41 protein-coding genes and 8 pseudogenes are annotated in these 48,720 nt (G+C 73.1%); 30 read left to right on the forward strand and 19 right to left on the reverse strand.

Annotated features, from left to right (window positions below; translation table 11 throughout):
- From ABD198_RS16455 to ABD198_RS16465, 3 genes and pseudogenes are all read left to right on the forward strand, one after another.
- A pseudogene (locus ABD198_RS16455) lies at positions 1-2,423 on the forward strand (hypothetical protein); the annotation flags it as partial.
- Positions 2,424-2,438: 15 nt separating this feature from the next.
- Positions 2,439-4,139 (forward strand): hypothetical protein, encoded by a 1,701-nt coding sequence (locus tag ABD198_RS16460; protein WP_344001807.1) that lies wholly within the window; start codon positions 2,439-2,441, stop codon positions 4,137-4,139.
- 10 nt (positions 4,140-4,149) lie between these two features.
- Positions 4,150-4,851, forward strand: coding sequence for a hypothetical protein (locus tag ABD198_RS16465; protein ID WP_344001809.1), 702 nt, complete (start codon positions 4,150-4,152; stop codon positions 4,849-4,851).
- 10 nt (positions 4,852-4,861) lie between these two features.
- Here ABD198_RS16465 and ABD198_RS16470 read toward each other — a convergent pair whose 3' ends face one another.
- Together ABD198_RS16470 and ABD198_RS16475 are read right to left on the reverse strand one after the other, a co-directional pair.
- Complete coding sequence (locus ABD198_RS16470; protein ID WP_344001811.1) at positions 4,862-5,299, reverse strand: hypothetical protein; 438 nt, start codon at positions 5,297-5,299, stop codon at positions 4,862-4,864.
- A 59-nt stretch (positions 5,300-5,358) separates the two neighbouring features.
- Positions 5,359-6,306: a DMT family transporter gene (locus tag ABD198_RS16475; RefSeq protein ID WP_344001813.1), complete on the reverse strand. Its 948-nt coding sequence runs from the start codon at positions 6,304-6,306 to the stop codon at positions 5,359-5,361.
- A gap of 105 nt (positions 6,307-6,411) precedes the next feature.
- Between ABD198_RS16475 and ABD198_RS16480 the strand changes: the two genes are divergently transcribed.
- The 3 genes from ABD198_RS16480 (at position 6,412) to ABD198_RS16490 (ending at position 7,880) form a co-directional block, all read left to right on the forward strand.
- Positions 6,412-6,981 carry a TetR/AcrR family transcriptional regulator gene (locus tag ABD198_RS16480; protein ID WP_344001815.1) on the forward strand — a complete coding sequence of 190 codons (570 nt, stop codon included), beginning with the start codon at positions 6,412-6,414 and terminating at the stop codon, positions 6,979-6,981.
- 169 nt (positions 6,982-7,150) lie between these two features.
- Positions 7,151-7,615 (forward strand): Hsp20/alpha crystallin family protein, encoded by a 465-nt coding sequence (locus ABD198_RS16485; protein WP_344001817.1) that lies wholly within the window; start codon positions 7,151-7,153, stop codon positions 7,613-7,615.
- Between the two features lie 103 nt (positions 7,616-7,718).
- Complete coding sequence (locus tag ABD198_RS16490; RefSeq protein WP_344001819.1) at positions 7,719-7,880, forward strand: hypothetical protein; 162 nt, start codon at positions 7,719-7,721, stop codon at positions 7,878-7,880.
- 75 nt (positions 7,881-7,955) lie between these two features.
- Here ABD198_RS16490 and ABD198_RS16495 read toward each other — a convergent pair whose 3' ends face one another.
- From ABD198_RS16495 to ABD198_RS16505, 3 genes and pseudogenes are all read right to left on the reverse strand, one after another.
- Positions 7,956-8,366 (reverse strand): hypothetical protein, encoded by a 411-nt coding sequence (locus ABD198_RS16495; protein WP_344001888.1) that lies wholly within the window; start codon positions 8,364-8,366, stop codon positions 7,956-7,958.
- 73 nt (positions 8,367-8,439) lie between these two features.
- A pseudogene (locus ABD198_RS16500) lies at positions 8,440-8,820 on the reverse strand (ATP-binding protein); the annotation flags it as partial.
- A 7-nt stretch (positions 8,821-8,827) separates the two neighbouring features.
- Positions 8,828-9,178, reverse strand: a pseudogene (locus ABD198_RS16505) (sigma-70 domain-containing protein); the annotation flags it as partial.
- Between the two features lie 253 nt (positions 9,179-9,431).
- On the opposite strand from ABD198_RS16505, the gene ctaD reads away from it, so the two are divergent.
- Both ctaD and ABD198_RS16515 read left to right on the forward strand, forming a co-directional pair.
- On the forward strand, positions 9,432-11,144 hold the full coding sequence (ctaD, locus tag ABD198_RS16510; protein ID WP_344001821.1) for an aa3-type cytochrome oxidase subunit I: 1,713 nt from the start codon (positions 9,432-9,434) through the stop codon (positions 11,142-11,144).
- A complete protein-coding gene (locus ABD198_RS16515) occupies positions 11,141-11,515 on the forward strand; it encodes a hypothetical protein (protein WP_344001823.1) in 375 nt (124 codons plus the stop codon). The genes ctaD and ABD198_RS16515 overlap by 4 nt, the downstream gene beginning before the upstream one ends.
- Here ABD198_RS16515 and ABD198_RS16520 read toward each other — a convergent pair.
- Positions 11,512-11,661 (reverse strand): annotated as a pseudogene (locus tag ABD198_RS16520) (IS481 family transposase); the annotation flags it as partial. The gene ABD198_RS16515 and the pseudogene ABD198_RS16520 overlap by 4 nt on opposite strands.
- A gap of 230 nt (positions 11,662-11,891) precedes the next feature.
- On the opposite strand from ABD198_RS16520, the pseudogene ABD198_RS16525 reads away from it, so the two are divergent.
- From ABD198_RS16525 to ABD198_RS16565, 9 genes and pseudogenes are all read left to right on the forward strand, one after another.
- A pseudogene (locus ABD198_RS16525) lies at positions 11,892-12,215 on the forward strand (GNAT family N-acetyltransferase); the annotation flags it as partial.
- A 659-nt stretch (positions 12,216-12,874) separates the two neighbouring features.
- Positions 12,875-14,365 (forward strand): ATP-binding protein, encoded by a 1,491-nt coding sequence (locus tag ABD198_RS16530; protein WP_344001825.1) that lies wholly within the window; start codon positions 12,875-12,877, stop codon positions 14,363-14,365.
- 2 nt (positions 14,366-14,367) lie between these two features.
- The gene (locus ABD198_RS16535; protein WP_167991682.1) at positions 14,368-14,790 is read left to right on the forward strand and encodes a roadblock/LC7 domain-containing protein; all 423 of its coding nucleotides are present in this window, start codon (positions 14,368-14,370) and stop codon (positions 14,788-14,790) included.
- Positions 14,787-15,140 (forward strand): DUF742 domain-containing protein, encoded by a 354-nt coding sequence (locus ABD198_RS16540; protein ID WP_344001828.1) that lies wholly within the window; start codon positions 14,787-14,789, stop codon positions 15,138-15,140. Before ABD198_RS16535 ends, ABD198_RS16540 begins: the two co-directional genes overlap by 4 nt.
- Positions 15,118-15,738 (forward strand): GTP-binding protein, encoded by a 621-nt coding sequence (locus tag ABD198_RS16545; protein ID WP_344001830.1) that lies wholly within the window; start codon positions 15,118-15,120, stop codon positions 15,736-15,738. Before ABD198_RS16540 ends, ABD198_RS16545 begins: the two co-directional genes overlap by 23 nt.
- Complete coding sequence (locus ABD198_RS16550) at positions 15,735-16,970, forward strand: cytochrome P450 (protein WP_344001831.1); 1,236 nt, start codon at positions 15,735-15,737, stop codon at positions 16,968-16,970. The genes ABD198_RS16545 and ABD198_RS16550 overlap by 4 nt, the downstream gene beginning before the upstream one ends.
- On the forward strand, positions 16,967-18,184 hold the full coding sequence (locus ABD198_RS16555; protein ID WP_344001834.1) for a cytochrome P450 family protein: 1,218 nt from the start codon (positions 16,967-16,969) through the stop codon (positions 18,182-18,184). Before ABD198_RS16550 ends, ABD198_RS16555 begins: the two co-directional genes overlap by 4 nt.
- A gap of 270 nt (positions 18,185-18,454) precedes the next feature.
- Positions 18,455-19,522, forward strand: a complete 1,068-nt coding sequence (locus ABD198_RS16560; RefSeq protein WP_344001836.1) for a fatty acid desaturase family protein — start codon at positions 18,455-18,457, stop codon at positions 19,520-19,522.
- 248 nt (positions 19,523-19,770) lie between these two features.
- Positions 19,771-19,941 (forward strand): hypothetical protein, encoded by a 171-nt coding sequence (locus tag ABD198_RS16565; protein ID WP_344001838.1) that lies wholly within the window; start codon positions 19,771-19,773, stop codon positions 19,939-19,941.
- 27 nt (positions 19,942-19,968) lie between these two features.
- On the opposite strand, the gene ABD198_RS16570 is transcribed toward ABD198_RS16565, so the two are convergent.
- From ABD198_RS16570 to ABD198_RS16580, 3 genes and pseudogenes are all read right to left on the reverse strand, one after another.
- Positions 19,969-20,973 (reverse strand): HEAT repeat domain-containing protein, encoded by a 1,005-nt coding sequence (locus ABD198_RS16570; protein ID WP_344001840.1) that lies wholly within the window; start codon positions 20,971-20,973, stop codon positions 19,969-19,971.
- On the reverse strand, positions 20,960-21,667 hold the full coding sequence (locus ABD198_RS16575; protein WP_344001884.1) for a HEAT repeat domain-containing protein: 708 nt from the start codon (positions 21,665-21,667) through the stop codon (positions 20,960-20,962). Before ABD198_RS16575 ends, ABD198_RS16570 begins: the two co-directional genes overlap by 14 nt.
- 83 nt (positions 21,668-21,750) lie before the next feature.
- A pseudogene (locus tag ABD198_RS16580) lies at positions 21,751-22,491 on the reverse strand (aminoacyl--tRNA ligase-related protein); the annotation flags it as partial.
- 181 nt (positions 22,492-22,672) lie between these two features.
- On the opposite strand from ABD198_RS16580, the gene ABD198_RS16585 reads away from it, so the two are divergent.
- From ABD198_RS16585 to ABD198_RS16615, 7 genes are all read left to right on the forward strand, one after another.
- Positions 22,673-23,134 carry an SRPBCC family protein gene (locus ABD198_RS16585; RefSeq protein ID WP_344001842.1) on the forward strand — a complete coding sequence of 154 codons (462 nt, stop codon included), beginning with the start codon at positions 22,673-22,675 and terminating at the stop codon, positions 23,132-23,134.
- Positions 23,135-23,323: 189 nt separating this feature from the next.
- Positions 23,324-24,010, forward strand: a complete 687-nt coding sequence (locus tag ABD198_RS16590; RefSeq protein ID WP_344001844.1) for a FadR/GntR family transcriptional regulator — start codon at positions 23,324-23,326, stop codon at positions 24,008-24,010.
- Complete coding sequence (locus tag ABD198_RS16595; RefSeq protein WP_344001845.1) at positions 24,007-25,533, forward strand: hypothetical protein; 1,527 nt, start codon at positions 24,007-24,009, stop codon at positions 25,531-25,533. The genes ABD198_RS16590 and ABD198_RS16595 overlap by 4 nt, the downstream gene beginning before the upstream one ends.
- On the forward strand, positions 25,530-27,362 hold the full coding sequence (locus tag ABD198_RS16600; protein ID WP_344001846.1) for a GMC family oxidoreductase: 1,833 nt from the start codon (positions 25,530-25,532) through the stop codon (positions 27,360-27,362). The genes ABD198_RS16595 and ABD198_RS16600 overlap by 4 nt, the downstream gene beginning before the upstream one ends.
- Before the next feature lie 366 nt (positions 27,363-27,728).
- A complete protein-coding gene (locus ABD198_RS16605) occupies positions 27,729-29,459 on the forward strand; it encodes a SpoIIE family protein phosphatase (protein WP_344001848.1) in 1,731 nt (576 codons plus the stop codon).
- 49 nt (positions 29,460-29,508) lie between these two features.
- The gene (locus tag ABD198_RS16610) at positions 29,509-30,027 is read left to right on the forward strand and encodes a DinB family protein (RefSeq protein WP_344001850.1); all 519 of its coding nucleotides are present in this window, start codon (positions 29,509-29,511) and stop codon (positions 30,025-30,027) included.
- 5 nt (positions 30,028-30,032) lie between these two features.
- Positions 30,033-30,899, forward strand: coding sequence for a GNAT family N-acetyltransferase (locus ABD198_RS16615; RefSeq protein ID WP_344001852.1), 867 nt, complete (start codon positions 30,033-30,035; stop codon positions 30,897-30,899).
- A 68-nt stretch (positions 30,900-30,967) separates the two neighbouring features.
- Here ABD198_RS16615 and ABD198_RS16620 read toward each other — a convergent pair whose 3' ends face one another.
- The 3 genes from ABD198_RS16620 to ABD198_RS16630 form a co-directional block, all read right to left on the reverse strand.
- The gene (locus tag ABD198_RS16620; protein WP_344001854.1) at positions 30,968-31,471 is read right to left on the reverse strand and encodes a hypothetical protein; all 504 of its coding nucleotides are present in this window, start codon (positions 31,469-31,471) and stop codon (positions 30,968-30,970) included.
- Positions 31,472-31,643: 172 nt separating this feature from the next.
- Positions 31,644-31,817, reverse strand: a complete 174-nt coding sequence (locus ABD198_RS16625) for a hypothetical protein (RefSeq protein WP_344001856.1) — start codon at positions 31,815-31,817, stop codon at positions 31,644-31,646.
- Positions 31,818-31,901: 84 nt separating this feature from the next.
- A complete protein-coding gene (locus tag ABD198_RS16630; protein WP_344001858.1) occupies positions 31,902-33,059 on the reverse strand; it encodes a hypothetical protein in 1,158 nt (385 codons plus the stop codon).
- Between the two features lie 133 nt (positions 33,060-33,192).
- Between ABD198_RS16630 and ABD198_RS16635 the strand changes: the two genes are divergently transcribed.
- The gene (locus tag ABD198_RS16635) at positions 33,193-34,095 is read left to right on the forward strand and encodes an NAD-dependent protein deacetylase (protein ID WP_344001860.1); all 903 of its coding nucleotides are present in this window, start codon (positions 33,193-33,195) and stop codon (positions 34,093-34,095) included.
- A gap of 95 nt (positions 34,096-34,190) precedes the next feature.
- Here the strand turns inward: ABD198_RS16635 and ABD198_RS16640 are convergent, their stop codons facing one another.
- Positions 34,191-35,606 (reverse strand): amidase, encoded by a 1,416-nt coding sequence (locus ABD198_RS16640; protein WP_344001862.1) that lies wholly within the window; start codon positions 35,604-35,606, stop codon positions 34,191-34,193.
- Positions 35,607-35,830: 224 nt separating this feature from the next.
- On the opposite strand from ABD198_RS16640, the gene ABD198_RS16645 reads away from it, so the two are divergent.
- Positions 35,831-36,451, forward strand: coding sequence for a dihydrofolate reductase family protein (locus tag ABD198_RS16645; RefSeq protein WP_344001864.1), 621 nt, complete (start codon positions 35,831-35,833; stop codon positions 36,449-36,451).
- Positions 36,452-36,720: 269 nt separating this feature from the next.
- Here ABD198_RS16645 and ABD198_RS16650 read toward each other — a convergent pair whose 3' ends face one another.
- Positions 36,721-37,698, reverse strand: a complete 978-nt coding sequence (locus ABD198_RS16650; RefSeq protein ID WP_344001866.1) for a trypsin-like serine peptidase — start codon at positions 37,696-37,698, stop codon at positions 36,721-36,723.
- Positions 37,699-37,927: 229 nt separating this feature from the next.
- Here ABD198_RS16650 and ABD198_RS16655 point away from each other — a divergent pair, with 229 nt between their 5' ends.
- Complete coding sequence (locus tag ABD198_RS16655) at positions 37,928-38,731, forward strand: SAM-dependent methyltransferase (RefSeq protein WP_344001868.1); 804 nt, start codon at positions 37,928-37,930, stop codon at positions 38,729-38,731.
- 27 nt (positions 38,732-38,758) lie between these two features.
- Here the strand turns inward: ABD198_RS16655 and abc-f are convergent.
- The 4 genes and pseudogenes from abc-f to ABD198_RS16675 all read right to left on the reverse strand — a co-directional run bounded on the left by abc-f (position 38,759) and on the right by ABD198_RS16675 (position 43,500).
- Positions 38,759-40,482, reverse strand: a pseudogene (gene abc-f, locus ABD198_RS16660) (ribosomal protection-like ABC-F family protein).
- A 281-nt stretch (positions 40,483-40,763) separates the two neighbouring features.
- Positions 40,764-41,960, reverse strand: coding sequence for a DUF2235 domain-containing protein (locus tag ABD198_RS16665; protein ID WP_344001870.1), 1,197 nt, complete (start codon positions 41,958-41,960; stop codon positions 40,764-40,766).
- A gap of 183 nt (positions 41,961-42,143) precedes the next feature.
- A pseudogene (locus tag ABD198_RS16670) lies at positions 42,144-42,607 on the reverse strand (MMPL family transporter); the annotation flags it as partial.
- A gap of 146 nt (positions 42,608-42,753) precedes the next feature.
- Positions 42,754-43,500, reverse strand: a complete 747-nt coding sequence (locus tag ABD198_RS16675) for a GAP family protein (RefSeq protein WP_344001872.1) — start codon at positions 43,498-43,500, stop codon at positions 42,754-42,756.
- A gap of 40 nt (positions 43,501-43,540) precedes the next feature.
- Between ABD198_RS16675 and ABD198_RS16680 the strand changes: the two genes are divergently transcribed.
- Both ABD198_RS16680 and ABD198_RS16685 read left to right on the forward strand, forming a co-directional pair.
- Positions 43,541-43,981, forward strand: a complete 441-nt coding sequence (locus ABD198_RS16680; protein WP_344001874.1) for a hypothetical protein — start codon at positions 43,541-43,543, stop codon at positions 43,979-43,981.
- A gap of 98 nt (positions 43,982-44,079) precedes the next feature.
- A complete protein-coding gene (locus ABD198_RS16685; RefSeq protein ID WP_425580489.1) occupies positions 44,080-44,910 on the forward strand; it encodes a hypothetical protein in 831 nt (276 codons plus the stop codon).
- Positions 44,911-44,967: 57 nt separating this feature from the next.
- Here ABD198_RS16685 and ABD198_RS16690 read toward each other — a convergent pair whose 3' ends face one another.
- A complete protein-coding gene (locus ABD198_RS16690; protein ID WP_344001876.1) occupies positions 44,968-47,067 on the reverse strand; it encodes a SpoIIE family protein phosphatase in 2,100 nt (699 codons plus the stop codon).
- A gap of 337 nt (positions 47,068-47,404) precedes the next feature.
- Between ABD198_RS16690 and ABD198_RS16695 the strand changes: the two genes are divergently transcribed.
- The coding region (locus ABD198_RS16695) for a DUF4140 domain-containing protein (protein WP_344001878.1) at positions 47,405-48,720 on the forward strand (1,316 nt) is incomplete at its 3' end.

The following is a 48,720-nucleotide window of genomic DNA, read 5'->3' on the forward strand; positions in this document are numbered from 1 at the left end:
CCGACGGAACGAACGCCACCGCAGACGCGACCCCAACCGACGGAACGAACGCCACCGCAGACGCGACCCCAACCGACGGAACGAACGCCACCGCAGACGCGACCCCAACCGACGAGACGAACACGACCGCAGACGCGACCCCAACCGACGAGACGAACACGACCGCAGACACGGCCCCAACCGACGAGACGAACACGACCGCAGACACGGCCCCAACCGACGGAACGAACGCCACCGCAGACGCGGCCGCGGCCGGCGAGGTCACGGACGTAGGCGCAGCAGACGAGGCGGCCGGGGCCGCGGAGGAGGACGCCGCCGGGGAGGACGGCGGAACGGGCGCCGAAGGCGACTCGGAGACACCTGAGATCCATGACGGCTACCTCGTCGCCCCCTCCATGCACCACGCCACCACGCTGGCCGTGCTGCGCTCGGGCTGGCTCAGCCACTCCGACCGTCAGGCCTTCGGCATCAACCTCTCCTCCGGCCGGGTGCGCCGTGCCCTGGCCACCATCGACGGCGTCCGCTCGGGCCAGACCCTGCGCGCCCTCCTTGGCTATCGTCTCGAACGCGCCCTGCACGACGCCCAGTTGGACACGCTGATCCGCCCCCTGCGGCTCGCTTTTCCGATGCCGGACCTGGTCGACAAGGCCACGGAGGGCAGCGAGGCGGCCCGCACGGCGATGGCCGAACGGTCCGTGGTGGACGGTCAGGCCCTGCTCGACGACTGGCTCGTGCACGGCCGGACGCTGGCCGACCTGGGCCTGGACGTCACGGAGGCCGAGCTGCCGCTGCTCGCCCAGGCCGATGTGCTCATGACGGACCTGGAGACGACGGTCGACGCGGTCGGCGACCTGCTGCTCGCGGAGAGCGTCCATCAGCTCGTCGGGGGCAATCCGGTCCGGGCGGGAGCGGCCGCGGACGGCATCGCCCGGGGCGACAGCCTGCCCCAGGACTTCGATGTGATCCGCACTCCCCGGGCCGCGGTGGCGGTCACGCACCGGCTCGGTGTCGTCGCCCCGGCGGGCGGCACGGCCGGCTGGGCCGCCGGGCGTCCGCTCGCCGCCCTCGAACCCGGGCTGGAACGCTGGTGCCAGGCCCGCCTGGGCGACGCCTCGGCCTGGCGCTTCGACTTCGGCGATCCCGCGGCACCCGTCACGGTCGGCCTGTCCGACCTCGGGATCTGCGCCCTCGACGCCGTACTCGGCTCCAACCTCACCGATGACCGGACCGACGACGCCCCGGCCCGGGACAATCCGCTGGCCCGGCGGCTGCTGCGGCACACGGCGGCGCTCTCGGCCGGTGGCGGGTCGGCCCCGCCCCAGGTCACGCCGGCCTCGGCGGCCCGTTTCGCCGAACTCCAGCAGCTGTGCCGGTCGTTGGGTGCGGTGCTCCGCGACGCCCGCCCGCTGCTCGGCTCGGACCTGGACGACACCGTGGCGGACGGCTGGGCCGGCGCCGATCTGCGGGAGCTGTGGACGCGGGTGACGACCTGGCTGAACGGCGTCACCTCCAACCTGGCCCGGCTGCGGGAGCAGGTGAAGCTGCTCCCCGACGGCGCGGATGCGCTCGCCCAGCATCTCGACGCGCTCGCCGACCACGGTGTGCACGCCGCGTACACCCTGGGGGCGCCGGGCGACGAGGCGGGGCTGGAGGCCCTGCGGGATCAGGCCTGTTTCGTCCTCGACCACTTCGACGCCTCCCCCGTCGCCGCCCTGCCCGAACCACCGCAGGACCCGGCGGCCGTGCTCGAATGGGCGACCGCGGTCCGCACGGCCGTGGCGGGCGTGCTCGGTGAGTCGCTCCCGGTGCTGCCGGTGCTGAACCTGACCGGGACCCCGGCGGGCGAAGCCCTGACCGCCGCACGCCCCGAGGGCGCGGACGACGACGCGGTCGCCGACTGGCTGACGGAGATGGAGCGGATCAGGCCCCGGGTCCGCGCCCTCGGTGACGCGCTGGCCGCGTCCGAGGTCCTCGCGTCGGCCGCGCCCAGCGGCGTCCACGTCGCCCAAGTGCCCGCCGGGCGGCGGTGGATCGCCCGCGGACCGGTGCCCGTGCCCTCCCGCAGCGAGCCCGCGCCGCTGCACTGCGCGGTGCTCAGGACGGACGGCACTCCCCCGGACGCCGCACGAGTCGCGGGCATGGTGGTGGACGCGTGGAGCGAGACGGCGCCCGAACCGGTGGACGAGGAGATGGGAGCGCTGGCCTTCCACTACAACCAGCCGGACGCGCGCGCCCCGCAGGCGTGGCTGCTCGCCGTGCCGCCCGATCCGTCGCGCGGCTGGTGCATGGAGGACGTGCACGCCGTGGTGGAGGAGGCGTTCGCCCTGGCCCGGGTCCGCGGGATGGACCTCAACGACCTCACCGAGCTGCGCGGAGTGCTGCCCGTGCAATGCGCCGAACCCCCCACCGGGGGCATTCACTAGACCCGTGGAGTAGTCATGGCGATGTTCCGCTACGAGCCGGTGCCGCGCGACACCGGCATCGAGGAGGCGCTGGCCGCGGTGGTGCACGACGCGGCGTGGTTCCTCGCCCGGCAGTACGCCTTCGGCGAGTTCACGGGGGACGACGCGGCCTCGCCCGTGCATGTGTCGGTCGCCCAGGAGCGGCATCTGCTGGACGGCTGGCGCGCCGGGCAGGACGACCCGGAGGCCTGGCAGCCGTACGACCCTTCGGCCATGGTGCTGGAGGAGCTGGTCGAGGAGGAGGCGAGCGACGGTCCCGATCCCCGGCTGGTGCTGGCCGGCGGTCTGCGGTGGCGGCGCGCGCTGGCGGCGGCCGGTCTGCTCCCGCTGCTGCCCGCCTTCGCCCGGACGTGTGCCTTCGGCCCGTCCGGCGCCCTGGCACCGGACGCCTCCGCCGCGACCGTACGGGAGCGGCTGCCCGACCCGGTCGCCCTGGTGCCCTGGCTGGAGCGGCTGGCCGCACGGGATGCGGAGGCCGCCGCGCAGTTCGGGGCGGCGGAGGAGAGCCGTGAGGCCCTCGCGACGGCCGCCGCGCAGTGGCTGGCCTGGTGGACCGCCCGCGCACCGGCGCAGCCCCGGGGGCCGGCGCGCACCTGGGACCCGCACCGCATGGAGTACTCCTTCGCGGTGCGCGCCTCCAGCGTGCCGGACGTGCCGTTGCAGGCGGCCGAGTATCACGGAGGGCATCTCGACTGGTGGGCCTTCGACGCGGCCCCCGCCCGGGCACCGGTGGCCGAGGCCGCCGTCGTCCGCGACGCGCGCACGACCGTCCCCACCCCCGCCCGTTACGGCGGCATGCCCGTCTCCCGCTTCTGGGAGCTGGAGGACGCGCGTGTCGACCTCGGCTCGGTCGACGCCTCCCCCGCCGATCTGGGGCGGCTGCTGCTCGTCGCGTTCGCCACCGTCTACGAGAACGACTGGTTCTGCGCCCCCTTGCCGGCCTTGCCCGGCTCGCTGTCCCGGGTCGTCGAGTGCACCGTCACCGATGTGTTCGGCGGGGTGACCACGCTGGCGCCCGCGGCGGCCGAGGACCCCGAGTGGAACGTCTACACCCTGAGCGAGCCGCAGGGCGCGGCCGCCGGGGACACCGAGGGCGCCGGGACGTCGCCGCCGCCCTCGCCGTGGTTCTGCCGGCCCGCCTCGCTGCCCGAGGGCCTGGAGAGCCCGCCGGTGGAGTCCGTGCTGTTCCTGCGGGACGAAGGGGTCAATCTGGCCTGGGCCGTCGAGGAGCAGGTCGCCGACCGGGCCGGCGAGCCCATCGACCGCTACGCCCGCTGGATCGCGGCGGCCCGTCCGGCGGCGACGGAGGCGGGGCCCGACGGCGCCGCGTCCGGCAGTCCGCCGCGCTACCGGGTGGCCACGACCGTTCCCGCGCACTGGTACCCGCTGGTGCCGCAGCTGCTCGACGGGCAGCCCGATCAGGATCAGTACCGGCTCCGGCTGGTCCGGCTGGTCAGGGACGCGTCCGAGCCGCCGAGTCCCCTCGGCCGGCTGCTCAACGAGACCGACTGGCTGCACGAGGAGGAGGTGCCGCGCTCCGGCGTCCGTGTCGAACGCAGCCGCCAGTACAGCCGCTGGCGCGACGGCAGTGCCCACGCCTGGGCCACCCGCCGCAAGCGCAGCGGGACCGGCAGCGGCTCGAGCGGACTGCGATTCGACGTTCTCGAGACGAGCTAGGAGGCATCTCATGCCCCAGCACAATCCATATGCGGTTCCGGACGAGCCCGGGCGCTTCGTGCCCGTCGAGGTCAGGGGCTGGCAGGACGGCTACGACGCCGGCATCAGCTCCCCGCCCCGCGTTCCCCCGACGCCGAGTAGGCGGGACCCCGGTTACATGGACGGCTGGACCAGGGGCGCGCAGGCGGGCAACGCCGACGGGCGGGCCGAGGGCTGGCGGTGGGCCTACTTCGACGGCGCCGCCCGGCCCGACCCCGGCGACGCGGGCGGGCGTTACGAACACCGGGACGGCGGCGAGCAGGCCGCCGGGTCCGGCGAGGCCTTCACCCAGGGCTGGCCGGGTGTCGGTGAGCGGCCGCTGCTGGTGATGCTGGCGGCGTTCGCACCCGGAGAGCACGGCGGGGAGGGTCTCACCGGCAGGGTGCTCGCCCGGGCGTGCGCGGACAAGGGCGTCACCCAGCTGTATCTGCCGGTGAGCCTGCAGCCCTCCCGGGCCCCGGACGAGGGGACCGGCGATCCCCTCACGAGGGCGGGCTACTGGCACGGCGCGGTCCACGAGTCCCTGGACGAGGCGGCGCCGGAGGCGATCGACCACGTGCTCGTGCGCGTCGTCCGCTTCGCGGCGCTCGTGCGGTACCGGCCCACGGCCGAGCACAACCTCTTCGACCTGCTGCCGGTGCACGACATGATGCCGCCCGACCGCCTGCCCTGACCCGGGGGCGTCAGCGGCGCCTGCGCCTCAGCCCCTCGGCCAGGAGGGAGAGGCCGATGCCCAGGATCCACACGTCCTTGGCAAGGGGAATGCCCTGCTCCGTGGGGAGCACGCTGCCTTCCTGCCGCATGCCGGGAGTCCGCAGGTAGAGCCCCAGCGTGCCGGCGGAGAACGCGGTCACGGCCGTGCCCGCGGCCGCGGCGGGGACGACCGGCAGCAGCAGGGCGGCGGCGATGGCGGCCTCTCCCGCGGAGAGCAGCCGTACGAACCGCTGGGCGTCCAGCTTGTTGAGGAACGGGTAGGTGCCGGCGGCGAACTGGTGAAGTTGCTCGGCCGTGGCGTCGTCCGCGCCGCGTTTGGACAGTCCGGAGTTCAGGAAGAATGCGCCGACCGTGAGTCTGAGCGGGAGCTGCCGTGCTGCGGAGCGCCATCCTCGTCGAACTGCCATGCCAGGTCTCCTTACGCCGTTCACCCCCGTCCTCCAGGCTGACACCGGCTGGGCACATGTCAAACGGAGGCGATCGGACGGTCGCGGGAGCCGGCGGGAGCTTCTCGCGTGGCGGGACCGCCCGGGGGTCCCGGACCGCCGGAGGCGGGAGCTCCGCGGTACACGATGATCACTGCCACCAGACCGAGGGCCAGGCCGGCGGCGGTCTGCGGGCCGAGCGGCTCGGCGAACATCAGGGCTCCCCAGACCGCCGTGACCGGCGCCATGAGGAACATCAGCGTGTTGACCTTGGTGACTCCTGAGCGCTTCAGGATGAGCCAGTACAGCCCGTATCCGCCGAAGGTCGGCAGGACGACGAGCCAGGTGATCGCGGTCCAGAACGCCGGCTGGGCGGGCGGCACCGCCGCGCCGGCGGTCACCGCGAGTGCGGAGAAGACCGCCGCGCTCGTCACGCAGTGGACGGTCATCGAGACGACGGGGTCGGCCGGCGTACGGGAGCGGCCCTCGAAGAAGGTGGCCGCCACCAGCGAGAGCATGCCGAGGAAGGGGACGAGGTAGGCCCACGAGGGTGCTCCGGTGCCGGCCGTGGCGTCGGCCAGGGTGACCACGAGGGCGCCGCTCACGCCCAGCCAGAGTCCGAGCCACTGCCTGGCTGAGACGTACTGGCGCAGCAGCGGTCCGGCGAGGGCGCCGGCGACCAGGGGCTGGACGCCGTCGATCAGCGCCGTGGTGCCGCTGGAGACTCCAAGCTGGATCGCGTAGTAGACGGTGAGCAGGTAGCCGCTCTGCGAGAGGAGGCCGATCACGGCCTGCCGGGCCGCGTCCCGGGCCGTGAGGCCTCGCCAGGCCGGCCGGCGGGCGGCGGTGAAGGCGATCAGGACGACGGCGAGCGGCAGGAACCGCCACATCAGGATCGTGAGCGCGTCAGCGCTGCCCGCGCCGAGCTTGGCCCCGATGAATCCCGAGCTCCAGCAGAGCACGAACGCGATCGAGAGCAGGATGTTCATGCCGCACCGCCCAGTAAACAGATCGGTCTACCTCACCTACTATACAGATCGGTATACTCTGGAGCCATGGAGACTGCTGAGGCGAGGACGCCGCGGAGGATCACGATGACCCCTGCCGCACGGCGCGCGCTCGACGCCGCGGGGCGGCTGTTCTACGAGCGCGGCATCCATGCGGTCGGCGTGGACCTGATCGCCGCCGAGGCGGGGGTCACGAAGAAGACCCTCTACGACCGGTTCGGCTCCAAGGAGCAGATCGTCGTGGAGTACCTCGCCGACCGCGATCAGCGCTGGCGCGCGTTCCTCGCGGAGCGCCTGGAGGCCGCGGCGCCGACGCCGGAGGCCCGGATCCTGGCCGTGTTCGACGCCTCGGAGGCCTGGAGCGCGGAGAACAGCCCCAAGGGGTGCAGCATGGTCAACGCGCACGCCGAGATCAGCGATCCGGCCCACCCGGCGTACCCGGTCATCACCGGGCAGAAGCGGTGGATGCTCGACCTGTTCACCGAGCTGGCCGGCGAGATCACCCCGGAGGGGACCACCGGCCTGGGGCGGACCCTGATGCTGCTCCACGAGGGGGCGCTGGTCGCGCACGGCCTGGGCATCCTCCCGGACCCGATCCGGCACGCGCGACGGCAGGCGGCAGCGGTGCTGGCCGCCGTGCGCGAGCAGTCGGGCTGACGCCTCGCCACATCACTGCGTGAGTCGTGTCGTTTCCTCGACGAGTCGACTCATCCTCCGCGAACCAACGGCGGGTGCCTGATCCAGCCCTTGAGTTGAGTCTTCACCTGTCAACTTGAGCCAGTTGCCACTTGTCAATTTTCTTGCCGTTGGCTATATGGATGGACTGGTGCATCCGTTCAGGGACCTGGAGGGTGAGAACGTGGTCATGCCTGCGCGGACCGGCGCTCTGGGCGATCTCGACCGGCTCGTGCGACAGCTCGCGCACACCGTCGCCGACCCGGCCGGCACCGTCATACCGGCGGACGCCTGGCGGGACGACGAGGCGCTGTACCTGCAGTTCGACCTGCCGGGCATGGACCGCTCCAGCATCGAACTGACGACGGAGCAGAACACGCTCACTCTCACCGCGGAGCGGCCCTCACCGGTCCCGGCCGGCGCACGGGCGCTGCTCACCGAGCGGCCGACGGGACGGTTCACCCGCCGCCTGCCGCTCTCGGAGGGTGTGGACGTCGAGGCCGCCGAGGCGGTCTACGACAACGGCGTCCTCACCCTGCGCATCCCGCTGGCCGCGCACGCGAAGCCCCGGAAGATCGCCATCTCCGGCGGCTCGCCCAAGCAGCTCACGTCCTGACGGGACCCGGTCAGCTCACGTCCCGAAGGAAGCTCACGTCCCGAAGGAAGCAGTCCGGACGCACTCAACGGAGCAGTCGAGAAGTCTGGAAGGAGGTTGCACGGTGAGCGCCCTGCTGTGGCTGCTCATTCCCCTGATCACCGGTATTGCCGCCAGTATCTGGGCCTGGAGCGCCGGACGCCTCGATCCCGGCCCGCCCGACCACGACACCTGGGAGGACCTGGACCGCTACCAGCGGATGCGGACCGTCCTCGGGCATCACTGATCACGCATCACTGACCACGCATCACTGATCACTGATCACGCGCGGTGGACGGCGGCCGCGACCGGGCGAGGGGGCTCAGCCGAACCGCAGGATGCGCGGAACGACGGAGTTTCCCGGCCCGTTGGCGCGGCCGACCGACCACACCGTCGCCGTGCCCGGCACCGGTGCCGGCGGCAGCGTGCGGGACTGCCCCTCCCCCGCCACCGCCGGTTCGTCGTGCACGGTGAACGACTGGCCGTCCCAGGAGAGGAAGTCCGCGCCGGGAATCAGCGGCGGCTGCTGCCGGGCGGCCCCCACTTCTGGGAGCCGTCCACCGAGACCCAGGCCGGCGCACCGGACCCGGCGGCGGCCGTCGGTCCCGCGCACGAACAGGTGCAGATCGGGACCGTCGCCGAGGGCAGCCGGCGCCGAACCTGTCAGCCCTCCGCCTTCGACTTCCACGAAATCCGGTGTGCCGGCACCCCCGTTGTAGATCCGGTCGTCCATGCCCCGGACAAACAGAACACCCCCGTCGTGAAAGAGGATGTAGGCCGGTTCGGATGCACTGAATCCATCCAGGTATGGTGACGTTCTGCATCAGAGCGCGCATCAGCGCCGTGCCCCGCCCGCGGTGGGGGTTGCGGTCGGGCTGGGACGTCTCCCAGCGCCCGGTGTCGGTGACGGTCAGGCGCAGGCCGTCGACCCGGGCCTCGGCCCGGAGCCTGACCGGGCCGGGGACGTCGCGGTGGCCGTGCTCGATGGCGTTGGCGGAGGCCTCGCCGGCCGCGACCAGGATGTTCTGGACGGTGGGCGGGGGCACCTCGCACTGGGCGAGCCAGCTGCACAACGCCTTGCGGGCAGGCGCGAGTTGGGCGGACCCGGCCGGGAACTCCATGTCCAGCGGCGCCGGGTGCCGGTACAGCAGCAGGGCGACGTCGTCGTCGTAGCCCCCGGCGGGCGCGTGAGAGGCCGGAGGGCCGGGCGGCGAGCTCCTCGACGAAGCGCCAGTGCAGGATCCGCCGGTCGCGTTCGCCCAGCTCGGCGATCATCGGCTCCAGGGCGTGGAAGTCCTCGACCAGTTCCAGGGCGGCGGCGTCGGAGCCGATGAAGTCCGCCAGGGCGGCCTCGCCGTCCTCGCTGCCGTGGATGGCCGCGTCGAGAGAGGCGGAGTTGTAGCCGTTGGACGCCAGCCGGGCCTCTACGACCTCCGCCTCCGAAAGGCTCATCAGCTCGGAGAGTTCCTTGGTCGTGGGGTTGCGGCCGAGCCGGCTGCGCAGCTCCTCCGCGAGGACACGGAGGAGGGCCAGACGTAGGCGGGCGCCGGACGGGCGGACGGCTGGTCCGGCGCCGAAAGTCCTGCCATCCGCCTCTGACGGCCGCACGCCACCCGGACGAATGGACTCTGCGTCCATTGGGGCCACGGACAGCGCGCAGCGGAAGCGGCCGGGGCGGGGCGCGGCTACCTTGCGCTGGGCTGATTCCCGCTGACGGGACAGTCCTTCGCGGGAGGTGCCCGAGGCCCGCCCCCCGCTGCTGATGCCGTTCATGCGCTGCTGCCGATAGAGGTATCCGATGGCGACCCAGACCGAGCCCGTTGCTCCAGTTCCGGCGGCCGAGCGCCATGGCCGCGGTCGCGTGATCATCTCCTGGCTGAGTACGACCGATCACAAGAAGATCGGCCATCTCTACCTGATCACATCGTTCGCGTTCTTCCTGATCGGGGGGATCCTGGCCATGGCCCTCCGGGCGGAACTGGCCCGGCCGGGGACGCAGCTGCTGTCGAACGAGCAGTACAACCAGGCGTTCACCATGCATGGCACGGTGATGCTGCTGCTGTTCGCCACTCCGACCTTCGCCGGGTTCGCCAATGCGGTCATGCCGCTGCAGATCGGTTCCCCGGATGTGGCCTTTCCCCGGCTGAACATGTTCTCGTACTGGCTGTTCCTCTTCGGAGGGCTCATCGCGATCAGCAGCCTGATGGTTCCCGACGGCGCGGCCGACTTCGGCTGGACCGCGTACACCCCGCTGAGCGGAGGCGAGCGCACCCCTCAGCTCGGCGGTGATCTGTGGATCATGGGGCTGGCCCTGGCCGGGTTCGGCACCATCCTCGGTGCCGTCAACTTCATCACCACGATCATCTGCCTGCGGGCCCCGGGCATGACGATGTTCCGGATGCCGATCTTCACCTGGAACGTGCTGCTGACCTCGGTGCTGGTCCTGCTGGCCTTCCCGGTCCTCGCGGCCGCGCTGTTCGCCCTGGAGGCGGACCGGAAGTTCGGTGCGCACATCTACGATCCGCAGAACGGCGGGGCGCTGCTGTGGCAGCACCTGTTCTGGTTCTTCGGCCATCCCGAGGTCTACATCCTCGCCCTGCCCTTCTTCGGCGTGGTCACCGAGATCCTTCCCGTCTTCTGCCGGAAGCCGATCTTCGGCTACATGGGTCTGGTCGGTGCCACCATCGCCATCACCGGTCTGTCCGTGGCCGTGTGGGCGCACCACATGTTCGCCACACAGGCGGTGCTGCTGCCGTTCTTCTCCTTCATGAGCTTCCTGATCGCCGTCCCCACCGGGGTGAAGTTCTTCAACTGGGCCGGCACGATGTGGAAGGGCTCGCTCTCCTTCGAGCCGCCCATGCTGTGGGCGGTGGGCTTCCTCGTCACCTTCCTCTTCGGCGGTCTGACCGGTGTGCTGCTCGCCTCACCGCCGCTGGACTTCCACGTCACCGACAGCTACTTCGTGGTGGCGCACTTCCACTACGTGCTGTTCGGCACGATCGTCTTCGCGATGTTCGGCGGCTTCAGTTTCTGGTGGCCGAAGATGACCGGGACCATGCTCGAGACGCGACTGGAGAAGGTGCACTTCTGGACGCTGTTCGTCGGGTTCCACACGACGTTCCTGGTGCAGCACTGGCTCGGTGCCGAGGGCATGCCGCGCCGCTACGCGGACTACCTGGCCGCCGACGGCTTCACCGCCCTCAACACCGTCTCCAGCATCGGCGCCTTCCTCCTCGGCCTGTCCACGCTGCCCTTCCTGTACAACGTGTGGAAGACCGCTCAGCACGGCAAGCGGGTCGAGGTGGACGATCCCTGGGGCTACGGCCGTTCTCTGGAGTGGGCGACGTCGTGCCCGCCGCCCCGCCATAACTTCGTCACGCTGCCGCGCATCCGGTCCGAGTCCCCGGCCTTCGATCTGCACCACCCGCACCTGGCGGAGCTGGACGAGTCGGAGAACCTCGGCAGGCGCGACGCCGTGCCCACCGACAGCCACAAGGGCGATTCGCGATGAGACGCGGCGAGCGAGAGACGCCGCCGGACGGGCTCGGCAGCGCCCTGGCCGAGCGGGTCGAGGGGTATCTCCTGGCCCACACGCACCACGAGCAGGCCCACCGGGAGGCCGAGAGCCTGTGCGCCCGGCTGCCCTGGCTGACCACCGCTCAGGCGGAGGACGTCACCCGTCAGTACGTGCGTCAGCGCATCGAGCTGACCCGGCGGATGCTGCAGATGACCCTCGAGCGGGCCGACCAGTTGCGGGGCGAGTACGAGGCGCGGTACACGGTGCTGCGGCGCGATCTGCTCCGGCGGCACGCCGCATTCGCCTGCGCCGTCGTCGTCTGCTCGGCGGCCCTGAGCACGGCGGTCTGTCTTCTCGCCCGCTAGGTGTATTGACCTGGAGCGTTGTTCACACGGCTGATCGGTGGCTGGCCGCCGAGTGCGGTGTGGCAGCGATGGTGGTTGTAGGTGTGCAGGAAGTCTGCCAGGGCTTCGGTCCGCTCCTGGTTGGTGGTGTAGGGCCGCAGGTAGGCGCTGCGGCTGGCGGCGCAGGGCAAAGCACTGTGCTGGCGCGCCCTGCTCGCCGCGGCACGGCAGGACACCCGGCTGGATACGGCCCGTCTGGAGGAGCTGCTGCGCAGGGCGGAGCGGCAGATGGGCACGCTGGATGCGCTGCACGACGAGGCCGCGGGGGCGTTGCTGGCCGATGCGGCGGCGGCAGGGCACCGCGCGTGAGCAGCCCGCCGTGACGGCGGCGAGGCGCCCGGCTCGCGGTCCCGGCCTGATCGAGCGGCGGGACGCGGAGCGGCCGGGGCACATCCGTCCCGAGGGCGGTGAGGCCGAAATCGGCTACATGTTGCTGCCGGAGGCGTGGGGTCAGGGCTACGCCGCCGAGGCGTGCACGGCCGTACTCGAATGGTTCGCCGGGGTCTGCCCCGGCGAACCGGTGCTGCTGTGCACGCAGTCCGCCAACGAACGCTCGGTGTGTCTCGCCGGAAAACTGGGATTCACCGAGGTCCGGCGCTTCGAGGAGTGGGGTGCCGAGCAGTGGCTGGGTGTCCGGTTCCCGGCTGAGGGTCCCTGCTGAGCGCGCCTCGGGACGCCGACGTATTCTTCGGGTTTTCTTCGGATTTCAACCGCTTGCCGGATGAGCAGCGCCGCCCTTTACCAGGATCCGGCGCGGAGCGCCAACCCTTTGTCAGCCAAAGTGAGTTGACCGCCAAGTGGCATTTTCCGCCCATACCGTCAGCGGTGCGCGGCCGGCGCCGTCATCGGGCTGCCACGAGGCGTGAGCAGGAGCGGTATGGTCCCTGCCGAATGCCACCAGCACATGCGCAAGCCGCAGGTCGGTGGCGGCACAACCGTGCTGCCTCGAACCCGCCCGTCGCCGCTTCCTCGCTCATGCACGCCCTCGTCCGGGACCAGGAGATCCATGTCGCGCGCCCTCGCCGCTGTCCGCCCAGCTGAGTCGTCGGTCTCCGCGTGCCCGGCGGGGAAACGGTCCCGGGCGACGCTGCGTTAGGGCGGCTCGAAGGTGACCGGCCGTGGCAAGGCGTCCGCTCCACCGCCGCCGCAGGCGGGCGGCGCCGGTGTCGCATCCGCCGGAGGCGGGCCGGTCGGTTCCGTGCGCCGGGCCCGTCCGGCCGCGCGGGGCCGCGGCCGGCTTCCGCTCTCCCCCAGGCCACCGGCCCAGGCCCGCCCACGATCCCCGCACTCCGACGGCTTCCCCCCTCTCGTGAGGACCTGATGATCGAACTCATAGTGACCGCCGCCGCGTTGCCGGCGCTGGCCGGTGCCGGATCCGCCTGGCACTTTTGGCGCAAAAGCGATCGCGCCGAGCGTCAGGCCGAGCTATTGCGCGGCCACAACGACCGGCTCACCCAGCAACTCGTCGCCGCCGAGCAGTGCGTGGGGCACCTGGCGGCCACCGTGGTTCCGGCGGCCGTGAGCGACGGTCAGTCCCGTGGCGGGCATGGTGGCGGGCTCGTCGTACCGCCGCATCTCGACGGCACTCCGCTCGCCGAGCATCTGCGCGCCCTGCCGCGTGCGGTGACCGCCGCGGTGCAGGAGGTCAGGGCGCAGGAGCGTGCGGCCGCCGCCCGTGCCGCCGAGGAGGTCCGGCAGGAGGCCGCGCGCCAGGTCGAGCAGGTGCGGCAGGAGTCGGTGGGTGTGGCGCGGGCCGCGGTGCGCGGCTTCGCCAACAATGTGGTGGCCCGTGCGGCGCGGCTCGGCCGGGCCGTCAGCCAGGGTGTGCGGCGGCACGTCTCGGACGAGGCGTACGCGACGCTGGTGGAGATCGACCATCTGGCGCAGCAGATGCTGCTGACCGCCTCGGGGTACGCCGTGCTGGCCGGTGACAAGCTCTCCCGGCGCTGGCCCGCCACGACGCTGACCGACATCGTGCAGGCGTCGATGGGCCGGATCGAGGGGTACGAGCGGATCAAGCACCCGGAGATGGGGTCCGTCGCGGTCGAGGGGCGCGCGGTGGAGGCGGTGGTGCACACCCTCGCCGTGCTGCTGGACAACGCGCTGCGCTACTCGCCGCCGTCGGCGAGTGTGCATGTCTCCCTGGAGCAGGGGCACCACGCCTGTTTCCTGATCGTCGACGACGCCGGGCTGCGCATGGACGACGAGCGCCTGCTGTGGGCGAGCGACGTGATGTCCGGCAAGCAGCGCGACGACATCACGCGTCTGGGCGCCCACCCCCAGACCGGGCTGCGGGTGGCGTCCGTGCTGGCGGAGGACTACGGGTTCCGGGTCGAGCTGACCGCGCCGAACATCTATCAGGGCACGCGCGCCATGCTCGTCCTGCCGAAGCATCTGCTGACCTCTCCGGCGCCGGCGGCTCCGGCCGAGCCCGCCTCCCGCGCCGCCTCCCGGTCCGCCGAGCAGGGTGCCGCCGGCTCCGGATCTCCGGCGGTCACCGGAGCCTCCTCCTCCGCTGCCGACGGGGCGGACGCCGATGCCGCCGTACAGCCTGCCTCCGCCGCCAAGTCCGAGCCGGCCGATTCCGGGCCGGCCGCGGCCCCGCCGGCCAGGACGGCCAGCGGGCTGACGGTGCGCAAGCGCTCCAAGGCCCCCGCGGTGCCGCGGAGCACGTCGGCCGAACCTCCCGCCGCCGGGCCGGGCCGTCCCGCGATCGCCGCGGCGTGGGCCGAGGGGACCCGCCGCGGCCGCATGGACGACACCTCCCAGACGCCCGCCGGACACGACGCCGCACACGACGAAGGAAACTGACCGTGCAAGACACACACTCCAACAGCCTGGGCTGGCTGCTCGACCAGGAACTCGGCACCGTCGAGGGCGTCCGCTACGCGGTACTGATGAGCAGCGACGGGCTGCTGAAGGCCCGGACCGAGACGATCAGTCAGGACGACGGGGAGAAGTTCGCCGCGCTCACGGCGGCGCTGCGGGCCGCGGGCAAGGCCTGGGACGAGTTCACCGGCGGTCAGGGCATGCGCCAGCTGCTCATCGAGTCGGTGGGCTGCATCGGCCTGACGACCACCGCCGCGAAGAACACCATGCTGTCGGTGTGCACCACCGGACCGGACGCGGATGTGGGGCTGATCTCCCATCACATGGTGCGGCTCGCCACCCGGGTGGGGCACGAGCTGGGCGTCGCCGACCGGGTGCCGGCCGCGGAAGGCGGCTCACCGGCATGACGGGGCCGCGGCGTGACCCCGACATGGTCAGGCCCTATGTCCGCACCGGCGGTCAGGTCCGGGCCCGTGACGACGTCCGTCTGGAGAGCGTGCTCGTCGCCGCCAACGCGCCCACCGAGGGCCTGAGTCCGGACGCCCGCCGGGTGATGCGGCTGTTCGCCGGGGCGGGCGGCGGCCTGGCCGTCGCCGACATCGCCGCCGCCCTGGAGCTGCCGCCGTCGACGGTGCGCATCCTCGTCTCCTCGCTGATGGACTCCGGCCACCTGGCCGCCCCGGTCGCCGCGGCCGGCCATCAGCCCGACTTCGACCTGCTGCAGGAGGTGCTCCGTGGACTCCGCTCCATGGTCTGACCCGCCCGTCACCTACGTCCCGTCCACGGTGACGCGGTCGGCCAAGATCGTCGTCGCGGGCGGCTTCGGCGTCGGCAAGACCACGCTCATCGGCAGCGTGTCGGAGGTGAAGCCGCTGCGGATGGAGGAACCCATCACCCAGGCCAGCGTCGGGGTGGACGATCTGCGCGGCACTCCGGAGAAGACCACGACCACCGTGGCGATGGACTTCGGCCGCATCCACATGGCCGGCGGCCGGCTCGCGCTGTATCTGTTCGGGCTACCCGGGCAGGCGCGCTTCCAGCCGCTGTGGGAGGACCTGACCGAGGGCGCGCTGGGCTGTCTGGTCCTGGCCGACACCCGCGACCTCGACGCCTCCCACGACGCGCTGGGCCTGCTGGAGACCTGCGGCGTGCCGTACGCGATCGCCATCAACGCCTTCCCGGACGCGCCGAGTTACCCCGAGGCCGAACTGCGCGAGGCTCTCGCCCTCGACCCCGGCACTCCCCTGACGGTCTGCGACGCCCGCGACCGCACCTCGTCCCTGCACGCCCTGATCACGCTCACCGAGTATCTCTCCGAGCGTCGCTCGGCCGCCCTTCTGGAGTCCCGACGATGACGATGCCTTCCGCCGAGTCCGCGCCGGCCGGTGAACCGGAGCGGATCGCCCTGTACTCCCCGGAGTTCGCCGCCGATCCGCACGCCATGTACCGGCGCATGCGCATCACCCACGGCCCGCTCGTCCCGGTGGATCTCGCTCCCGGGGTGCCGGCGACCCTGGTGATCGGCTACTACCAGGCGCGCCGCATCCTCAACGATCCGCTGCACTTCCCCGCCGATCCGCGGGCCTGGGAGAAGCTGATACCCAAGTCGTGCCCGGTGCGGCCGATGATGGAGTGGCGTCCCAACGCGCTGCGCTCCAGCGGCGCCGAGCACGCCCGCTACCGGGCGGCGAACACCTCGGCCATCGACGGGGTCGACCAGCACCAGCTGCGGGCCCTGGTGGAGAAGGTCGCCTCCGGCACCATCGCCGACTTCCGGGCGGCGGGCGAGGCGGATCTGCTGACGCAGTACTCGTTCCCCATCGCCTTCCGGGTGCTGAGCGCGCTGCTGGGCTGCCCGGACGAGATCGGCCGGCGCATCGCCGACGGCATGGCGAGGATCTTCGAGACCACGGACGCCGAACGCGGCAACCAGATCCTGAGCCAGGCCGTCCTGGACCTGGTGACCCTGCGCCGGCGGGAGCCCGGAGACGACATCACCTCCCGGCTGATCTCTCACTCCGCGCGGCTGGACGACGAGGAGATGGGCCATCAGCTGGTCACCCTCTACGGCGCGGGCATCGAGCCGCTGACCAATCTGATCAGCAACACCATCCTGAAGATCCTCACCGACGAGGACTTCTCCGCCGACCTGCACGCCGGGCTGTCCACGGTGCGCGACGCCCTCGACGCCGTCCTGTACACCGACCCGCCGATGGCGAACTACTGCATCTCCTATCCGCCGTATCCGATCGACGTGGACGGGGTGCTGCTGCCGGCCGATCAGCCGGTGGTGATCTCCATGGCGGCCGCCAACAACGACCCGGCTCTCACCGCGGGCGTGCCCGAGGGCCGGCTCACCGGCAACCGGGCCCATCTCGCCTGGAGCGCCGGCCCGCACACCTGTCCCGCGCGTTCGCACGCCTACCTCATCGCGGAGACCGCGATCACCTATCTGCTCGACGCGCTGCCCGAGACCGACCTCGCCTGCCCGGCCGGCGAACTCACCTGGCGCCCGGGCCCGTTCCACCGGGCTCTGGAGTCCCTGCCCGTCACCTTTCCCGCCGCACCCACAGGAGTGCCGTCATGACCAAGCAGCCGCCGCTCGTCCTCGACCCCGCCGGTGCCGACCACCACGCCGAGCACCGCGCCCTGCATGCCCGCGGTCCCGCCACCCGGGTGGACATACTCGGCGTCGAGGCCTGGTCGGTGAGCGATCCGGCGCTGCTCAAACAGCTGCTGACCAGCCCGGACGTGTCCAAGGACGCCCGCGCGCACTGGCCCGCCTTCGAGCAGGCGGTCGCCACCTGGCCGCTCGCGCTGTGGGTGGCGGTGGAGAACATGTTCACCGCGTACGGTCCCGACCACCGCAGGCTGCGCCGGCTGGTGGCGCCGGCCTTCAGCTCCCGCCGGATCGACGCCATGCGGCCGGCCGTCGAGAAGATGGTGACGGACCTCGTGGACCGGCTGGCGTCGCTGCCGGAGCAGGAGCCGGTCGATCTGCGCCAGGAGCTGGCCTATCCGCTGCCCATCGGGGTGATCGGTCATCTGATGGGCGTGCCGGAGAGCCGCCGGGACGACTTCCGTGCCGTCGTGGACGGCGTCTTCGACACCACGCTGAGCCAGGAGGAGGCGCAGGCCAACACGGCCCGCCTGTACGCGCATCTGGACGAGCTGATCGCCGCCAAGCGCAGCGAGCCGGGGGACGACATGACGTCCCTGCTGATCGCCGCGCGGGACGACGAGAGCGACGGTGCCCGCCTGTCGCCGACCGAGCTGCGCGACACCCTGCTGCTGATGATCAGCGCCGGCTACGAGACCACGGTCAACGTCATCGACCAGGCGGTCTGCACGCTGCTGACCCGGCCCGACCAGCTGGAGCTGGTCCGCGAGGGCACGGTCACCTGGAACGACGTGGTGGAGGAGACGCTGCGGCACGAGCCGGCCGTCAAGCATCTGCCGCTCAGGTACGCGGTCAACGACATCCCGCTGCCCGACGGGCAGACCATCGCGCGCGGTGAGGCGATCCTCGCCTCCTACGCCGCCGCCAACCGTCACCCCGACTGGCACGACGACCCGGACAGCTTCGACGCGACCCGCACGGTCAAGGACCATTTGGCGTTCGGCCACGGCGTGCACTTCTGCCTCGGCGCTCCGCTCGCCCGCCTGGAGGTCGCCCTGGTGCTGGAGCACCTCTTCGGCCGCTTCCCGGACATCCGCCTCGCCGTACCGGCCGAGGAGCTGCAGCCCCTCGGCTCCCTCATCAGCAACGGGCACCAGCAGCTTCCGGTGCGTCTGCGCTGAGGAGCGATCTCCGGAACGAGCACGCGCCGCCTGCCGACCGGGCGGCGCGTGCTCGTTCCGCTCCTGGTCGTCCCGCGTCGGCCTGCGGATATCCCCACCACCGGCGTGCGGCTCACCCCCGGGGCGGCCGGGTGGTGACTCCACGAACATCCGGGTGGTGGCTTCATGGTCCGGCAACTCCCCTGATCCGTACGGTCGTTCAGGCCGGGCGGTGCGGCAGGGCGCTGCACTCCGCATCGCCGCCGTCCACCGACCTTACGGAGTGCCTGCATGTCCTTGACCGCCGAGACCGCGCCGCCCCGTCCGGAGAGCGCCGCCGCACCGCTCCCTCCGGACCGGGGCAGCGAGTTCACGCCCCTGCTGCGCGACGTCAAGGAGCGGGGGCTGCTCGGCCGGCGCACCGGCTGGTACGCGCGCACCATCCTGGTCAACGCGCTCTGCCTGGCCGCCGCCGTCACCGGCATGGCGCTCCTCGGCGGTTCGTGGTGGGTGCTCGCGCCGGCTCCCGTCCTCTCCGTCCTGTGCGCCCGTACGGCCTTCATCGGCCATGACGCCGGCCACGCGCAGATCAGCGACAGCCGCGCCACCAATCGCCGTATCGGGCTCGTCCACGGCAATCTGCTGCTCGGCATGAGCTACGCCTGGTGGAACGACAAGCACAACCGGCACCACGCCAACCCGAACCACATCGACAAGGACCCGGACGTCGCCGCCGACGTGCTGGTCTTCACCGGCGAGCAGGCCGCCGGCCGGACCGGTTTCCGGGGCTGGCTCACCCGGCACCAGGCCTGGCTGTTCTTCCCGCTCACGCTCCTCGAGGGCCTGGCGCTGAAGATCCCCGGCGTGCGGCACCTGCGCCGGATGCGGGGCCGTGAGCGCCTGGTGGAGGGCGCGCTGCTGGCCGCCCATGTCGTCCTGTACCTCACCCTGCTCCTGACGACGATGCCGCCCGCGCAAGCGCTCGTGTTCGCCGCGCTCCACCAGGCCCTGTTCGGGCTGCACCTGGGCATGGCCTTCGCGCCCAACCACAAGGGCATGGAGATGCCAGACCCGTACGGTGAGAAGTGGGGGCATCTGCGCCGCCAGGTCCTCACCTCGCGCAACATCCGGGGCGGCGCCCTCACCGACTGGTTCCTCGGCGGCCTGAACTACCAGATCGAGCACCACCTGTTCCCCAGCATGCCCCGCCCGCATCTCCGGCTCGCCCAGTCCCGGGTGAAGGCGCACTGCCGGGACCTGGGCATCCCCTACGCCGAGACCGGTCTGATCGACTCCTACCGCCAGGCGCTGCGCCACATGCACGAGGTGGGTGAACCGCTGCGGGCCGGCAGCCGCTGAGCCGCTGAACTGCTGTGCCGCTGACCAGAGTTGCGGTCATGAGCGCGAGGCGTGCTCCGGGAAGTGCGGGCCGGGGGTCGCTTCTTGACGCGGCCAGGCCCCGGGCGGAGCATGCCTCATGCTGTTTCGCTCACCGGTGACGCAGAACAAGGCTGTCGCGAGGCGCATGCGTGGCTTCTTCCAGCGGCTGCCGTCCGGTCTCGACGACCCCCGTGCGGTCGCCGAGGAGTACGGACGCCATCTCTGGGATGCCAGGGCCCGTTGGCTGGTCGATCAGAATCGGCGTGGTGGGCGGCGCGACACCCGGGCTGTGGGGGCTGCTGCGGGCCAGAGGGGAGAACAGTACGCGGCCCCTGCGGGAGGACAAGTGGTACTACGTGTGGGCGCTGTTCAAGGAGAGTGAGCACAGCGTCCTTTGAGGCCGCGCCGGGCCGTCACCGTCACCATCAGCGGGTGTCGCGGAGGCGGAGCAGGTAGGTGGCGGTGAGTGCGACGGCGCGGTCGTCGTCCTGGGCCAGCTGACGGAGGGCCCGCGTCGCCGTCCTTCCCGGGATGCCGGCCAGGGCCTGGGTGAGCCGGCCGCGAGCGGGGGCGTCGGTCGTGCCGTGGCTGAGGCGTTCGACGAGCAGGGTGGCGATCCGCTCGGCGGCCGCGCTGCCGGTCGCCAGTTCGCTCAACGCGTCGGCCGCGTCGGTGTCGTTGAGGCCCGCCACGATCATGTCGACGAGGGCCGGGACCGCCTCGGGCATCCCCCGCTCCCCGAGCGCCAGGGCGGCGGACCCGCGCACCCTGGGGTCCGGGTCGGTGAGGGCGCCGCGCAGAGGGGCGGTCGCCTCTGCGGAGGGCATCGCGGCGAGGGCCTGCACGGCACGACGGCGCACCTCGGCCGACGGTGCGCCCAGGCCCTCGGCCAGCAGGGCGATGCTCTCGTCGCCCGACCGGGCCAGCGCCCAGCGCAGGGCGCCGGCCACGATCGGATCGGTCTCGCTCAAGGCCGCCTCGACCAGGGCCTCCACCGGCGCCGGGGCCCGGTCGGCCGAGGCGAGGGCCGCGCGCTGGCGGGCATCGGCGCGCGGCGACCCCAGTGCCTGCAGCAGTGCGACGACCTCCAGGACGTCCTCCCAGCCGGCCGGGTCCGCGGCCTCGATCCGGCGCAGCCGGGTGAGCAGCTCCGTCTCGGCGGCGATGCGTTCGCGGGTCTGGCGGATGAGGTCGGCGACGAGTCCCGAGGGTGTGAACCCGGGGTCGTCGAGGGCCCGCCCGATCTCCTTCAGCGACAGGCCAAGGGACCGCAGGCTCTCGATCTGGAAGATCCGCCGGATGTCCTCCGGTGAGTACTCCCGGTAGCCGGAGCCGCTGCGGGCCGAGGGCCGCACCAGGCCGAGGGATTCGTAGTGCCGCAGCATGCGGGCACTGACTCCGGAACGCTTCGCCACCTCACCGATCAGCACGGTTCTCATGGTCCGTGATCGGTGCCCCGGTGAGGGCCACGACCCGCTTGGCCTCCTCGACCGCCGCCTCGAATCCGGCGTCCGGGTCGCACAGGAGCCGCTGTGTGGCCAGGGCGTGCGCCCGGACGTGCGGGTCGCGGGCCGTGGTCGCAGCGTGCAGGGCCGGTGCCGCGCCGTCGCCCAGGGCGACCAGGGCCTTGCTGAGGCTCAGCCGGGTGTCGTGCCCGCCGCGCCCGAGCTGGGTGGCGAGCACCGTGGCCAGGGCGGGCCCCTCGTCCTCGGGAGCGAGCACGACGGCCGCCCGCCAGGCGCTCCTCGCCACCTCGTCGTCCGGGTCGCACAGCAGCTCTTCGGTGATCGCCGGCCACGCCCGCCGGTCCCCGATCTTGGCGAGGGTGTGCAGCGCCTGGCTGCGCGCCTGCGCCCGCGCCGAGCGGAGTTCGCCCAGCAGCGCGGGCAGCGTCAGGGAGACGGGGTGGCGGGTGAGCGCCCAGGTCAGCATGTCGCGGACGAAGAACTCGGGCTCGGTCGCGCTGCGCTCGACCAGCGTGCCGACGAAGCGCGGGTCGGGCGCCGTGCCGGCCGCCAGAGCGGCCCGCAGGCGCACCGACGCCCGGGCGTCCTCCAGGCCGCTCATCGTCCGCATCGCGTCCGTGTGCTGCTGCGTCTCCGTGTCCTGCCGCGTCATGGTCATCGGGACCACCTCCATGGGCAGCAGTGAAGACCTTGTCACGGTGTCAAGGTCAAACGGCGGGATGCCGCGTCAAGGGAGTCGCATCAGGCGTGCGGCACCCCGGCGCGTGCCGGGGTCCCGCTGCCGTCCCACAGGCCGGTGCTGTGAGCGCCGACCAGGGTGCTGATGCGGGACAGCACCTCCGCGGCGGGCAAGGGGTCGAGTCGCCGGCCGTCGCGCAGGCGGAGGGCGACCAGTTCGGCCTCGGCCTCCTTGGGACCGATGACGGCCTGGTAGGGAACCAGGCGGGCCTCCCGGATGCGCGCGCCCAGGCTGCCGCGGTCGGGGCCGGCGATCTCGGTGCGCAGGCCGAGGCCGGCGCAGCGCCGGGCGAGCGCCTCGGCCTGCTCCTGCTGGCCGCCGGACACCGGGAGGATCGCCGGCTGGACGGCGGCGAGCCAGGCGGGGAAGGCCCCGCCGTGGTGCTCGATGAGGTGGGCGACGGCGCGCTCCACGCTGCCGATGATGCTGCGGTGCACCATGACCGGCCGGTGCCTGGCGCCGTCGGCGCCGATGTAGTGCAGGTCGAACCGCTCTCGCTGGTGGAAGTCGACCTGGACGGTGGACAGGGTGGACTCGCGGCCCGCGCTGTCGGTGACCTGGACGTCGATCTTGGGCCCGTAGAACGCGGCCTCCCCCTCGCCCTTCTCGTAGGGCAGGCCCGAGCGGTCGAGGACCTCGGTCAGCAGGGCGGTGGCGCGCCGCCAGGCGTCCGGTGCGGCGATGTACTTGCCGCCGGGGCCGGGCAGGGACAGCCGGTAGCGGGCCGCGCGGAAGGCCGGCGCGCTTCATGCGGGTCACCGTAGCAGAGGTGCGGGCGTCCGGTTCGGGGTATTCGCCCGGGCCCAGGGCACGTCGCGTGCTCTTCGAGGCGCGAGGAGGCCGAGGTCACGCCGGCGCACCGGATCAGTCTGATAGCCGGCCGGTCTCGCGGGTACCCGCCGCCGCGGAGAGAGGAGTTCCGGCATGAGCACTGTCAAGGAGACCGTGGACGTCGAGGTCCCGGTGGGGACCGCGTACAACCAGTGGACCCTGTTCGAGGAGTTCCCGCACTTCATGGAGGGTGTGGAGGAGGTCAGGCAGATCGACGACCGCCACAATCACTGGACCACGAAGATCGGCGGTGTGCGGCGGGAGTTCGACACCGAGATCGTCGACCAGCTTCCCGACGAGCGGATCACCTGGCGCACCACGAGCGGTGATGTGCAGCAGAAGGGCTCGGTCCGCTTCCAGCGGGTGGACGACTCGCACACGCGGGTGGAGCTGGTCATGGACGTCGAGCCGAGCGGGATCGCCGAGAAGGCCGCGGACATGACGGGGACGATCGACCGGCGCATCAAGGGCGACATGCAGCGCTTCAAGAAGTTCATCGAGAAGCAGGGCGGTGAGTCCGGAGGCTGGCGGGGCCGCATCACGCCCGGCGGCTGAGCGCGTACGGCGGACACATGCGCGGTGCGGGCCGGGTCCTGGCGACCCGGCCCGCATCGTCATGCGCGGTCGGTCGGGTCGTAGAAGCCCGTTGCGCGGCGGGAGTTGTTGCGCCGGGCATTGACGCCCTCACGGTCTGCTGGTTGAGTGGCTGATCCACTGAGCCAACAGCCCCGAGGGGAGACGCACGTGGAGCCACTGCCGCGGGAGACCATCGTCGACGTCCTGGAGGGGCGGCTGCGGGAGGACATCCTCACCGGGCGTCATCCGGCGGGGAGTTATCTGCCGCCCGAGCGGACACTGGCCGACGGCTACGGCGTCACCCGCACCACCCTCAAGCACGCCTTCGGGCGTCTGGTGCAGGCCGGGCTGCTGGAGACGCGCCACGGAGTCGGCACCCGGGTGCTGGACTATCTGCGGTTCGGCCGGGCCGATCTGCTGCCCATGCTGGTGCGGCACAGCCCCGACTGGATCGGTGAGGTGTTCGAAGTCCGGCGGCACATCGGCGCGTTGATCGCCGAACGGGCCGCCGCCCGGGCGACCGAGCGGCAGTGCGCCGAGCTGCGCGAGCTGCTGGCGAAGGTGGCGGAGGCGGAGACGGCCGACGCGGTGCAGCTCGCCGACATCGAGGTGCACCGGGCGCTGGCGCGCGCCACCGGCAACCGTGTCTATGTCCTGCTGACCAACACGCTGTTCAACGCCTATGTGCCGCTGCGCTCCTCGCTCGTCGCCCCGTTCACCGACGCGCGGGTGGCGCACGGGCGGCTGGAGCCGGTGGTGGAGGCGGTCGCCGCGGGCGACACGGCCGCCGCCCGGCGCGCGGCCGAGGAGTATCTGACGACCACCGAGCGGATCATGCTGGAGGGATTGTCATGAGCGCGCCCATGGAGAGCGGGGGCGCGCCCGGCGCCCTGGACGGCACGGACACCGGCTCCACACGCGGGACGGACGCCGGCTCCGCACGCGGCACGGACCGTGGCTCCGCACCCGTCACGGACCCCGGCTCCGCACGCGGCACCGACTTCAGCGAGACCATGCTCGGCACGCTGCGGCTCGACGAGGACCGCCGCCTGCGCCGCGTCCGTCTCGATCTCGACGTCTCGGCGGACCGGGTGCTGCGCGTCCTCGGCACGACCGAGGCCCGCGCCACCGGCCGGATACGGATCGAGGACTGGGCCGACGACCGGGCCGCCGAGGGCGAGCTGGAGATCTCGCCGCTCGCCCGGCGCCGCATCCGGTACCGCATCCGCTTCACCACCGGGGGCCGGCGGCTGCTGCTCGACGGCTGGAAGTCGGTGACGCCGCTCCGTCCTGTGGCCTCGATGACCACGCTGCCGTACACGCTGTACGAGGACGGCGCCCGGATCGGCACCGGCACCCTGCGCTTCCCCCTGACCACCCAGCTCGTGCCGTTCCTGTCGAGCTGCCGCTTCCCGCGCCGGGCGAGGCCCGGAGCGCTGCTGGAGCCCCGCTGGAGGGGTGAGCCGGGTCGTACCGAGGTCTGGTACACGACGCTCACCGATCCGAAGACCGGAACCGGACTGTGGCTGCACCACGAACTCGTCGCGCCCGCCGACGGATCCGCGCCCTACGCGCACGGCTGGGTGGCGCTCTTCCCCGCGGACGGGCCCGTGCGGCACGCCCGCTTCGGGCCCGCCCGCTGGCCCGGCGAGCGGACCGGATTCCGGTCCGACGCGGTGACCGTGCGGCCCGGGCGGCTCACCGGCAGCGCCGAGGACGGCGCGCTGGGCTGGGATCTGACCGAACGGCCGCTGGACGAGCCGCTGTTCACCTTCCCCCGCTGGTCGTGGCGCCGGCCGTTGCTGCCCGCGGCCCAGATCCTCCCCGCCGCGCGGGCCTCGTACGACGGCACGGTCACCGTCGACGGGACCACGCTGTCGCTGTCCGGCGCACCGGGAGCCTCCGCCCGGATCTACGGTCACGGCAACGCCCGTCGCTGGGCCTGGCTGCACGCGGACCTCGGTGACGGGGATGTGCTGGAGGTCGTCGCGGCCGTCTCCATGCGGCCGGGGCTGCGCCGGCTCCCTCCCCTGGTCTTCCTCCGGCTGCGCCGGGGCGGCCGCACCTGGCCGCGCCGCCCGGAGCGGACCGCCGTCGGCTGGGCGGGCGCCGGGCGTTTCCGTGCCGCCATCGGCCTGCCCGGCTGGTCGGTCACCGGCCGCGCGGGGCTGCGCCGGATCCGCGTCGAGGTCCACCAGCCCGCCGACCGCACGCTCGCCCTGGAGTACACCGATCCCGACGGCTCACGGGCGACCTGCCGCAACAGTGAACGCGCCGACGCCCATGTGCTGCTGGAGCGCTGGTGGTTCGGCGGCTGGCGCACCGAGGCCGAGTGGCGGCTCGACGGCACCGCGCACGCGGAGGTGGGCACCCGATGAGCCTCACCGGCATGGTGGCGGCCCTCATCGCCGACGACGGCACCGCCGACTGGCCGGCGCGGGTCCCCGCGCGGCTCGAGTCCTTCCTCGCCTCGCTCCCCCGCCCGGCCCGGGCCGGGTTCCGGGCGGCCGCCCGCGGTCTGGACGCCTACGCCGTGGCGCGCACCGGGCGCACCCTGGCCGCGCTGAGCCCCGGCGAGCGGGAGTCGCTGCTCGCCGGGCTCGGGCGGCGGCCCGGCCTGGTCTCGCTGCTGGACGTGCTCAAGGTTCCGGTGCTCCTCGCGTCCGGGACCGAGCACATGCTTCGGCAGCAGGGGCTGCCGCGGGTCGCGGCGCCGCCGGATCCGCCGCTCGACTGCACCCCCGTGCACGAGTGGCCGGCCCGGTCCACCGCCGACGCGGTCGTCGTCGGCTCCGGCGCGGGCGGTGCCATGGCCGCGCGGACCCTGGCGCGGGCCGGGCTGAGCGTGGTCGTCGTGGAGGAGGGACGGCACCACTCCACCCGGTCCTTCGGTGCGCGCCCGCCGGTCGAGCGTTTCGCGGAGCTGTACCGGGACGGCGGCGCCACGGTCGCCCTCGGCGATCCGCCGCTGCTGCTGCCGGTGGGCCGGGCCGTGGGCGGCACCACGGTCGTCAACTCCGGTACCTGCTACCGCACTCCGGACCATGTGCGGGCCCGCTGGAGCAGCGAGTTCGGGTTCGTGCCGGCCGACGGTCTCGACGAGCACCTCGACGACGCCGAACGCACCCTGCGCGTGGCCCCTCAGCCGCTCGACGTGCTCGGCAACAACGGCCGTCTGGCGCTGGACGGTTCCCGCCGGCTCGGCTGGCGCGCGGCGCCGCTGCGCCGCAACGCCCCCGGCTGCAAGGGCTCCTGTCAGTGCGTGGTGGGCTGCCCGACCGGGGCCAAGCAGAGCGTGCAGCTGTCCGTGCTGCCCGACGCCTGCGCCGCGGGCGCCCGCATCGTGACCGAGGCGCGGGTGGAGCGCATCCTTGTCGACGCGGACCGTCCGGGAGGGCCGAGGGCGGCCGGGGTGCGCGTACGCCGTGCGGGCGGTGACGTCGAGATTCTCTCGCCCCTCGTCGTGGTCGCCGCGGGCGCCCTGCACACGCCGCCGCTGCTGCGCCGGTCCGGGCTCGGCGGCCATCCGTACCTGGGACGCAATCTCAGTGTCCACCCGGCCACCAGCGTCGCCGGGCGCTTCGCCGAGCCGGTCACCGCGTGGCGGGGCGTGCTGCAGAGCGTCGGCGTGGAGGAGCACCATCACGCCGGGGTCCTCATCGAGGCCACGGCCACCCCGCCCGGCATGGGGTCCTTCGTGCTGCCGGGCCTCGGCAAGGAGCTGCGCCGGGAGCTGGAGGGCGCCGACCGGCTCGCCACGCTCGGCGCCATGATCGCGGACCGGCCCTCGGGCCGGGTGCTGGGCCGTGGCCGCCCGCTGCTCCGCTACGACCTGCATCCACGGGACGCCGGCCGGCTGATGCACGCGGTGCGCTCCATGGGTGAGCTGCTGTTCGCGGCGGGCGCCCAGGAAGTGCTCACCGGGATCGCCGCCCGGCCGCGGGTGCGCACCCTCGCCGAACTCGACGCCCTGCTCGCCGGTGCGAGCGCGCGGCAGGTGCATCTGTCGGCCTACCACCCCACCGGCACGGCCGCCGCCGGCGGGGACCCGCAGCGCAGTCCCGCCGACCCGCTGGGACGGCTGCGGGGTGTGCGGGGCGTGCTCGTCGCCGACGCGTCCGTGCTGCCCAGCTGCCCCGAGGTCAATCCGCAGCTGAGCATCATGGCGGCGGCCTCGGCGGTCGCCCGGGCCCATCTGGAGCGGTGACCGGCGAGGGCCGCTCTCGGCCGGGTGCGAGCTGCCCGCCCCGGTCGGGGTGCGAGCGGCGCCCCTCCCGGTCGGGTGTCGGCGCCCCGCCGGGCCGGTTCTCAGCGGCCCCTCCCGGCCGGGTGTGAGGCGTGCGGGCCGGGTGTGAACGCCGTCGCGGGGCGTCGATGCCCGGGACGGGGGTATCACCAGCGGCATGCGGAGCGGTACGGGCGGGCGCATCCTCGAAGCAGGGCGGACGTCCGGGGCAGCGGCTCCGTGACGCGATCGACTCCCGGCGGGGAGGCTGGAAAGCGGCCTCCCGGGAACACGGGAGGCTACCGCCGCCCGGGGGAGGCGGTGACCGTCGGCAGGGGAGATGAGGACATGGCAGATCCGGGCGACCGGCGAACGGCCGGCAGACCTGTCTCCCCGCCGCCCGCCGCACTCCCCGAGGGGGCGCTGGACGCCATCGGGACGGGCGCCTACGTCGTCGACGAGCAGGGCCACATCCTCGCGGTCAACGATCACGCCCTGGAGCTGCTGGCCCGGTCCCGGGAGGAACTCCTCGGCCAGGACGCGCACGATCTGCTGCACCGGGACGGCCACGGGCAGCCCATGCCGACGAGCCGCTGCACCATGCGTCCGCCCTTCCACGAGGGACGCACCGCCCAGGGCGACGGCGAGCACTTCGAGCGCGGGGACCGCACCCTGCTGCCCATCTCCTGGCTGCTCACCCCGTACGACCTCGGAGAGCACGGCTCCGGCACGCTGGTGCTCTTCCACGCCCAGCCCGAGCGCGAGGCCGGGGCCCGGCCGGGGGACACGGAGCTTCCGGTGCCGGAACTGGACCGGCTCGCGCTGCTGGCGGAGACCACCACCCGGTTGTCCTCGACGCTCGACGTGGACGAGGCGACCCACCGGCTGGTGGAGCTGGTGGTGCCGCGCCTGGCGGACTGGGCCGTGATCGACCTGATCACCGAGTGGGACGAGGTGTGGCGCACCCTGGTGGTGCACGCGGACGGCGACAAGCTGGTGCGGCACGAGGGGCTGGAGGGCCCGATGCCGCCGGTCCCGCAGGAGTCGCAGATGCCACTCTCCAGGGCATTGCGCGGGGTGGCCTCCACGCTGGCCGGCCCGCAGACCTACAACAGGGCCCCGGACTCCGGCATCGCGGTGGAGCAGCGGCGGCTGTTCGAGGTCACCGGTATCCACTCGGCGGCCATCGCACCGATCCGCAGCACCCGTGAGGTGCTGGGCGCCCTGACCCTGGGCCGCGCCCAGCAGACCGAGGAGTTCACCGCGGACGGTCTGCCGCTGCTGGAGGACATCGCCCGCCGCGCCGGTCTGGCCCTGGACAACGCCCGCCTCTACCAGCGCCAGCGCAAGGTCGCCGAGACCATGCAGAACCACCTGCTGCCCCAGATGCCGCGCGTGCCGGGGCTGGAGATGACGGTGCGCTATCTGCCCGCGCCCGACGCCTCGCACGTCGGCGGCGACTGGTACGACGCCTTCTCGCTGCCCGACGGAGCGACGGCGCTGGCCGTAGGCGACGTGGTGGGCCACGACCTGGAGGCCGCTTCCGGCATGGCACAGCTGCGCAACATGCTCCGCGCCTACGCCTGGGGCATCGAGGAACCCCCCAGCCGGATCGCCGCCCGGCTGGACGAGGCGATCCTGCACATCACCGATGTCAGCATGGCCACAATGATCTTCGCCCGGGTGGAGACGGCGGAGGACGGCAACTGGCGGCTGTCGTGGACCAACGCGGGCCATCCCCCGCCCCTGCTGATCAGTCACGACGGTCTGGTCGAGTTCCTGACCGAGGAGCACGGGCTCCTGCTGGGCACGGGAGCGAACCTGCCGCGCACCGACGCGAGCGCCGTGCTGCGCCCCGGCTCCACCCTGGTGCTCTACACCGACGGACTGATCGAGGAACCCGGCCGCACGCTCGACGACGGTCTGCACCGGCTGCGCCGGCACGCCGCCTCGCTGGCCCACCGCCGCCTGCCGTCCTTCGCCGACCAGCTGCTGCGCCGGGTCAGGCCCGCCGCCAACGACGACGACGTGGCCCTGCTGGTCCTGCGGGTGCCCGTACGATCCCGGCAACGCCCGTGATCGAAAATCCGGCGACAGACGGCGGCCCGACCCGCTAACGTCCGCCGGCATGACTTCTTCTCTTGAACGCCCTCCCTTCCAGGCCGACGAGCGCACCGCCCTGGTGGGCTGGCTGGACCTGCAACGGCAGATCCTGCGCTGGAAGTGCGAGGGCCTCAGCGAGGCGGATGCGCACCGCTCCGTCGTCCCGACCTCACCGCTGATGACGATGGCCGGGCTCATATCCCATATGCGGTGGGTCGAACACTGCTGGCTCGAGGTGCTGTTCCTCGGCGGGGACAAGACCGCCAACCCGGCCTTCGACGAGAAGGCCCCGGACGACGCCGACTGGGATACCGGGGGCCGCACGCTGAGGGAGCTGCTCGCCGACTACGAGGCGCAGTGCGCCCGCAGCAACGAGATCGTGGCCGCCGCCTCCCTCGACGACGTGGGCCGCCACCCCGAGTTCCGCTCCGCCAAGGCCAATCTGCGCTGGATGCTGATCCATCTCATCGAGGAGACCGGACGGCACGCCGGTCACGCCGACATCGTCCGCGAACTGCTCGACGGGGCGAAGGGCTACTACTGACGGGCATGACGATCGGCTTGGGCGTCCCGGGCCCCGGTGAACTCGGCGGGACGGTGGGCGTGTTGCGCGACTGGCAGAGCGACGAGGCGCCGATGCAGCTGCACCCGGGCGACGTGGGCTGGTTCTGGCGCTTCGGTGCGGCCCGGACCGCCGCGGCCCTGCGGACGTGGCGGCGCGGCGGGCGGATCCTCGCGGTCGGCCTGCTGGACGGCGACCGGTTGCTGCGCCTGGCGACCGCGCCGGACGCCCGGCGGGACGAGGGGCTGGCCCGGCGGATGGCCGCCGACATCACCGCGCCGGCGCGTGGTGTGCTGCCCGCGGGGAGGGTGAACGTCGAGGCGCCGGCGGGTTCGCTGGTCCAGGAGCTGCTGGCCGGGAGCGGCTGGCTCCTCGACGAGCCCTGGACGCCGCTGCGCCGCGACCTCAGCGAACCGGTGCCCGAACCGGCCGTGCGGATCGAGGTGGTGGGACCGGAGCGGGCCGCGGTGCGGGCCGCCGTGCAGCGGGCCTCGTTCGACGGGTCGGCGTTCACCGAGGAGCACTGGCATGCGATGGCGTCCGGCGTCGCGTACACGGATGCCCGGTGCCTGGTCGCGTACGACGACCAGGGCGCGGCGGTGGCCGTGGCGACGGTGTGGTCGGCCGGTCCGGGCAGGCCCGGGTTGCTCGAACCGATGGGGGTGCAGCGGGAGCATCGCAGGCGCGGTCACGGCACGGCGATCACGGTCGCGGCGGCGGCAGCGCTGCGCGAGCTGGGCTCGTCCAGCGCGCTCGTCTGCACGCCGAGCGCCAACCGGGCGGCCGTGGCCACGTACCGGGCGGCGGGCTTCCGGTCCTGCCCCGAGGTCAACGACCGGTACCGGCAGGGCTGATGACGCCGGCACCGGTGAACCCCGGCCGTGGCGGCCGGGGGTTCACCTCCGTCCGGCGGCTGGAACGCTCAGCAGCCGCCGCAGTTGTAGTACGTGACGTCCCAGTGGTTGCCCTCGTCGGCGTAGACGTTGCCGGAGGCCGAACGCCACTGCGGGGCCCCGTCACCGCGCACACCGATGTAGGTGAAGGAGTTCTTGATGTAGTTGCCGACGCAGGTGCCCTTGCTGAAGTCCAGCTTGTAGCCGTTCCAGTGCGAGTACGTCCCGGAGGCGTGGCCGGTCTCCGTGCCGCCGGTGATGTTCAGCGCGCAGCCGCTGGCCCGCTTCAGGGTCTGGGCGCCCTGGGCGGTGGCCAGGTTGAGCTGCTCGAAGGACGTGCAGGTGGGCTTGTTGCGGTCGGAGCAGTTGCCCGACGACGACCAGGTGATGCCGACCTCGCGGAACATCGAGGTGGCGGTGGAGTGGCTGATCTTCGTGACGGCGAAGGCGTCGGTGGCGGTGCCCATGACGACGGCGCCGGGAGCGACGACCAGGGAGAGCGCGGTCACTATTGACCTGAACCTGACAGCCATGGGGGATTTGAGATGTTTCACGTGGAACCTCCTGCGAATGCCGTGTGGGGATTGACCGTGCAGGTGGTGCTGGGTGTTGCCAGGTCGTGCCGGTGGTGCGGAGCGCACCGGTCGTGCAGGTGGTGCGGAGCGCACCGGTCGTGCAGGTCGCGCAGGGAGATGATGCCGGTGTCTACGCGCGTTGGCCAGAGGGCGGGCGCCCTGGCGGCTCATCAATGAGGCGGGTGGCCAGGCGATAGGTCACCTCGATGTCCCGGTACTGGCGGCCGGCCACGACCGATTCGGGCAGATTGACCCGCCGGCTGCGGGACACCGAGTCGCGCTCGCGCGTGCCGGAGAAGGTCACTTCGGTGAGGGGCTGCTCGTCGAAGAGGAGGCGGTCGCCGCGGACGGTGGCGTCGAAGGAGATGTCCGGCTCGGGGTCAGGCGTTCACGGCGGTTCGGGGGGCTCCTCCGGGGGGCGGCGGCGGACGGGCCGCTTGGCTCCGGCCGACCGCCGTTTGGCGCTGCGCGAGGCCGAGGCCGAGCTCTTCGCGGTACCGGCTGCCGCATCCTGTGCGGTGCCACCCGCCTCCTCGGTGGTGTCGCCGACCGTGCGTGCGGCCCGACCGCCGGTGTCCTCGACCGTGCGTGCGGCCCGACCGCCGGTGTCCTCGACCGTGCGTGCGGCCCGGCCCCCGGCTTCTTCCGCCGTGCGTCCGGCCCGGCTGCCGGCCTCCTCCGCCGCGCGTCCCGCCCGTCCACCGGCCTCCTCGACCGTCCGCCCGGCGCGGCCGCCGACGTCCTCCACGGTGCGCCCGGCGCTCTCACCGACCTCCTCGGCAGCGCGACCGGCACCTCTGCCGACGCCCTCCGCCGCGCGACCGGCGCCCTCCGCCGCCCGCCCGGCGCCACCGCCGACCTCCTCCGCCGCGCGCCCCGCACCGCTGCCCACGTCCTGCACGGCCCCTCCGGCGCCACGCCCGACGTCCTCCACGGCACCCCCGGCACCACGGCCGACCTCCTCCACAGCGCCCCCGGCGCCGCGCCCGACATCCCGCACGGCACCGCCAGCTCCCCTGCCGACCTCCTGCACCGCTCCCCCGGCACCCTCGCCGACATCCTCGACGGCCTGCCCCGTGCCCGTGCCGATCTCGCGGACGGCCTCGCCGGCGCCACCGCCGACCTCCTGCACGGCGGCACCGATGCCGCGGGTCAGGTGCTCCAGCATCTCAGGGTTGCGGTCGAGCGTGGTCAGCACCCGGTCCACAATCCGGGCGACGTTGTCCAGGCGCACCCTGAGCTGGGCCTGTGCCTCCACCCCGGCGATGCGCAGATGGACCCTGCCCAGGCTGACGTCGGCGCCCACGCTCAGCCGCAGCAGGTCCAGCACCTCCGCCTTGAGCGAGACATGCGCCCGCAGGTCCTGGACCTCCAGGTCGATCTCCTCGACCTGGACCTTGGGCACGTCGAGGAAGACGTCGGGCGTCGAATCGTCGTCGCCGTAGCCGTTGTTGTAGCCGTTGTTGTAGGCGTCGGCGTCCTCGTACTCCTCGGCGTCGCCCTCATAGACCTCGGCGTCCTCGGCGTTCTCGGCGTCGTCCTGCATCGCTGCGCCTCCGTATGCCTGTGCGCGGCCCGTCTGCGCCGGTCCCTGCAAGTCTCCCACTCAGGGACACTCCGGTCATTTCAGAAAAACGGCACAGGATTGCTGCGCGCGGCCCGTTCCGTACCCTGGCGGCATGCGGATGCGCCCCACTCTGAGCTGGACCCCTCCCGCGGACCTGCCGCCGGGCAGCACGGACTTCGAGCGGGTCGTCGATGCGCTGCGCGCCGGTGGGGTGCTGGTGCTCAGCGGTGCGGGCATCTCCACGGAGTCCGGGATTCCCGACTACCGGGGCGAGGGCGGCAGCCTGAGCCGGCACACCCCGATGACGTACCAGGAGTTCGCCGCCAGTGCGCGGGCGCGGCGCCGGTACTGGGCCCGCAGTCACCTCGGCTGGCGCACCTTCGGCCGTGCCCTGCCCAATGCGGGGCACCGGGCGGTGGCGGCGCTGGAGGCGCACGGCCTGGTCTCCGCCGTGATCACTCAGAACGTGGACGGACTCCATCAGAGGGCGGGCAGCGGGAACGTCGTGGAGCTCCACGGGAGTCTCGCCCGGGTCGTCTGCCTCACATGCGGTGCCGCCAGTCCGCGCGCGGAGCTGGCCCGGCGGCTGGAGGAGGCCAATCCGGGCTTCTCCCCCACGGCCGCGGGCATCAATCCGGACGGGGACGCCGACCTCACCGACGCCCAGGTCGGGGACTTCCGTGTGGTGCCGTGCACGGTCTGCGGCGGCATCCTCAAACCCGATGTGGTGTTCTTCGGCGAGGCCGTCCCGCCGCAGCGCGTCGAGCACTGCCGCCGCCTGGTCAGGGAGGCCGCCTGTCTGCTGGTCCTGGGCTCCTCGCTGACGGTCATGTCCGGGCTCCGGTTCGTCCGCCTGGCGGAGCGGTCCGGGAAGCCGGTGCTGATCATCAACCGTGACCCGACCCGGGGCGACACCCACGCCCTCACCCGTGTCGCCCTGCCGCTGGGGGCCGCCCTGACGGGCGTGGCCGAGCGGCTGGGTGTTCAGGTCGCCGAGCGTGTCGCGGCGACCTGAACAGTCCGAGCGAAGAGGCGCGGACCGGCCCGAACGAAGACGCGGACCGGACTCCGCCGGCCTGACGCGTACTCAGACGCCTGGGCAGCCGGCGGTCACAGGTCCTGGATCCGCCGGAAGCGCTGCTCGGCCTCCAGCTCGAACGCGACCTCCAGCAGCTTGCGTTCGCTTCCTGGGCGCCCGGAGAACATGACGCCGATGGGCAGTCCGTCGTCCGTGGCGCTCGCTGCGGGGACGGACATCGACGGAGTGCCGGCCACGTTGTCGACCGGGGTGAAGGCGACGTAGGCGAGGATCCGTTCGACCAGCGTGGTGTACGGGACCGTCGGGCTGAGGTGTCCGAGCGGCGGCGTGGTGTGGGCGAGCACCGGGGAGAGCAGCAGGTCGAAGCCGCGGAAGGCTGCCGCATAGGCCACCTTGGTGCGCTTGAGCCGGCGCAGCACCCCCGGCGTGCGGCGCCAGTTGCGCAGGTAGTCCTCGCGCAGCCCCCGGCTGAGGCCGTCCATGCGGCGGTGGTCGAAGTCCGGGCCGAGGGTGCGGCCCGTGACGCCGAGCAGGAACGACAGCATGCCCCAGAAGACGAGGAAGTCGTCGGTGAAGCTGGGGTCGATGTCCGGTGCCACCGGCTCCAGGGTGTGGCCGAGCCGTTCGAGGGTCGCCGCGGTCTGCTCGACGGCCGCTCGCGTGGCGGCGTCGGAGCGGACGCCGTTCGGGGAGTCCAGCAGGAAGCCGATGCGCAGGCGTCGCTCCGAGGGGCCCTCGACCAGGCCGACGGGCGGGAGTTTCGGATTGCGCTTGTACGACTCGGCGGCGGCGAGGAACGCGGCGGAGTCCCGCACGGTTCGGCTCACGATGCCGTCGCTGACGATGTCTATGGGGAGCTGACGGCTCTGCGCGTTGGCCACCACCCGGCCGCGGGTGGGCTTGAGCCCGACCAGTCCGCAGCAGGCCGCGGGGATGCGGATGGAGCCGCCGCCGTCGTTGGCGTGGGCGATGGGCACGGCGCCGGCCGCGACGAGCGCGGCGCTGCCGCCGGACGAACCGCCCGCCGAGAAGCCCGTGTTCCAGGGGTTGCGGACGGGGTCGGCGCCCTCGTACTCGGTGGTGGGGCTGAAGCCGAACTCCGGCATCCGGGTCTTGCCCAGGACGGTGACGCCGGTGCCGAGGAACTGCCGGGCGAACGGCGCGTGGCGGCGGGCGGCCCTCGGGGTGAAGGCGGCGCTGCCGTGCCCCGTGGGCAGGCCCTGGTAGTCGGTGTTGTCCTTGACGAACGTCGGCACTCCGGCGAGCGGGCCGTCCGCCCGCGTCGCGTGCTCCGGTGCGTCGATGAGCAGTTGGACCGCGTTGAGCCGTGCGTCGACGGCCCGCACCCGCTCGGCCGCGGCCCGGGCCGCTTCGGCGGCGCTCACCTCGCCGCGCCGGATCGCCTCGGCGAGACCGACGGCGTCGTGGTCTCCCAGTGCGTCGTCGCGGAAGGCGTGCACCGTGGTCCGTTCTTCGAATGTCGTCACCGCTGTTCGGCCCCCGGCTCTGTGGAACGTTGGACCTCCATCATTCCTTACCCGCGAGTAACACGCGAGGGTTTCGCGCATCCTCGTGCAACCGATCTGCGTCCTCCCCGAGGCTGGGGTTCCGGGGCCGGCGACATGACGGCTTTGCCACCCCTCGACCAGAGCGAATGACACAATACGGGGTGAATGGGGCGCGACTGCCTCGTCCGGAGAGGGAGACACGGATGACCCGGCACACAGGCAAGGTGGTCTGCGACATCACGATCTCGGTCGACGGGTACTCGGCCGGGCACCACCAGACCGAGGAGCGCCCGTTCGGCGACGACGGCGGGGACGGCACGGGCGCGGGGCTGCACGCCTGGATGTTCGACACGCCGGACGAGAACCGGGCCGAGCTGGCGCGGCTGGGCTCCGCCCGGGCGTTCATCATGGGGCGCAACATGTTCGGCCCGGTGCGCGGCGAGTGGGACCGGAAGTGGAACGGCTGGTGGGGCGACAATCCCCCGTTCCACGCCCCGGTGTTCGTGCTGACCCATCATGCGCGCAAGCCGCAGCCGATGGAGGGCGGCACCATCTTCCACTTCGTCACCGACGGCATCGAGTCGGCCCTGGAGCAGGCGCGTGCGGCGGCCGGTGACGGCGATGCGGCGATCCAGGGCGGCGCGACCACGGTCAACCAGTACCTCACGGCGGGCCTGATCGACGAACTGCGCCTGCACATCGCCCCGCTGACGCTGGGCGGCGGCACCCGCCTGTTCGAGGGCGTGCCGCCGCTCTCCCTCGAGCAGGTCGGGTCCCGGGCGGCGAGCCAGGTCACGCATGTGACGTACCGCCTGCCGCGCTGAGCCACCGGCCCCTGAGCACGAGTTGGCACCCGCCCGGCGTCGGGCGGGCGGGCGCCACCGCCGCGTAGCGGAGGGGAGCGGCTCGGGGCTAGGTCGTTTGGATCAGCCTGCGGGAATCGCCGGCGCCTTGTCAGCACCGGTGAGCGGGGTCTGGTGCGTGCAGCTGCAAGGCGGAGGAGGGCGCCGATGCGGAGCATCGGCAACCGGTGACAACGCCGCAGATGCGCGTGCCAGACCCCGCGTCCGCGGGCTGATCGAAACGACAGGCCCTAGGAGATCTGGGCCTTGTCGTACAGGGCCTTGGCCGTGTCTCCGAAGTACGGGCCGAACATGCGGTTGGGCAGGAAGGTGTAGCCGAAGCTGTTCAGCGAGACCTGCAGACCGGTGCCGGACGCCTCGTCGAAGCCGGTGAACCAGGGGCCGCCGCTGGAGCCTCCGGTCATGTTGCAGGCGAGGCTGTGGTCCTGGGAGAACAGGAAGTCCTTGGAGCTGTTGCCGCTGCAGTAGATGAGTTCGGAGCCGTCGTACGGTGAGGCGGCCGGGAAGCCGAAGGCGTACATGCGCTTGTTGTAGCCGCCGTTGAACTGCAGGCCCTGGGCGCCCACCACGTCGGTGAGCTTCTTGCCGTTCAGCGGGGCGACGACCGCGGCGCCGACGTCGTGGTTGATGTCCTCGCTCGCCTCCCACTGGGGCGTGGTGAGGGTGCGGGTGGCGGTCCACTGGCCGTAGGGCGCGTTGCCGTTGTCGTAGGCGGGCACGAAGACCCAGTTGGTGTGCCAGCTGCCCTGGTACTTCACGCAGTGCCCGGCCGTGATGACGGTGCTGGCGTTCTGGCTGGTGACGGCGTTGCCGGAGCAGGAGGCGGTGCGGCCCTGGAAGGTGAAGAACACCCGGCCCGAGGTGGTCTTCACGGCTCCGCCGCCGGTCCACGGGCCGCCGGGCTGGGGGAAGGCGGCCGGGGTTGCGGGCACCACCGTGGGCGTGCGGTGGCCGGCGCCGGGAGCCTCGAGGTTCTTGGGGGGCGAGGCCAGCTCGAGGTCGAGGGGCTTGGCGCTGCGCATGCGCTCCGGGGTCCAGAAGGTCTTGGAGGCGCGCTGTTCGGCGAGCGGGACGGTACGGGACTCGGCCGACGGAGCTGCGCCGGTGCCGGAGGGTGCGGCGCTGGCGGAGGCGGAGTTCATCAGCCCGCCGGCGAACAGGGCTCCCGCGGCCAGCAGGACGCCGGTGGCAGTGCGGTGTCGTCTCACGCAGGTCTCCTTCTGCCGTGCCGGGCTCCGTTGCGCGGGTCCCGGCAGGGTGGGGGATGAAGAGCGGTGCGGACAGACGTGCGTGAGGCAGAGTGCCACGGAAATTGTCCGTTGTCAGGACCGCGTCAGACCCAGAATCTCTCGCAGGCGGCCTCCGGCAGCGACGAAGCCGAAGGGCCGGGCGCGCAGTTGACCGGCTTTCGCAACGCTTCTGTGTGAAGCTGTCGGCATGGAACCAGCACACGACGATCTCAGGGCACGGCTGCAGACCGACCGACCGCATTCCGCCCGGGTGTGGAACTACCTGCTCGGCGGCAAGGACAACTATCCCGTCGACATCGAGGCGGGCGAGGCGATCCTCGCGACCTTCCCCGAGTTCGCCTCCGTCGCCCGGCAGCAGCGAAGGTTCCTCGCGCGTGCCGTGCGTTTCCTGGCCGGGGAGGCCGGCATCCGCCAGTTCCTGGACATCGGCACCGGGCTGCCCACCGCCGACAACACCCATGAACTGGCCCAGCGGATCGCCCCGGAGAGCCGCATCGTCTACGTGGACAACGATCCCCTCGTCCTGGTGCACGCCCGGGCGCTGCTCACCAGTAGCCCCGAGGGCGCCTGCGCCTATGTGGACGCCGACGTCCGCGACCCGGACCGCATTCTGGCCGAGGCGTCGAAGACCCTGGACCTGGACCGCCCGGTGGGGCTGACCATGCTGGGCATCCTGGGGCAGATCTCCGACGAGGACCGCCCGGCCGAGCTGGTGAGCGCCCTGCTGGACGGTCTGCCCGCGGGCAGCTGGCTGGCCCTCAGCGACGGCACGAACACCAACGAGGCGCTCAACCGGGCGGTCGAGGTGTACAACCGGCAGTCGGCGAACACCTATCACCTGCGGTCGCCGCAGGAGATCGCCTCCTTCTTCTCCGGGCTCGACGTGGTGGAGCCGGGGGTCGTTCCCACGGTCGAGTGGCGTCCCGACCCCGGCCGGCCCGATCAGGACGCCCCGCACGTCTCGATCGCCGGGGTCGCGGCCAAGCGCTGACCCGCCGTCGGCCGTGAGCCGTGAGACTCAGATCCTGCGGCCCTCGCGCAGCTCCAGCCGCTCCCCGCCGAAGCGGGCGCGGAAGTTCCGGTCGTGGGAGACCGCGACCACCGCGCCCGGGTACTCGGCGAGCGCGGCCTGGAGGTCCTCGGCCAGGTCCAGTGCGATGTGGTTGGTCGGCTCGTCGAGGACCAGGAGGTCGGCGGGCCGGGTGACCAGGGTCGCGATCTGCAGGCGCCGCTGCTGCCCCGCGGAGAGGGCGGCGACGGGGACGTGCAGGTCCTCCTCACGGAACAGCCCGAGGGACAGCAGCTGTTCGGCGTACTCGTCCGGAAGCCCGGGCCGCCCGGCGGCGAAGGCGGCGAGCAGCGGGAGCCGGGTGGAGTGCGCGGGCAGCTCCTGCTCGAGGTGGCCGATCCGGGCGGTGCGGCGCACCGTCCCCGCGTCCGGTTCGAGGTCTCCGGCGAGAACGCGCAGCAGGGTGGTCTTGCCCGCGCCGTTCTCGCCGGTGACGAGCAGCCGTTGTCCGGGCTGGACCGTCAGGAGCCCGTCCAGGTGAAGCCGTTGGGCGACGCGTACGTTCTCCAGTTCGGCGAGGGGGCCCTGAGCCGCGGCGCCGGTGGAGGCCGGGGCCGCCGTGAAGCGGAGCGGCTGCGGGGGCTCGGGCACCGGGTTGCGGCGCAGCTGGGCCAGGCGCTCCCGTACCGCGCGCACCTGCCCGCCGAGCTTGGCCTCGCTGGAGCGGCGGTGCTTGCCGAACCCCTGCTTCGGGTCGCGGCCGGTGGTGGCCAGGCGCCGCCCGGCGGCTTCCAGCAGCTCCTCCATCCGCTCGACCTCCTCGACCCAGTCCGCGTACCGCTGCTGGGCGCGGCGGCGGGCGGCGGCCTTGGCGGCGCGGTAGCCCGCCCAGCCGTCGCCGTACCGGTGCACGGTGCGCTCGTCGCGGTCGACCTCGAGGATGGTGGTGGCGATGCGCTCCAGGAAGCCGCGGTCGTGGGTGACGGCGACGACGGTGCCGCGGTGGGCGCGCAGACGCTCCTCCAGCCAGTGCAGGGCTGCCGCGTCGAGGTGGTTGGTCGGCTCGTCCAGGAGCAGCAGTTCGGGGGCTGCGGCCAGCACGCAGGCGAGCGCGAGCCGCGACTGCTCACCGCCGGAGAGCGTGCCGAGCGGGCGGTCACGGGTGATCCGGGCGAGCCCGAGACCGTGCAGGGCCGCGTCCACCCGGGCGTCGGCCTCGTAGCCGCCGCGCTCCTCGTAGGCGGTCAGCAGGTCGCCGTAGGCGGCGAGTTGTTCATCGGTGGCGTCGGCGAAAGACTGCTCGGCGGCACGGAGCCGGCGTTCCAGGTCCCGCAGGTCGGACAGGGCGAGGTCGACGGCGTCCTGCACGGTGCAGGACGGGTCGAGGCCGAGGGTCTGGGCGAGGTGTCCGGTGCCTCCGGGGAGCTGACGGTGATCTCTCCGGCGTCCGGCGCCTCGGCCCCGGCGAGCAGCCGCAGCAGGGTGGACTTGCCGGATCCGTTCTCTCCGACGACGGCCACCTTCTCGCCGGGGCGCACGGTGAAGGTGACCTGGTCGAGGACGGTGTGGGTGCCGTAGGTCTTGGTGACGTCCTTGACGGACAGCTGCGCCACGGCGGCCGGGCGGCGGTGACGGTGGGGCGGGCAGCGGTGGGGGCAGGAGTACGGGCGCGGTCGCGCATATGGCTTTCCCTGGGCATGCGAAGGGTCTGCGGGCAGGCAGGACGGCGGCATCGGCCGTGCCCGGGATCAGACGAAGAAGAAGAAGAAAGCCATGCCGCCACCATAGCAAGACGAACCGTCTCGTTCCAACAGTGGCCCCTTATCACAGGGTGCGGAGCACCACCCGCCCGCAGCCACCCTCAGGGGTGATCCGCCCCCCAACCCGGCTCGGACGCCGGGTGCGCCTCCCTACGATCTTGGCCTCCCCCCACATCGGAGGTAGTGATGAGACGGCCAGGCCTTCGTCCTGCACACGGGGACGATCGCGCCCGTCGGACGAAGGCGACTTGTGGTCACGGCGACTTGTGGAGCCGTCCCTCGGGCGCGTCGGCGGGTGTCGTGGGCGGGAGGGGCGGCAGGCCATGGGCGAGGCCGGGCAGCAGCACCGGCTCCAGCCGCAGCCGGTCCTGGGCGGTGAGATACCGCTCCAGCTCCGGCGACCGGTAGCCCGCGTCGCGGTCGTAGCGCTCCTTGGCGGGCACCGCGAGGAACTCGTTCCCGTCCGGCTCGCCCTCGTCGTTCACCGCCGCGCCCAGCGGCCGGTGCAGCGGCCTGGACAGCCGGTAGATGCCGGAGCGTGAGGAGTGCAGCGGGCCGGCGCTGTCCGGCCGTACCTGGAAGTCGATGCTCTCCTGAGGTCTCATCACCTTCGGTCCGGCGTCGCTGAGCACGTCGGTGTCGAATTCGAGGCCGTACCGGCGGGCCTGATCGACCATCCACAGCAGGGCGATGTCGGAGAGGCCGGTCTCCTTGTATCCGCCGCCGACATCGGAGTGCGCGCCGGGGTACCAGACCTGCTTCAGTTCCTGGCCCTGCCCTGCGGCGCCGGACTGCTGGTGCCAGAGGGCCGGCCGGAACGCCGAGCGCTGCTCGTCGATGGCGAGGGCGTGGAAGGCGCCCTGGATCCAGCTGCTCAACTCCGTGTTGTGGAAGGCCCATCGGCGGTTGAAACGGTCCGCCGCGGGCCGCAGAAATGCCGCGTCCGGGACCGGGATGCCGAGGGCGCCGACCGTGTCCCACACCCCGATGAACCGGATGTCCGTCTCGTAGGCGTAGGAGCGGCGGAACAGCGTGGCCGCCGCTCCGTTGGGCTTCTCGATGCGGTCCCGGTACAGCGCCCAGGCCTCCGGGATGCGGTCGGCGTGGCCGCGGCGCAGCACACCGCAGTGCCGTACCAGCCCGGAGAGGCTGCGGGCGGTGAACGCGCCCCGGCTGAAGCCGAAGAGGAACAGCTCGTCGCCGGGCTCGTAGGCCTCGACGAGGAACCGGTAGGCGGCGGCGACGTTGCGAGAGAGGCCCACGCCGAACGCCCCGCCCCGCAGCCGTTCGCGCCGCCGGGTGCCGACCCCGCTGTGGTAGTGGACGCGCTGTTCCTTGCCGGCGACGGTTCCCCGGCTCACCGCCAGGGCGACCTTGGCGACATTGGTCTTGCTGGGCTGGTCCGCGAAGTTCCAGGTGCCGTCACAGCAGACGACCAGACGTTGGGTCATGTCCAGCCCTCCTCACGAGGGTGCGGAGCGGCACGGAGCACCACTTCCATGCTGTCACCGTGCAGGTGCCCCCGCCACGCGAGTCCGCCCCGGCAACGGAACATGCCGTGCCGGGGGCGGACATGAGGGCCGCTGCCGCTACGGCTTCTTGCCGAGCCGGCCCGGCCACCACGCCTTGGCGCGGAGCGCTACGAGGAAGACGAAGCCGTACAGCGGCACCGAGGGGTCGGTCCCGGTGAAGCCGAAGACGTGGGTGAACACCAGGGAGGCGATGCCGAGCGTGGCGAGGAAGCTGAGCGCCACGGTGGCCACCAGCAGGGCGGGCACCAGCAGGGAGCGCAGCAGGCCCACCAGGACGAGGAAGATCACCGCGAGGACCACGGGGACGATCAGCGCGCGGTCCCGTTCGGCGGTGCGCAGGGTGTCGTACTGCTGGGCGGTGTAGCCGCCGACGAGGGCGTCCGCGCCCGGCACCGAGCCGACCGCGTCGCGCAGCCGGGCGATCGTCTCCTTGGCCTCCTCGCTGTCGTCTCCTTGGCCTCCTCGCTGTCGGCGGCGGAGGCGAGCGTGACGTCCACGCGGGCGCGTCCGTCGACGACGTACGGCTCCCCTCCGGGGCGGCCGGAGCGGCTCACGGGCGCGGCCGAGGTTCGCCGGAGCCCGGCGACGCGGGTCCGGCCGGCTGTGCGGTGTCCGCCCCGCTGTTGTCCCTGTCTGCTCTGGCCACGCGATCAGCCTATAGAGCGCGGCGAGGCGGCCGGCCCGCGCCCCGGCGGGACGGGGACGAGGGTGGTCACCGGGCCAGCCCGTAGGCGCTGCGTGCCACCAGGTACAGGCCGGTCACCACGCTGCCGGTCACGATCGCCCGCTCGGCGTGGTCCGTCATCCAGGTGCGCAGGGCGAGCAGGCGCTCCGCGGCGGCCTCCGGCCTGAGGAGCGCGTAGAGCTCGGCGGCGAGGAGACCGGCCGTCGCGATGACGCAGAACGCCACCAGCGTCAGCCAGGTGTCGGACTTGGAGGTGTCCCCGTCCACGACGGTCACCGCGCCCGCGGCGACCAGGCCCCACGGCTGGAGGAGGACGGCGAGCGCCGCGGCCGGCCAGATCACGCCGCGTTCGATACGGGACGTCAGAAAGCCCGATGATGCGGCGTCGCCCGCGCCCGCCCTGCCGTCCGTGCCGCCGCGCCCGCCGTCGCCCGGCTCGCGGTCCGCGGGGTGTTCGGCGGGCGGCCGTGGGTGCCGGTGCCGGTGGATGCCGTACGCCACAAGGCACAGGCCGACGAGGAGCTTCAGCGCGAGGTGCGCCGTGGACGGGGGCGATCTGGGCTCCGGGGGGCGGCCGCCGGTCAGCGTCAGCACCAGGGTGATCACCACGACGAAGCACGCCGTCCACCCCGCGATGAAGACCAGTCCCGCCCGTGTCCCTCTCGCGGATGCCACCACCACGGCGAACGCCATGAGCGGCAGGGGGTCGAGGGTGATGGCGAGGGCGATGAGCAGCAGGTCGAGGACCATGGGCCGGGCCATCCCGTCGGACACGTACGGACCGAGCCTATGCAAGGTCGCCCCGTGGCGGTGGGTGGCGTGGATCGCGCTGTGGCTGGGCGCGCTGGTGCTGCAGGGGTGGCTGCACAGTGTGAGCGACGCGGGGGTGGTGCTCGCCGTCGTCGCCATCGTCGTCATCTTCGTCATGCAGACGGTGATGTGGTGGTGGACCCAGCATCTGCTGCTGGGCGGCGCGGTGCGCTGGGGGCCGCTGCTGCCGGGAGCCGTGCTCACGGCGCTCGCGGTCGAGGGCCTGTCGGTGACGGCGCACTTCTACATGCCGCGGGCGCTGAACCGGACGCTCGCCGAGTACGGTCCGGCCGGTTCGGTGTTCGTGCTGCTGTCCTGGCTGATCGTGATGGCGGTGGCGGTCGCCGTCGCCCTCACCGTGGGGGCCGTGCTCTCCCAGGAGCCGTTCCTCGGACGCCGCCTCGGGGCTGCCGTGCCACCGGCCGGACGCCACGGGAAGGGCTGAGACACCCTGTCCCCCGGACGGCCGTACCGCGCTGGTCGGCCGGGGCGGCCGGTGGTGCGCTGGGGGCAGACATCCGTGCTGCCAGGAGGCTTCACATCATGATCCGTCCGTCCCGCACCGTCCGTGTCCTCGCCGCCGTGGTGGCCTCGGGTGCCCTGCTGACCACCGCGGCCTGCTCCGGCGACGGCGGGGACGGGGAGACCCGGTCCGCCGAGGTCGCCGCGTCCCCGAAGGAGTCCCGGGCCGCCGCTCCCGCCGCCCGGCAGACCACCACGCCCGCCGGCGACCTGACCGAGGAGGGCGCGCGGGCGGCGCTGATCACCGAGGCGGACATCGAGGACGACTGGACGCAGGTGGACGATGCGGAGAAGTGGCGCGACAGCCTGCTCATCGGTGACGTGGACGTGGACGACTTCATCACCGCCGAGGCGGACGCCGCCGACTGCCAGCGGCTGCTCGACGGCCTCTACAGCGAGGAGCTGCTGGGCAAGCCGTCCGGGGCCTCGGCGCTCACCGGGTTCACCCAGGGCGACTCGCGGCTGCTGTACCAGGTGGCCGCCTACGACCGGGCCGAGCTGGACGACTCGATGAACTGGCTGGAGTCCCTGCCGGAGAAGTGCGACCAGTTCACGGCCACCGCGTCGGGGGGCGAGGAGCGCACCGTGCAGGTGGTCGAGTACCAGCTGCCCGACGAGGGCGACGAGCGGCAGGGTCTGGAGGTGACGGTCCAGGGCACGGTCGACGGCTCGCCGGCCACGCTCACCCTGGACATCGGCGTGGTGCGCGTCGGTTCGGACGCGCTCACGGTCACGGCGGGCGGCCTGAACGGCGGCGAGAAGGATTCCGTGGAGGCCGCGCTGCAGCAGGGCACCGAGCGGCTGAAGGACGTGCTGGCGGGCCGCACGCCGCCCGCGTCGCCGACCTCGTGACCGGAGCGGCCCGTGCCGCAGATGCTGAACGGCGCCGGCTCGTGAGCGGCGCCGGTGTCACCGTGCGGCGTAGGGGCCGGTGCCGTCGGCCTGCAGCGGCTGTGCGCCCGCGACCAGCAGGGCCACGTCGTCGTGGCCGGCCGGGTGCGGCAGGCGCCTGAGCAGCCGGTCGCAGGTCTCCTCCACCGAGCCGTACGGCGGTGACAGCTGCCGCAGAAGGAAGTTCAGGCGTTCGTCGATGGGGTCGTGGCGGGTCTCGACCAGCCCGTCGGTGTAGAGGATCAGCTGGTCACCGGGGTTCATATCGAGGGTGGTCGTCTCGAAGGGGACGCCGCCCACGCCCAGCGGGGTGCCGACGCGCAGGTCGAGCAGCCGGGGTGGCCGGCCCGCCTTCAGGAACACCGGCGGCAGGTGTCCGGCGGAGGCCACCACCAGGCGGCGCGTGTGCGGGTCGTAGACCGCGTACAGGAAGGTCGCCAGGTACGGGTCCAGGCTTCGGGCGATCTTGTCCAGGTGGGTGAGGATCAGGGAGGGGCCGAGGTCGAGGTCGGCGAGGGTGGAGGTGGCGGTCCGCAGCCGTCCCATGGTGGTGGCCGCCGGGATGCCGCTGCCCATCACGTCGCCCACGGTGAGCGCGGTGCGGTCGCCGTCGAGGGGGATGGCGTCGTACCAGTCGCCGCCGACCTCGCTGAAGGCCTGCGCGGGCCGGTAGCGGGCGGCGACCTGCAGGCCGGGGTGGTGGGGCGAGAGCCGGGGCAGCAGGCTGCGCTGCAGGGTCTCGGCGGTGCTGCGGATGTGCTGGTGCAGCACGGCGTTGTCCATGCTCAGCGCGGCGGACGAGGCGAGTTCGAGGGCGAGGGCGACGTCGTCGTCGTCGAACGGCACGGGGTTGCGGGCGCGGGCCAGCGCCATCACGCCGATGATCTCGCCGCGGGCGATGAGGGGGACGGCCATGTCGGTGTGGACCCCGGCCCGTTCGAGCAGCCGGGCGGCCGCGGGGTCGGCGGCGATCCGGGCGAAGTCGCCCTTGACATGGGTGATCAGCTGGGGGCGGCTGGTGCGGATGCAGCGGGCGGCCGGGTGGTCGGCGTGGTACGTGGTCAGGTGGCCCGGCGGGACGATGGCCTGGGCGGCGTCGGTGGGGTAGGCGGTCTTCACGGCGAGCGCGCGGAACAGCGGCGGGCCTTCGCCGAGGCCGGTACGGCCGGTCTGCAGGAGGGAGTCGAGCAGGTCCACCGCGACCATGTCCGCGAGGTCGGGGACGACGACGTCGGCGAGTTCCTGCGCGGTGCGTTCCACCTCCAGCGTGGTGCCGATGCGGGAGGAGCCGCCGGCCACCAGGCGCAGCCGCTGCTGGGCGCGGTCGGCCCGCCGCGCGGCCCGGAACTGGTCGGTGACGTCGACGACGACATTGGCGATGCCCAGCACATGGCCGCGGTGGTCCTCCAGCCGGTACAGCGACATGTTCCAGGCCCGTTCCTCGTCCCGGTCGGTGCCGGTGGGGCCCACCACCTGCTGGTCCACCACCGGGGCCCCGCCCTCCAGCACCCTCCGCATCGCGGCCTCGACGCCCGCGTACGGCTCGGCGGGCAGCACGTCGCGGAACCGCCGGCCCAGGTGGTCGGCGACGGGATGGCCGTCCATGGCCGCGAGCGCCGGATTGACGGCCAGGTAGCGCAGATCGGTGTCGAGGACGGACAGTCCGATGGGGGCCTGGGCGACCAGCCTCTCGGACAGGGCGAGCTTGCGTTCCATCTGCCGCACGGTGGACCGGTCGGTGGCCAGTCCCAGGGCGAAATGCGCGCCGTCGCTGTCGGTGAGGCGCATGGTGCGCAGTTCGATCATCCGGGTGCTGCCGTCCTTGTGCCGGACCGGCATGGCCCCGGCCCAGCCCCGGCCGGTCACCATCACCTCGGCGAACAGCCGCAGCCCGGACCGGCGGTGCTCCGGGTGCAGCAGCAGGGGCGCGGCGTACTCCCCCACGGCCTCGGCGCGGGTGTAGCCGAACAGTTCCTCCGCCTGCGGGCTCCACATGTCGATCCGGCCGTCGGGCTCGACGAGCACCGCGGCCACGCCCAGCAGATCCATCAGGCCGCTCGGACCCGCAGCCCCGTCCTCCGCGCCCGCCGGCCCGAAGGGCTGCTCCGCTCGGCTCATCGCACTCACTCCCTCTACCTGCCTACCTCACGGGCGCCTCAGCTGCAGCGCACCAGGCAGGTACGGCCGTCTCCGGCGCGGCGGCCGCTCCCACCCACGATGCGGCACCCGCGGCCCCGCGGCGAGGGGACCCGCCGGGAGACCCGGCAACACGCCCTCCGGGCGGCGCGGCCCCGTGCCGCCCGTGCGGAGCCGGCCGGACGCCGGGCGGTGCGGCCCCGTGCCGGACCGGTGCCCGCGGCGGACACCGCCGGGACCGCGAGGGCTCCCCGGCGGTGTCCGGCGCGTGCGGCGTAGGCTGCCCTCGGCATGCGAGACGGCTCGGGCGGGGAACGGCATGGCAGTTGAGGCAGGCGGCGGGGCGTGGGGATCCGTGCTCGACTCGGTGGTGGTGTACGCGCAGGGCGCGCTGTGCCGCCGCCGGGCACGGGGCCGGGTGCCGGCCGGCGGGCGGGTGCGGGTGCGGGATCTGCCGCGTTCCCTCGACCCCGATTCGCTGCGGGCGCGCGTGGTGGGGGCCGCCGGGGTGCGCGTCACCCAGGCCCGGGTGGAGGTCGAGGCCGAGCCGCTCGGCACGGACACGGCCGACGCCCTGCTGCGCGAGGTGGAGCGGCTGCGCGAAGAGCATGCGGCGGCCCGGGACCGGCGGGACCGGCAGCTCGCACGGATCGGGGAGGTCGAGGCGCTGCGCCCGGTGCCGCCGCCCCGCAGGAAGGACGACGACACGCACCGGCGCACTCCGGTCGACGCCTGGCTGGAGCTGGCCGGCTTCGTCGACGAGCGGCTGACCAAGCTGCACGCCCGGCTTGTCGAGCTGGAGGAGGAGCTGCGCCGGGTCGAGCACGAGCTCGCGATCGCCGTGGACCGGCACGCCCGCGCCTCGAACGACACTCCGGCGGCGCATGTGGAGACCGCTGTGTGCGCGGTACTGGTCCTCGACGGCGCGGCCGGCCCCGACGACGCCGGCGACACCGACGACACCGGCGAGGTGGAGGTCGAGATCGAGTACGGGGTGCCCGGCGCGCTCTGGGTGCCCGCCTACCGGCTGACGCACCGCCGGGGCGACGGGGAGGCGCGTCTGGTGCTGCGTGCCTCGGTCGCCCAGCGCACGGGCGAGGACTGGACCGGTGTGCGCATCGCCTTCGCCACCGCCGACTTGCGGCGCCGCACCGACCTGCCGCGGCTGCGGTCGGTCCGCATCGGGCGGAGCCAGCCGGCCCCGGCCCCGTCCGGCTGGCGCGAGCCCCCTGCGGGCCTGGCCGATCTGTTCGCCGGGTACGACGCGGCGGGACCCCGCCCCGGCGCCCGGGCCGTGGACGGCCTGGCCGCGGGCGCCCCGGCGGTGGCCGTGGATATGACGGCGGGCACGTTGGACACGGCGGGCGCGGCGGCCGGGCCTCCTACGCCCCCGATGCCCGTGGCCGCGTACGGTTCACCGCCCCCGGCCCCCGGCGGTCCGGCCCCCGGCGGGAGTGAAGTCCTCGACCTCTTCGAGAACGAGGTGGAGTCCCGCGGGCTCCCCGCGGGCGGGCCGGGCGGCCCCGCGCCGCAGGCCCGGCTCCGTGCGGCCGGCCGGTCGCGCGGCGGCCGCGGCGGGCCCACCGGAGCCCCCGGGGGGGGGGGGGGGGGGGGCGCCCCGCCTCCGGCCCAGGG

This window comes from Streptomyces thermocarboxydovorans (assembly GCF_039524635.1).
GTDB classification, from domain to species: domain Bacteria; phylum Actinomycetota; class Actinomycetes; order Streptomycetales; family Streptomycetaceae; genus Streptomyces; species Streptomyces thermocarboxydovorans.

Excerpts from the sequence above, each read along its gene's own strand:
- ABD198_RS16460 (WP_344001807.1), top strand. The coding sequence starts at position 2,439 with ATGGCGATGTTCCGCTACGAGCCGGTGCCGCGCGACACCGGCATCGAG.
- ABD198_RS16465 (WP_344001809.1), top strand. The coding sequence starts at position 4,150 with ATGCCCCAGCACAATCCATATGCGGTTCCGGACGAGCCCGGGCGCTTC.
- ABD198_RS16470 (WP_344001811.1), bottom strand. The coding sequence starts at position 5,299 with ATGGCAGTTCGACGAGGATGGCGCTCCGCAGCACGGCAGCTCCCGCTC.
- ABD198_RS16475 (WP_344001813.1), bottom strand. The coding sequence starts at position 6,306 with ATGAACATCCTGCTCTCGATCGCGTTCGTGCTCTGCTGGAGCTCGGGA.
- ABD198_RS16480 (WP_344001815.1), top strand. The coding sequence starts at position 6,412 with ATGACCCCTGCCGCACGGCGCGCGCTCGACGCCGCGGGGCGGCTGTTC.
- ABD198_RS16495 (WP_344001888.1), bottom strand. The coding sequence starts at position 8,366 with ATGGACGACCGGATCTACAACGGGGGTGCCGGCACACCGGATTTCGTG.
- ctaD (WP_344001821.1), top strand. The coding sequence starts at position 9,432 with ATGGCGACCCAGACCGAGCCCGTTGCTCCAGTTCCGGCGGCCGAGCGC.
- ABD198_RS16515 (WP_344001823.1), top strand. The coding sequence starts at position 11,141 with ATGAGACGCGGCGAGCGAGAGACGCCGCCGGACGGGCTCGGCAGCGCC.
- ABD198_RS16530 (WP_344001825.1), top strand. The coding sequence starts at position 12,875 with ATGATCGAACTCATAGTGACCGCCGCCGCGTTGCCGGCGCTGGCCGGT.
- ABD198_RS16540 (WP_344001828.1), top strand. The coding sequence starts at position 14,787 with ATGACGGGGCCGCGGCGTGACCCCGACATGGTCAGGCCCTATGTCCGC.
- ABD198_RS16550 (WP_344001831.1), top strand. The coding sequence starts at position 15,735 with ATGACGATGCCTTCCGCCGAGTCCGCGCCGGCCGGTGAACCGGAGCGG.
- ABD198_RS16555 (WP_344001834.1), top strand. The coding sequence starts at position 16,967 with ATGACCAAGCAGCCGCCGCTCGTCCTCGACCCCGCCGGTGCCGACCAC.
- ABD198_RS16560 (WP_344001836.1), top strand. The coding sequence starts at position 18,455 with ATGTCCTTGACCGCCGAGACCGCGCCGCCCCGTCCGGAGAGCGCCGCC.
- ABD198_RS16565 (WP_344001838.1), top strand. The coding sequence starts at position 19,771 with ATGCCAGGGCCCGTTGGCTGGTCGATCAGAATCGGCGTGGTGGGCGGC.
- ABD198_RS16575 (WP_344001884.1), bottom strand. The coding sequence starts at position 21,667 with ATGACCATGACGCGGCAGGACACGGAGACGCAGCAGCACACGGACGCG.
- ABD198_RS16585 (WP_344001842.1), top strand. The coding sequence starts at position 22,673 with ATGAGCACTGTCAAGGAGACCGTGGACGTCGAGGTCCCGGTGGGGACC.
- ABD198_RS16595 (WP_344001845.1), top strand. The coding sequence starts at position 24,007 with ATGAGCGCGCCCATGGAGAGCGGGGGCGCGCCCGGCGCCCTGGACGGC.
- ABD198_RS16600 (WP_344001846.1), top strand. The coding sequence starts at position 25,530 with ATGAGCCTCACCGGCATGGTGGCGGCCCTCATCGCCGACGACGGCACC.
- ABD198_RS16605 (WP_344001848.1), top strand. The coding sequence starts at position 27,729 with ATGGCAGATCCGGGCGACCGGCGAACGGCCGGCAGACCTGTCTCCCCG.
- ABD198_RS16610 (WP_344001850.1), top strand. The coding sequence starts at position 29,509 with ATGACTTCTTCTCTTGAACGCCCTCCCTTCCAGGCCGACGAGCGCACC.
- ABD198_RS16615 (WP_344001852.1), top strand. The coding sequence starts at position 30,033 with ATGACGATCGGCTTGGGCGTCCCGGGCCCCGGTGAACTCGGCGGGACG.
- ABD198_RS16620 (WP_344001854.1), bottom strand. The coding sequence starts at position 31,471 with ATGGCTGTCAGGTTCAGGTCAATAGTGACCGCGCTCTCCCTGGTCGTC.
- ABD198_RS16630 (WP_344001858.1), bottom strand. The coding sequence starts at position 33,059 with ATGCAGGACGACGCCGAGAACGCCGAGGACGCCGAGGTCTATGAGGGC.
- ABD198_RS16635 (WP_344001860.1), top strand. The coding sequence starts at position 33,193 with ATGCGGATGCGCCCCACTCTGAGCTGGACCCCTCCCGCGGACCTGCCG.
- ABD198_RS16645 (WP_344001864.1), top strand. The coding sequence starts at position 35,831 with ATGACCCGGCACACAGGCAAGGTGGTCTGCGACATCACGATCTCGGTC.
- ABD198_RS16655 (WP_344001868.1), top strand. The coding sequence starts at position 37,928 with ATGGAACCAGCACACGACGATCTCAGGGCACGGCTGCAGACCGACCGA.
- ABD198_RS16665 (WP_344001870.1), bottom strand. The coding sequence starts at position 41,960 with ATGACCCAACGTCTGGTCGTCTGCTGTGACGGCACCTGGAACTTCGCG.
- ABD198_RS16685 (WP_425580489.1), top strand. The coding sequence starts at position 44,080 with ATGATCCGTCCGTCCCGCACCGTCCGTGTCCTCGCCGCCGTGGTGGCC.
- ABD198_RS16690 (WP_344001876.1), bottom strand. The coding sequence starts at position 47,067 with ATGAGCCGAGCGGAGCAGCCCTTCGGGCCGGCGGGCGCGGAGGACGGG.